A 57,671-nucleotide genomic window follows, 5' to 3' on the forward strand; every position below is an offset into this window, starting at 1 on the left:
ACCAGCAGGTTCAGACTGGTGATGGCAAATAGCACGTAGATTGCTGCTGTCACTTATCAAGGAGATTCAAGATGACGATCGGAACCAGTATCAAAGACGGCCCAGTCAGCGGTCGCGACGGTGAGACGACGAAGACGCTCCATCTCGGCTGGGTCGCCCTGCCTGCCATCGCTGTTGCGCTCGCTGTTGGCGTTGCAGGTGGCGCGGCGGCCATGAAGATGATCCGGCCCGGAGCTGAAATGGCACCGATGACACCAGTTGCAATTGCCAAGATGCCGAGCTCAGGCCTGGTGACGGTCAAGGGTACGGTCGCGGAGATCTACGGCAACAAGTTCATCCTGCAGGATGAAAGTGGGAAGGCCCTGGTCGAAACCGGTCGGGCAGGCGAAGGCGGCGGCCTCGTAAGCCCGAACGAAGCCGTTACGGTTCAAGGCCGGTTTGACAATGGCTTTGTCCATGCCACTTACCTTGTCGACAAAGACGGCAAGACCGAAGCTCTTTTGCCGCCCGGTCCTCCGCCGCCACCACACGCTGGACCGCGTGACGTGGACGCAAAGCCCTAAAGTCTAAGTGCTCGATATTAGTCCCATCAGTTACTACCAAAACTCAGGAAGGACCGACCAAATGAAACGATACATTCTCTCGGCCGTCGCTCTGGCTGCTCTCACAGGTACAGCAATCGCACAACAGCCGCCCGCCCCTCCCGCTGCTGGGGGACCCGCTCCGGCTGTCGACACAGCGTCTCCCCCGCCTCCACCGCCGGCTCCGGGGGGACCGGAAGGACCGGGTGGTGACCGCGCTGGACCTCCGCCGCGTGGACCAGAAGGCGATATGGGTCCTCGGGGCCATCGCCCTCCTCCACCGCCTCCGCCGTCCAAGGCAGCGCATTTCCGGATTGAGAATGGTCAGACGGTGATCGACATCAAATGCGCCGACGATGAACCCATGAAAGCGTGCTCTGACATTCTTTCCCAGGTTCTTGATCGTTTGGGAGTACCTGCCGCACAAACGCGCTGATCGTAACGAATAGCGTTACCGCGGCCGCGTAAACGCGCGGTCGCGAGAATACCGAAGATGTTCGGGAAATTGGGCCACCGAGCTGGCCGACAGTCGCAGTGTGGCCTTCACAGCACAGCACAGCCTCAAGCATCATATCCGTCTAAGACCGCACGTCTGCGAAACCGCATGCATGCCAAATCCTGCAGGCGAAATCTTGTGCAAACGGAGATCACGAGATCTGTACCACCTGTAAACGCGGTCAAAGCTGAGCGTGATGCCTTCGACATCTCTTTGCCGATGCCGGCGCTGGACGCTCGTGGTCACGCGGTCACATCGCCGCCAAGAAGATTCGACGAGAACTCGGCACGAATTCGAACGGTAAAATCTCTAGCATGCAGAACGCTCAGCCATGGATGCTCTAAAGAGGCTCGCTCATCCTGACGCGGGAAGTTGTTGGTCATCGCTGGTCATAGCGTGACTGGCGTTTGGCGCAAATATAGGCTTAGGCGGTTTGCGTCGCCCAGAGCTTCGCCGCGAACGGATCAGACGTCATTTGACCGCACCGACCTGTTTCAGGAACGTCAGATTATCTTCAATATGCCGATTGTCAGTAATCCGGCCGTTCTTTACACGTAGATCGTCAACCGCGATGAAATCGACCTCCTGACCCTTCCCCTCAATGCCTTGATATTTTCCGGTGAAGTGACCGGTCATTCGCAGGTGGCTGATGACGCGGTCGCCAACTACAATACGCTGCGGAACTGCGAAGCGCAGATCGGGAACGGCGGCACGGAACGCCTTGTTTGCGATCATTGGCCCGGTCGGGCCTTGAGGCCGTCCAAAGGGCCGGACATGATCGTTGAATTGCGGCGAGATCGCTTGATCCAAAAGATGCTGGCTGACATTGTTCCAGAAGCCGTAGAACGCATCGACCGGTTTGAGCAGTTCCGTAACCTGGGCCTGCGAGAGGCTCTTGTCGACGATCAACTCCTGCGGCTTGGCAAGAGCAATGGCGGTTTGATCGTCGAGCGATGCTGCAAGGGTGGGTGTGCTAGCAAGAAGTAAAGCGGCGAAGCATAGCAGGCGCATCGTGATGTTCTCCTTTGATGGAAGCTCTGAGGCATGTCAGGTTGGTTGATTTTCTTTAGTCAAAGATAATTTCGTTCATTGTCGAGCTGTCTACGCCAAAAGGCTCATCACACCGCTCGAAGGCGCCTTTGGAACGTCGGAATTTCCCCCAGTGCCATCTGTTGGTAATGTGAGCGTCGCAGATCCCCAGACAATCAAAGCTGGCTGCGGTTTGGATGGCTATGGCAATTTCTTTTTCGATCACCGCTGCGGCCGCAGCGGTGATCACGACGTACCGCCTCAATTTGCGATCGTACCACCGCCGTCAACAGTCACGGTCGATCCGCTGACGAACGGGTTTGTGGCGACGAACAGGATGGCCTGGGCGATGTCTACCGGCTGACCGACCCGGCGGGCTGGCAAACGAGCCGCGGTTTTGTCGAACATCGCCTGGCGCGCCGCATCGTCCATCTTGGCGTAGAGCGGGGTGTCAATTAGCCCCGGCGACACCGTGTTGACCCGGATCGGTGCACGCTCGAGCGCAAGGCCGCGTGCTAGCGCTTCAAGCGCGGCATTGATCGCACCCTGCAACACGGATGTGGCGCTCGGTCTCTGCGATAGAAAACCCGAGACAAAGGTGATCGAACCACCGTCCTTTATGGTTGCTGACTTGGCGATACGGTAGGCGCCAAAGAACTTGCTGTTCATCGCAGCTTGCGCGTCCGCGAGCGCCAGCGCGCCGACTGGGCCGGTCTTGGTCTGCGCTGCGCTGATGACGACGTGATCAAACGGCGATGCATTGGCGAAATAGGCTTCAACCGATGCATCGTCGGTGAAGTCGAGCGCGTTTCTGCCAGGGCGCGCTACCTCAGCGCCGGCAGCCGCAAAGGCGTCGGCAGTGGCGCGACCAATGCCGCCGGATGCGCCAACCACGAGTACACGGGTTCCATTTAGATCGATGGGCATGGTATCAACTCCTTATGTATTGGGGCCGGGAATGTCAGTTTCTGTGGGTAGCCCGCGCTGGATCACTGGTGTTAATCCCTTTGTCTCGGTAGCGTAGAGGGCAATCTCGTCCTTGCGCGCAAATCACATGCCAGGGCTGGATCGGACATACGACAGAAAGCGATCAAGCAGGCACACGCGCCCAGGATGATCCGAGTGCGGTCGTGCAGGCTTACGACCATCATCCGCCGGCGATGCGCGCCTTCGTCATAGAGTTGGTCGAACTCGTCCCGTAACGCCTGCCCGTACGCGGCTGGATTCCAGCCCTCGAAGGGGAAGGACGAAATGTCGTTCATATGAAAGGTATAAGGTACCGTTACGAAGTCGCCCTTAGACAAGGGCCCGATAAACGGCTCGTCTAGGCTCGGTTCATCGATATTGTATGTGACACCCGCTGCACCGGAGATCGGCTGCCCACCGCCCTCGAGCATGAGACTAAAGCTTGGAACGAAGCGCGCACCTCCTGGCCAAAAAGGTTTATCGGGCATGCAGGAAGCTCCTGGTGTCGTGTCACGCCGGCAGGCTGCGAGACACGCTCTGTTGACATTGACTGAAGAAGTAGTGTGTTTCTTTGGGAAGATAAGCTCGGCCCGAGGCGAGGCAGTATCAACTTTGAGGCAACATGCTGGACGATCTCAACGAGTTGAAGACGTTTCACCAAGTCGTGGAACACGGCACACTGACTGGAGCAGCGCGAGCGCTTGGCGTCACCCTCGCTGTCGTGAGCAAACGCTTGGCGACTTTGGAAAAGCGGGCTGGCGTAAGGTTGGTCAATCGCACCACCCGCACCCTGTCACTGACGGAAGCCGGTGAGCGCCTGCTTGTGGAGGTAGGTCGCGCATTGGAAGCGATCGCGCAAGGCGAAGAACTGTTGTCAACTGGTCGGGACGAGCCAGTGGGAACGCTGCGGATCTCGGCACCTGTCTCATTCGGCCGACGCCGCGTCTCGCCTGTCGTTGGAGAGCTGGCGGCACGCTACCCGCAACTACTCGTGTCTCTGTCGCTGAACGATCGTCTGGTCGACGTCGCCGGCGGGTCGATCGACATTGCGATCCGCATAGGTGGGCTCGCTTCTGCAGGCGGTGCGGCGATGCGCAAGCTTGTCGACAGTCAACGGATCCTGGTTGCTGCACCCTCCTATCTCGCGCGCCGAGGCGCGCCCGTTTTACCCGCCGACCTTAACTCACACGACCTTCTTCGATACAGCGACCTTGTCGGGCCATGGCGGTTGTTCGGGGCCGACGGGCGCGAGCATTTGGTGCCCGCCCCCGCGCGCCTGCAGTCTGATAATGGCGATGCTATCCATGACTGGTGCGTTGCCGGATTGGGCATTACTTTTAGATCCCGGGTCGATGTAACAGAGGAGCTTCACTCCGGCGCGCTCAAACAGATACTCCCTGGTTGGCATGCCGGCGATGCCGCAGTCGTCGCTCTTTTTACGGACCGCAAGACGATGCCCCGAAAAACGAGAGTGTTCCTCGATGCCATGGTTGAGGCGCTTCGGGGAGCCTCTGAGATCGATATGTCGGGACTGCATCCAATTTAGCCCGACGTGGTTGGCAAATTGACCTGGCGAGCGTTTACGTCGATCGGCAGCTCCAAGGCCGTGAACAGTGAAAAAAGTAACCTTGAAGCAACATAGACAAATATGCAGGTCGCCATGGATTTGCGCAACTGCTCAGCCTCGCCAGTGAAGCCGGCACAGAACATCGCGACCCAAGAATACCCAATGCTCGTCAGGCGAGCGGACGGGCCCAACAAGCGTTTCAGGGCCGCCCCCGCGCTATCCAATGAACCCACTTTGGCCCGGGAGTTTCGGAACCAAAAACCGCCCTCCTGCTATTCACATGATGTGATGGGACTCGAACCGCCGACCCGACGTTACAAAAGTCCCCCGCCTCAAATCTCTCCAGACTTCCATCGGGTTGAACTCAATGGGCGAAATGATGCGAACCCGGACGCGTATCAGCTGATTGCTTAATACCGAAACCAACGTGGCAAAGTCCAAGCGATGCGAAAATCGGCGGATAGTGCCGACGGGCTCGCTATTATACGCCTTTCTGATAAAGGAGTTCCCGGCAACGTTGTGGCATATCTAGGGGGGCGAGCGTGTTTCATCTTACGATGCGTGTGGCGTGGCATGGATCGCGTTGGAACGGACGTGTCTGCCCGGCACCGTCCTCGAACGCGTTTTGCGTCGCACTCGACCGTATCCGTGAGGAGAAGGACGACGCCGCCCAAGACGCGCTGGCCGGAAGGCCGTGGCATGAGCTGGCGCCGGATCAGTTGCCTCCTTGCAAGGCCGAGTCGGGCGCTTTCATGAACGAGACTGAGTGGACCCGCCGCTTCGAGCACCCCTACGCGTCAATCAAGAAGGCGGCAGCGACGCACGGCCACCTGAAGCCCACTGTGGTGAAAGTTCCGCCGTTCGCCGCCTTCGCTGTGCCGTTCGGCTGGATGCTGCGCAGCGAGCAGGACGCTATCGACGCAAAACTGCCCAAACCCTTGCCGCCGGACGAAACCTCTCCTTTCGCGAGCCCCTGGGTGTTCGGTCGCGCCCGCCAGACGGCGCTCGTTGACCATGTGTTCGATCGCCTTAAGCCCGAGCGATCGCTCGTCTTCTTTTACTGTAAGGAAGGTCAACCGCTTGGAGACACGATCTCACGTCTGGTGGTCGGCGTCGGCCGCATCCAGTCGATCGTGCCGGTGAAGCAGTACGACGCCCCCGCCGGTAAAGACGCCTACCCGATGTGGGACCGGCTGCTCCGGCACTCTATCAGGCCGGAGGGCTTCGATGGCTTCCTGCTGCCATACCACGATTACCTTGAACCAACGGGAGATGCGGCAGAGGACGCGCGCCGGGCGTCGCTCCTCGCCGAGATCGCCGTTCCCGCCGACCCTGCCCATACGAGGGTGTTTTCCTACGCTGCGGAGCTCGCGCCGGCGGATATCGCGCTCTCAACCCTGATTCGATGCCTTGAAGCGGTTCGGAAGATCCGGGGCCATGGGATCGCCAAAGGCCCCTGGGAGAGGCGGGAGGAATGGCTCAACACCCAGATCGGGCTTGCCTGGAAAGACCGTGGGGCTTTTCCGGGGCTCGGCTCTGTCCTCGAGGCGCTAGGAATGCGCCTCGGGACCGCTCTGACGCTGGAGTTGCTGGCGTCGGGCGCGGTCACATCCGATGGAGACCCTTGGCCCCACATCGACGCTCTCCTTCGCGGCAAGGTTAAACCGCCGCAGCCCGTTTACGACGCTGACCTAAAGGCCGTTCGCGACACTTGGGTCAATCTCGCGGATGAGCGGCGGATCCTACTAAAACTGCTGTCGCGTTTCGCGCTCACTCCCGCGCAAGCGGCACGTTGGTTCGATCCGACAAGACGCGCCGCCGCGAGCATGGCATTCACAACGGATGCCGAGCTGATCACGAACCCATACCGGATCAGCGAGGTGGATCTCGGTGACGCGAAAGAGTCGCCGGTCTCGGTCGGAACGATTGACCGCGGGCTCCTCCCGGACGCAACAATCGCCGCAAAGCACCCTGCGCCCCAACCCTCGCGGGTCCAGTCCGTGGGTGACGCGCGCCGCCTGCGAGCCGTTCTCGTCGCTGTCCTGCGGCGCGCGTCGGAGAATGGTGACGCGCTCCTGAGCGTCACAGAGGCCGTCGAGAAGGCGGCTACAATTGAGATGGCGCACCCCTGTCTGATTGGTGTCGACTGGCCCACCACGAACGCCTCTGCGCTTATTGGCGTCGTCGAGCTTATCGAGCTTCCGGCGCAGGAGGGGCAAGCGGGCGGAATTTCCGCGGTCCAGCTTTCGGACCTGAAGACGCGTGAAGACCGCCTCCGTTCTGTGCTCGCGAAGCGAGCGGGGAAGGCCGCGCCGATCGTGACAGCAGACTGGCAAAAGCTTTTGGTCGACGCGATCAAGGCAGCGGGCGGCGCTTTTGATCCCAAGAACGCGCGGCACGTGCTCGCCATCGAGGAGCAGGCCATCGCGCTCGCGCGCGTGACCTCCCGGCGTCTGACGGCGCTCGTCGGGCGGGCCGGGACGGGCAAGACGTCTGTGATGGGCGCCCTGCTACTCAACGCCGCCCTCGCTCGGGACGGTATCCTGCTGCTCGCACCGACCGGCAAGGCCCGCGTCCGGCTAGGGAAGGCTGCCAACGCTGAAGCAATGACCGTTGCCCAGTTCCTGAACGAACTCGGTCGCTACGACGGAATTCGCCAGCGTCCGCGGTTCGAGGGCAAGGAGAAGTACCGGAAGGAGAAGACGGTCGTCATCGATGAGTGCTCGATGCTCACCATGGACGACCTCGCGGCTGTGCTCGACGCACTCGATCTGGCGCACGTCCAGCGGCTTATCCTGGTCGGCGACCCCAATCAGTTGCCCCCGATTGGCGTTGGACGCCCGTTCGCCGACCTTACTTCCTATATGCAGACCACACCCGCAAAGAGCGACACCGGTCTGGCGCTCGGCGAGGCGCTCGCCCAATTGACGGTTGAGGTCCGAGCGGTCGCGGGGGCGGACCAAGCGTCGGACACGCTTCGGCTTGCATCCTGGTTCACCAGAGAGACGCAGCCTGTCGATGCCGACCGCGTCCTTAGCGACCTAGAGACGGGCCGGCCCTTCAACGACCTCGATCTTTTCTTTTGGAGGACACCCGACGAGCTGCGGAGCCGCCTGAGTGAGGCGTTTCAGAAACATCTCGGACTTTCGCAGGCGGGCGACGTCGCCGGTTTCAATGCTTCGCTCGGCATTGATGAACGCGGATGGGTTCCGTTCGACGATCCGGACGGCTCGGAGCGGTGGCAGATATTGTCTCCTGTCCGAATGCATTCGCACGGCGTGCACGACCTGAACCGCTGGACACAGCGCCGCTATCGTGCCCGCGAGCTCGATGCGGCCTCGGACCCCTGGGTGATCAGTCTCGGCGATGAAAGCATCGTTCTACGCGACAAGGTCATCCAGGTGTCGAACCAGTGGCGCGGCGCCTTCGATGGGCGCGAGTCAGGAGACCATTATGTGGCCAATGGAGAGGTGGGGCTCGTGGCCAATGGAAAGGCACCTTGGTTGAACGTCGTCTTCGCAGGGCGACCCAACCTTCGCTTCGGCTACAGCGGGCGCGACTTCCCCGGCGGCTCGGGGCCGCTGGAACTCGCCTACGCCATCACAGTGCACAAGTCGCAGGGCAGCGAGTTCCAAAAAGTGTTCGTTGTCCTGCCTAAGAACTGCCGGCCGCTTTCACGTGAACTCTTATATACGGCTCTGACCCGATCGCGCCGTCAGCTCGTGCTGCTAATCGAGGGTGACGATTCGTCTATCCTCTTCGATTATACCCGACCCGAGCGGTCTGAAACCGCGCGGCGAAACACCAACCTCTTCCAGGGCATACTTCGGCGCACCGAGACCGAGGTGCCGTACGCCGAGAACCTGATCCACCGCACGGTGAAGGGTCACTTAGTCCGCAGCAAGTCGGAGCTGGTGATCGCCAACATGCTGCATCAGTCAGGCGTCGAATACGAGTACGAGCGCATCGTTGACGGTGGGATCCAACCCGGTCGCCTCCGTCCGGATTTCTCGTTCGTCACCGCTGATGGCGACCTTATTCTATGGGAACACCTCGGCATGATGGGGCGGGAGGACTACCGGAAGGGCTGGGAGTGGAAGAAGGCGTGGTACGAAGCCAATGGCTTCGTTTTAGGCCGCTCGCTCTTCACCTCTAAAGACGACGAGCGTGGAGGGTTGGATTCGTCGAGCCTTCGCTCTAACGTCGACCTGATCAAAGCGCTGCTGGACTGATACGCGCTAAGGAGAGGATCCGAACGCAGTCTGAGCACGTAAGTGCGAGATTACCGACTTTTGCAAGCTAAGCTCGGCGTGTTAGCGACCGTCGCAACACAGCGAAGCAGGATGCGGGTTCTCCAGATCCTATTGCGGACGTCCAGCGTCGATTGGTTAGATAAGCAGCCAATCGTCTTTATTAGAAAAAACCTATCTCAGAAACGAAGCATGCAAGGTGCGAATCCCGTTTCATCCCCAGGCGATGGTCGCGTTCAGGCCTATAACCATCTCGATCGCGCAGACTGTAGGTCGATCCACTCACGCTTGGAAAGATGTCATCTCTGCAGACGTTTAATAGAAATGACTTCCAAACTCTGGTAAGCAGTGCTTAATTCTGGCGAGGATACGACTTTGAACGATGAAATCCTGACTCTTCCAGAGGTTGCCGATTTGCTAAAAGTAGCGGAAAAGACGGTGTACACCATGGTGAAACGCCGTGACATTCCTGCCTTCAAAGTGGGTGGCCAATGGAGGTTCCAACGTACAGATCTACTCTCCTGGATTGAGCAACAAAAAAAGAAACAAATTTAACTCAAAGAAGCATACCCGCGAGATTCTTTTGTTGCAGTATGTATGGGGGAAACGTGCAGGGACATTTTAGCGGAATTCGAGACAACCATTCACGCGGCAGCGTGGCTGATTTTCTGAACCTCAGAATAGCTGAGGGGTGCAAGCTCTCGATCGTGTCGGCTTACTTTACAATACACGCATACGAGGCTTTGAGTGCTCGGCTAGAGGGCATTGAAAGCCTACAGTTTTTGTTCGGCGAACCACGGTTTGTTGCATCCCTCGACCCTGAAAAAACTGAGAGAAAGCACTTCTCCATCGACGACGATGGCCTGGAACTTGTCAATCGCCTTACCCAGCGTAAGGTTGCGTTCGACTGCGCTAGCTGGCTAAGAGAAAAGGTGCAAATTCGGTCCGTTGTTGATGCAAATTTCTTGCACGGAAAGATGTATCACGTTGACGACGGGCGCCGCGAGCACGCTCTGCTCGGCAGCTCCAATTTCACGCGACGTGGGTTGGGCCTTTCAAAATCGCCTAACCTAGAGCTGAATCTCGTCGTTGATAGCGATCGAGACCGCACCGATTTGAAGGCATGGTTCGATACTATTTGGGAAAATAAAGACCTTGTATCAGACGTTAAAGACGAGGTTTTGCGATACCTCGAGCAGCTTTACGTAAACCACGCACCTGAGTTCATATATTTCAAGACACTCTATCATGTCTTCGAGCGGTTTATTTCAGGCCAGGATGCAGATGCTGCGCTGTTCGAGCAGACTGCAATCATTGACACGGAAATATGGAAGGCTCTTTTTGATTTTCAAAAAGATGGAGTTAAAGGAGCGATCCACAAGATTAATGCGCATAATGGCTGCATTCTCGCGGATAGCGTGGGTCTAGGAAAAACCTACACGGCGCTGGCTGTCATCAAGTATTTCGAACTTCGGAATCACAGAGTTCTGGTCCTCTGCCCGAAAAAATTGCGCGACAACTGGACCGTTTTCTTGGCGCAAAACAACAGTGAGCTGAACCCTTTTCTCAAGGATCGTTTCAGTTACACGGTCCTTTCGCACACTGATCTTTCGCGTGAATCCGGAAGGGTTGACGGAGTCGATCTATCTTCGATCAACTGGAGCAATTTCGATTTGGTCGTGATCGACGAGTCTCATAACTTCAGAAACAATACAAAAGGTAGGCGTGACGACGACGGAAACATTATCCGCAAGAGCCGATACGAACGGCTGATGGACGATGTCATTCGGAGAGGCGTTAAGACAAAGGTTCTCTTGCTATCGGCGACGCCAGTAAACAACGATCTGGCCGATCTTCGCAATCAAATCTATTTTGTTACAGAAGGCCGTGACGCCGCGTTTGCTCCGGATTTGGCCGTTAACAGTATCAAAGATACGCTTTCAATCGCCCAGAAGACATTCATGGAATGGGCGCGTCGAAGCGGAGAACGAGAAGCGCGAGATCTCATGGATCGCTTGCCAGCTTCGTTCTTCACGTTGCTAGACGAATTGACGATCGCTCGGTCCCGGAACCACATCAAGAAATACTACCGTTCATCGCTCGAAAAAATTGGCCACTTTCCGAAGCGGCGGAAGCCGGAATCGGTGTTTTCTGAAATAGACCTTAAAGGCCGTTTTCTCTCGTATGACCGGTTAAACGATGAGATTTCCAAGTACGAACTCTCTCTTTTCAACCCCTCTCGCTACGTTCTTTCCGATTACGCCGCCCAATATGAAGAACGGAAGGTCAGAAATTTCTCGCAGGCTAATCGCGAGAAATTTCTTATCGGGATGATAAAAGTAAATTTCCTAAAGCGCTTGGAGAGCTCGGTCCACGCGTTCGCTATCACTATGGAGAGGACTGTCGCCAAAATTGAGGTGTTGGAGGAGAGGCTCCGCGCGTATCAGGCACATGCGAAGGCAGCCGAGCAGGCTCTTCAACCAGACCTGTTCGCTGTCGAGGATGAAGACGATGACGATCTGACCGAGGCGTTCCAGGTCGGGTCCAAGCTTAAGTTCGATATGGCTCACCTTAATGTTGATCGATGGCTCAAGGACCTCGCGACCGACAAACAGCAGCTTTCCTTGCTGTCCGACGCCGCTCAAGCAGTCGATACCTCTCGAGACGCCAAATTGGCGAAGCTTAAAAAATTGATCGAAAACAAGGTTCGGCACCCAGACCGCAATAGGAAAGGCGAGAATAATCGCAAGGTTATTGTTTTCTGCGCTTTTGCGGACACTGCGACTTACCTTTTTGAGGCATTGGAAGAATGGGCGCGTGGAGCTTTGGGCCTTCATATCGCGCTTGTATCAGGTGGGGCGAGACCCAACCGTACTACATTTGGAAAGCCCGATTTTTCTCAGATTCTGACCAACTTCTCCCCTCGCGCCAAGCAGCGCGAAAAGCTTAAGTCCATGCCGCAAGAGGGGGAGATCGACATTTTGATTGCCACAGACTGCATCTCAGAAGGGCAAAACCTTCAGGACTGCGATTACCTCATCAACTATGACATCCACTGGAATCCGGTCCGCATAATCCAGCGCTTCGGACGCATTGACCGTATCGGCAGCCTCAATCACGAAATCCAGCTCGTGAACTTTTGGCCGACACCCGATCTCAACAAATACATAAACCTCAAAAACCGGGTCGAGGCCCGCATGGCACTCGTTGATATCGCAGCGACCAATGAGGACAACATTCTGAACGCCAAGGAAATCGAGGAACTTGTGCACGATGACCTTCGATATCGCGACAAGCAATTGCTTAGGTTGAAGGATGAAGTCCTTGATCTTGAAGACTTCAACGAGTCAGTCGCACTCAGTGAATTCACGCTCGATGATTTCCGCGCAGAACTCATGGGCTTCATCGAGGCAAACCGTAAGCGGCTGGAGGATGCTCCTCTCGGCCTCTACGCTGTTGTCCCTACAAACATCAATTTTCCAATCGTCCAGCCGGGAACAATTTACTGCTTGAAGCAACGAGCAACGTCGGCCGGCGCTGAGGCGGTCAATCCGCTTCAGCCCTATTTTCTCGTCTATGTCCGCGACGATGGTGAAGTGCGCTACAATTTCACAGCGCCAAAGCAGGTGCTTGAAATCTTCCGTGCCCTTTGCCAGGGCAAGAGCGCGCCCTACGCCAAGCTGTGCGAACTGTTCGATGCGCAGACAGACGATGGGCGCGACATGAAACGCTACAGCACGCTGTTGGATTCAGCGATCAGCGCGATCGCATCACAGACTGACAGAAAGAACCTCGGGAACCTCTTTGCGGGCCGAGGTGGCAAGCTGGTAGACGATTCCAAGTTGCCGAAAACGGCCGCTGATTTCGATCTAGTCACATGGTTGGTGATCATGCAGACCGAGGAGACCGGAAATGACTGAAACTCGGTCAAAGGTTCGGACCGCGCTGCAAGCGTTTGCCACCACCACAACGAAGGAAGCCGGAACCGAATTATTCGGACTGCTTGGCTATGCAAGCCGCAAAACCGTCGATCTTGATGGAAAGCCGTCATCATTCCTGAATTTAGTCGACAGCGACGGCAAGCTGGACTCGAAACGGGATGCCAGAGTCGAGGCTTGGAACCGCGTTGATCTGCTGTTCCAGCTAACCAACGACGAAATCCCGATGCTGGTTCAAGGCAATCCCGACCTCATTTCGGGTAAGCAGGACTACCGCAATTCGATCATCGAGTCTTTCGTCTTCCTCACCATCGAACTGCAAGGCGAAGAGTGGAGCCGAACCGAGCTTGCCGGCGTCACGCGCGAGATCAACCGAATCTTCCCCATGCCTGCGCTCATTTTGTTCCGGCACGGCCGTTTCGTGTCGCTCGCAGTCATCGACCGCCGTCCGAACAAAAAGGATGGCTCGCGCGACGTGATCGAAAAGCGCATCTCGATCGTGAAGGACGTCAATTTCACCGACCCGCATCGTGCCCATGTGGATATCCTCTGCGATATCGCACTGGCTAGCGTGAAGGTGCGTGGGAAGGGTACGCCAACGAACTTCCGCGATCTCTATGATGGCTGGATGGAGGCATTGTCGGCGCAGACGCTGAACAAGAAATTCTATGGTGAACTTGCCAACTGGTTTTTCTGGTCAACGAAGATCGTCGAGTTTCCGGCAGCAGTTCTAGCGCACGAGAACGAGACGACTGAAAAGGCCAAGAAGGAAGCCTTTGAGGCGCAGAACCAGATCGCCGTCATAAGGCTGCTCACCCGGCTGATCTTTGTCTGGTTCATCAAGGAAAAGGGATTGGTGCCCGATGCGCTATTCGATCAGGCCGAGCTTAAAGCGTTATTGAACGAAGACCCGGTAAGCCAGCGCGACAGCAGTACCTACTACAAGGCGGTGTTGCAAAACCTGTTTTTCGCCACGCTCAACACTGAGATGTCGGAAAACCGCGATTGGCGCACAAAGGGTACAAGCGGCGGGCTAGACGGGCAATATCTCATCCATACGGTCTATCGCTTCCGTGATGCCTTCCGCGACCCGGATACAGCCCTCCGCCTGTTCAGGACGGTACCATTCCTCAACGGCGGCCTGTTCGAGTGCCTCGACCGCCAAGTGTCCGTTCCTGATCTTGAACGCAACCCGGATCTGAAGAAGCGTCTTGTTAAGGAAGGTAAACACGATGTCATCCGGATCGATGGCTTCTCCGAGCGAGTCGAAAATCCGCTGAAAGTACCAAACAAGATTTTCTTCGCGGCGAAGGAAAAGGTCGATCTCAATGCAGACTACGACACCAAGGGGAAGATTTATGAGGCCGATGGCCTGATCGAACTGTTTTCCCGGTATAAGTTTACGGTCGAGGAGAACACCCCTGTCGAGGAAGAGGTCGCGCTCGATCCTGAACTGCTGGGCAAGGTATTCGAGAACCTGCTCGCGAGCTACAATGCCGATACCCGCACCACGGCTCGTAAGAAGTCCGGCTCGTTCTACACGCCGCGCGAAGTCGTCGATTACATGGTCGATGAGGCACTGGTCGCGCATTTCGAGCGGCGACTGGCGGCAGCACCGGCACGGCCAACGCCTAGCAAACCGCGCCAGCAGGCAATGGATATGGCGATGCCAGGCGAGTTTGATCTCAGTAAGCCTGCCAGCGGCGATCCGGCCAGCCTAACGGCGGACACTAGCGATCTCAGCAAGCGCCTGCGCAATCTTCTCTCGTACAAGGAGAGCGGCAATCCATTCACGCCAACGGAGACGGACCAGCTGATCGCAGCCATCGACAGCCTCAAAGCCTTGGACCCGGCTTGCGGTTCCGGCGCATTCCCCATGGGCCTGTTGCAGAAGCTCATCCATGTGCTGCACCGGCTGGACCCGGACAATGTGCGCTGGAAGTCACAGAACCGCAAGCCGCTGGAGCAAAGCTTGAAGGCGGCCCATGCCACGGTGAACCCCTCCGACAGGGAACAGCGGATCGAGGAAGCTGAATCAGCCCTTGCCAAACTCGACCGGGATTTCTCCGACACTAACAAGCCGGATTACGCGCGAAAACTCTATCTCATCGACAAATGCCTTTTTGGCGTCGATATCCAGCCTATCGCGGTTCAGATCGCCAAGTTGCGCTTCTTCATCTCTCTGGTGGTGAGCCAGAAGATTGATTTCGACAATGCAGACAACCTCAACATCACAGCGCTGCCCAACCTTGAAACCAAGCTCGTTGCCGCCAATAGCCTCATCCTAATCGAGCGAAAGGCCCAAGCCGATCTGTTCCGCAACACCAAGATCGCCGAAAAAGAAGCCGAACTGCGGGTAATGAATGGGCGCTATTTCTCCGCTCGCAACTCAAAGACCAAGCTTGCCCGGCGCGAGAATATTGGCGCGCTGCGCGATGAGCTAGCCGATCTGCTAAAGTCCGACCATGGTCTTTCCGAGCAGGACGCTAATCAGATGGCGGCATGGGACCCGTTTGACCAGAATGCAGCAGCACCTTTTTTCGATCCAGAATGGATGTTCGCTCTTGAGCAGCCGAAAACTGAGGCGACAGCCTACTCTTATCGTGTCGGACCGTTTGATTTGGTCATCGGCAATCCGCCCTATGTGCGGCAAGAGGCGATCAAGGAGCAAAAGCCGCAATTGCAGAAATTTTACGGTAGAAAGGACCAGAAGGGCAATGTGCTTGGCGCCTATGCCGGCACGGCGGACCTGTTCGTCTATTTCATCCAGCGCGGCATTGAGCTGCTCAGCCCCGGTGGAGCCTTTGCTTTTATCACTTCTAATAAATGGTATCGTGCCAAATATGGTACGAATCTCCGTGGCTGGCTGAACCGGCATACCCAATTGCGCCGCGTTATCGACTTTGGCGATGCTCCAGTGTTTGACGCTATCGCCTATCCCACCATTCTCATTGCCAGCAGGCGGGAGGTTCCGGTGCCTGCACCGCGCGAGAAAGACGTGGTCCGCGTGATGAACTGGCCGGCGGAATTGACACGCGAGGATATTCCCGGCTTCCCCGAACTGGTGGACGAGATCGGCTTCAACATGCCCCAGAAAGCGCTTGCTTTGGATGGCTGGCAGCTGGAGCCACAGGCCAGGCGCGGGCTTCTGGAGCGCATACGCGCGGCAGGAATGCCACTCGGCCAATATGTCGGGGGGCACATTTATCCTGGAGTGAAAAGTGGCTTCAATCAAGCCTACGTAATCGATTCAGAAACTCGACAGCGGCTGATCTCTGAGCATCCAAGTTCGTCAGAAGTGATCAAGCCCTACTTGAGAGGGCGTGACCTAAAGAGATGGCGCGTTGAATCTAAAGACAGCTGGATTATCTTTATCCCCTGGCATTTCCCGCTTCACGACGACCCCAAAATCAAAGTTGCTTCTGACGAGGCCGAATTAGCGTTTTCCGAGGAATATCCGGCCGTATACGCGCATCTCCTGAAGCATCGTGAAAAACTGTCTACGCGAGATAAGGCTGAAACTGGGATACGCTATGAATGGTATGCAATGGCGCGGTTTAGGGATTACTGGCGCGAGTTTTTGCGGCCAAAGATAATTATGGGCCGCTTCATGGATAAGCCTACTTACGCATACGACGAGGAGGGCTATTTTACAAACGATGCTCTTTTCATTGTCACTAACGTCGATCGTTACGTGCTTGCGATATTGAACAGCCCTGTGAACTGGTGGTTCTTGAGGGCCACGAGTACTGATCTCCAGAATGGCTTCATTCAGGCGCTTCTGACGAACCAAACTCCGATACCAATTCCCGCCGCTTCTCAGATTCAACGAATGCTCGTCAATTGCTCTATTCGAGCGATTGAGGCTCGCGGGACCGACAACCGCCTCGAACAGCTGCTCAACGGCTTCGTATACGAACTGTTCTTCAAGGACGACCTGCACGCCCGCGGCTTGACTCTCTTCGATGAGGCGGAACGGGCGGGCTTAAGCAACCTCGCGGACCTGGAAAGGACGGAACTGGTGAAGGCGGCGGAAGACTTCGCAGCCACACACCTCGTCCCCGGCGCCACCTTAAGAACCATGCTCTCCGACCTTGCTACCCTGGACGTCGTTCGCATTATTGAGGGCCGGGAATGAGTGCAATAGCGCCGCCAGTCGCGGCACCCGCCGTACCCCCTGCCATCGACCCACCGAAGATCAAAACCCTTACCCTCTGCGACTTCCGCGCCTTCGCAGGCCCAGAACCTGTGACCTTCCTTCTCGATGGCAAGAACCTGTTGATATACGGGGAGAATGGCGCGGGGAAATCATCGGTATTCCATGCGCTGGATGAGTTTTTTGCACTGCCTAGCCCTTTAGCAAACAGCGAAACACGTCGCAGCCGGCTGGCCTCCCTCTCGAACCGGTTCACGCAAAAAATCCGTTGCAAGGTGCATAGCGATTTCGAGGATGAACTAGGAGTGATACAAACTGCTGGATTGGAGATTGATGTTCGCGAAGTCTTCGCGCTGGAAGCGTTGAAGTCGGGTGTTCTTGAAGAGGTGTCGCGATACAATACGGCGTCAGTTGAGGTGGCGTTTACGGACAATTCGGCGACCGTGCGTTGGGATCAGACAAGCCACCCGATCGATACCGCGACAGGCGGCCAACAGCTTGTCGTCAATTCGGCCTACCGCAAAGCCGTTCTCGACTACCGTTCGCTTTTGGAGACAAATTACCGTCACGGCAATGGCGCGGTGAATTTGTTCGACGTGTGCGTTTACATTCTTCTGCGTGACTATCCCGTCCTGCACGATGGCCGTGAATGGCGACTGCTCGATCTCTGGATGGAGTTGATCCGGTTGTTGGATGTCGAGGCGCGAGGGCGGACGAAGCTCGGCAAAACCGAGAAGCCGAAGGTTTTGGCCTTGCTACCCTCAATCAATCAGGGCATCCGCGACGCCATCGCGGCAGTGCAGCCTCAGATCAACCCCCTGCTCGAGGAGCTTGGGTGGGACGACATTAAAATCATATCGCTGGATTTTGCGGGGGTAACCTATCGAGACCGAGCTACCATTCCGCCTTTGCAAAGGATCGAAACGAAGAACATTGGTGTTACGCTGACATTCCTGGGTCAGCCTATTGACCGACCGCAAAACTTCCTAAACGAGGCACGTCTTTCAGCGCTGGCGCTTGCTATTTATTTTTCCGGCCGACAAGCCAGCCCAACAACACAGCAAGCCACCACGCCGCGCTTAATCGTACTCGATGACGTGCTGATCGGTTTGGACCAATCGAACCGCATGCCGGTGTTGCGCATGCTCGATCAGCAGTTCGACATGTGGCAGATCGTGCTGCTCACTCATGATCGCGTCTGGTATGAGATGGCACGCTTCCATCTTGCCGACCAAGGGAAATGGGGGGCAGTTGAGATGTTTGAAGAGAAACTGCCTGATGGGATACCGCGCCCAGTTCTAAGGCCAGCGAACATTGATGCAATCGCTGCAAACCTTGCAACCGCACGTCGTTTTCACGGTCTTAACGAATATGCGGCTGCCGCCGTGCATGCGCGAATTGCTTTCGAGTTAGCCCTAAAGAAATTGTGTGAGCGCAAAAGCATCCCAGTGCGGTTCAGAATTGATCCACGCCAACTATCTTCGGACGAACTGCTAACGTCCATCGAAACCTGGCTTAACGACGCCAGTCGCACCGCTATGAAACCGCTCATTGATCCGGCAATCGTCTCATTGAAGCTCTGGCGCAAGGTTGTACTCAACCCATTTTCGCATTCTACTCCCGTTAGCCTGAATGCTGCTGAAGTTCACGGTGCGATTGATGCAGTCGAAAAGCTTCACGCTGATTTCCAGCAGCATATCCCAAGATAGAAAAGAGGCCTGCCGAGTCTGACTTTACACTGTTCACAACGGCTAGTTCAGCGTCACCGAGCTGTAGGGCACTACGAATACGATCGAAAAACCCTTGCAAATGATGTTTGAGAAAGCCTCGAAAATTGTTTGGTGTGTGTCGGACCATAAATAGTTTCGACAGCGCGGGGACTCGCCGATACCTTGCTTACATAGATTTATGTGCTACGCTACATAAAACCCTGTGCCGAGACATTACCGCGTGGCCTATGCAGAATTTTTATCCGACTTGGCAAAAGCTGGCCTTACGGTGCGCGCGTTTGCAGTTATGATTGGCATGAACCCGAACTCGATTTCCAACTACGCTCGCACTGGCGAGTGCCCAACGCACCTTGCGCTTATCGCCGCTTTGATTGCCAACATGCATACGCATGGACTTGATTTTCGCCAGGCAATTGCCACAGTCGCTGTGGATCCTAAAAAGCCACGCGGCGGAGCGCGTGCGGGTCAGTTCGGCGGAGATCGCCAAGTACCGCTGGATTTGACACCGTGACGGCGGAAGAAAGCATCACGCTGGATCGTGCAGCCCAAGTGCTCGGCTGGCCAGGGCGGGAGGATGTCCTGAATCCAACTGGGGCGGGACCAGCAGTCTATGCTGCCTTGGTTCGCGAGAAGATCGGCCGCGTGCTCGCAAGACGGCCAGATGGCCGGGACGCGCAGGTGGGCATTCTGACGCCCGATCATGCATCCTCGGATACCGAACCGCCCTTGGCGGTTGTCGTCGAATTTACGTCTGGCGTCAGTGACAATACCTTGCAGGAGCTTCAAAGGCTGGCTTGGAACTTTTCGCACAGCCCGACCCTCATCACGATCGAGCCGCATCTACTGCGCGTATGGACCGCTTGCGAAGCGCCGACGCCTGGACGCCTCGTCGGTGACGCGTTGGTCCATACGCTGACCCCCGAGGCGCTTAACAGGTCCACTCCTCTCGAAATTGCAGCCACGCGAGCGCTGCACTGGATCAGCCTCGTTTCCGGGGATTTTTACGCCTCTCATGCCGAACGCTTCGATCGCGATGGTCGTGCTGACCAGATGCTGCTCGGCAATCTGCGTTTCATACGCGATCGACTTTACGCCGAGGGGCTTGTTAACGACGACGTCTGCCATGACTTGCTGGCACGGGTTATTTTCATTCAGTTCTTGTTCGACCGCAAGGATACGGACGGGGCGGCAGCCCTAGATGCTGCCAAGCTCGCCCGCCTTTCTAAGGACGGGACGCTGAATCATGTTTACAGTAATTTCTCGGAATTGCTGAAGCATTATGACGATACGTATCGCCTGTTTGAGTGGCTAAATGTCCGCTTTAACGGCGACCTATTCCCGGGCAAAGGCGACACGGCCGAGGCGCGTGCGGTGGGCTGGGCCACCGAGCAGCGCCTCGTCCGAGCGGAGCATCTCAGCTTGCTTTCGGACTTTATCGGCGGTCGAATTGATATGCCCTCGGGGCAAGGCGCGTTGTGGCCGCAATACGCATTCGACGTCATTCCGCTTGAATTCATCAGCAGCATCTATGAAACTTTCGTCACTGAGCGTGCGGCCAGGGATGCCATTTTCTATACGCCGCCGCATCTGGTCGACTTTGTCCTTGACCGGGTCCTGCCTTGGCATGGCACGGTTTGGGATCTGAAGGTTCTAGATCCGGCTTGCGGATCGGGCATCTTTCTCGTTAAGGCGTTTCAACGGCTCGTACATCGCTGGAAACAGGCCAATCCCGGCCAACAGGTCAGGGCGGACACGCTGCGACGTCTTCTAGAGCGCAACCTTTTTGGCGTCGACAAGGATCCGCATGCGGTTCGGGTTGCGTGCTTCAGCCTGTATCTGGCGATGTGCGATGAAATCGAGCCGCGCCACTACTGGACGCAAGTGGTGTTTCCAACCATGCGCGACCGCCGCCTGATATGTTCCGACTTTTTTGCCAAGGACGGCAACGGCTTTACCGTCGGAAGCGCGAGTTATGACCTCATTATTGGCAATGCGCCGTGGGGCGACGGGCTGGCGACCGAAGACGCCAAGGAATGGGCCAAGACGACGGAACCTAGATGGACGATTGCCAACAACGACATCGGTGGTCTGTTTTTAGCAAAGGGATCGATGCTGCTGCGCAACGGCGGCCGCTTGGCGATGATTCAGTCAGCTAATTCCATTCTGTTCAACGATAGTCCGCCAGCACAGCGATTTCGACAGGAGACTTTCTCGCGACGCCGCATCACGGAAATTTACAACCTCTCGGCCTTGCGCTTCAAAGTCTTCAAACGTAAGTCCCATACGCCAAAACGGTCAACGTCGCCGGCCTGCGCGATTGTCATGGAGCTTGGCGAGCCTTCTCTTGACGATCGCATTGTCTATGTCAGCCCCAAGTCCACTAGACCGCTTGTGGACGAGTTTGCTATCGTTATCGAGCCTCAGGACCGCCGTGCCCTGACGGTACGTGAAGCAGTTTCGGATCCCCTGGTATGGACCACCTTGATGTGGGGCGGTCCGCGGGACCGCGCCCTTGTGCGCCGACTGCAGAGGTATCCGACGCTTGGATCACTAGAGGCCGAAGGCGTTCGAAGCAGCCGCGGCATTCAATATGGCGACAAGAAGAAGGATGTATTAAGCCTCGCCCAGCATCGCCTATTTGACGAACGGAATTTTGCAGCAGGAAGTCTGCTGGAATTCGATGCCGATAGGCTGCCGTTGGCCGGCCCTCTAAAGCTCGATGCCCGAATGTCGACCGATTACGCCGCTTTCGCGTTTCCGCAATTGATCATCAAGCGAAGCTGGCGGGCGCATTCCTCGCGATTTGAAGCGCGGCTTGCTCGATCCTCGCGTCAGGAGGCGGTTGTTTGCAATCAAAGCTACGTCTCCGCCCACGCAACCACGGGCGTCCTCGAGGCGGCGTGCCTTACCTTCAATAGCATGCTTGCAACTTATTTTTTGCAGCTGACGAGTGGGCGGACCGCCGCCTACCGGCCCGAAGCGTTGATTAGCGAAATTCGCGACATGCCGCTTCCCCAGCCTGATGACATTGCGCTGGATGGTGCCGATAGCCTTGCCGATGTCGATGATCGTGTGTTCAAGGCATTTGAGCTGAAAGACGCCGAGCGCGTCCTAGTGGAAGACATGTTCAATTATGTCGTCCCAGACTTTCGTGGCGACGCTTCATCGCCCGGCATGATGCGGACCAAATCGACCGAGTGTTCCGGATCGGGCTTCACCTCGCTTGAAGACTACTGCCGCTATTTCGTGCGCGTTCTGAAGGCAGGCTTTGGAGATGATCGCGGGGTTGAAGCGACTATTTTTGAAACAGCCGCGAGCGGTGCGCCCCTGCCTTATCGTCTCGTCGCCTTTAGCCTTGTGGAAACACATACGGATCCGCGCTCTATCAATGTTCATCCTGTGACTAGCGCTGAGTTGATCCGGCAGATGGAAGCACTCGATCTTATCTCCGAAAAGACCCGGCGCGGACTGTACGCTCGGAAGGTGGCCCGCGTTTATGATGGCAGCAGCGGTACACCTAAGATTTTCATCCTCAAACCCGATATGGCACGTTTTTGGACTCGAAGCATGGCCCTTGAAGACGGCGATGCAGTCGCCCTGGATCTTTTCCGATGGCAACAGAGTGGCGCCGGCAAAGGGTTTATCCAATAATGACCGGCGGATTTTCTTCAGTGGACCCGGCATTTGTCGCTCAGGCCTGCAGCTGGATGCGCAATCCGGCAATTATTATCCTCAAGCCCGTGTTGGCTGCGCATGAGCGGATGGTATCGGAAAATCCGTTTGTCGATGGACGCGATCCGGAACGAAGCATTACGCAACTGCTGGAACCTCGAATTCGTGATTTGCTGTCCGGCGATGAGCCTTTCTACGTCCAACACGGGCCCTATGAGCGCGAGACGATGGCGCCGCAGCCTGCGCAACCGCCTCAATATGACCTTGCCTTCGTGCTGCGCGCCGATGAGCGTGTGATGTGGCCGCTAGAAGCGAAGATTCTCGAGACACCAAATCAGATGGCTGCATATGAGAGCGACATCAAAGAACAATTCCTAACGTGCCGCTACGCGCCCTTTTCTAGCTCGGGCGCCATGCTCGGTTTCCTTCTTTCAGGAACGATCAACGACACACGAATTGCGATCCAGAAGAAACTAGGAACTGAGCTTTTTACCATTACAGATTTGCTATCGGAGCCTGCATGGGTCTCGCATCACAGTCGGGTAGTTCCAGCGGGAAAGGCCTATTCTCAATCCTTTGATTGCTACCATCTTGTTTTGGCCTACCCTAATATAAAGCGTGCTAAAAATTGAAATCATAGATGGTTTCCCCGGTATTGAGCCGGTCAGCAGCACAGAGGTGGACATGCCGCGGAGGTGGGGTTCAGTCTTTCCAACAGACATCGACGGCGCCGCTGTCGACTCCTCCGACAACGCGCTGGTCGATCAGTTGCTGCTCTTACCGGTGAAGCTCTGCCTGTCGATCGCGCTGGCCTCGACGGCGAGGTAGTCAGCCCAGCGCTGATGGCCAAGCGGCTGGAGACCTCGAGCATCATTCAACAACGGACGCTTCTTCGTCCGTCTCGCTTTCGCCGACTTCCGAGGCGGCGATTTCGTTTTGAACCGCATGTCGGCTCAGCAGGCCGGCGTCCTCGAGTGCTTCGATGTTCGGAAGGTCGCGCAGGGTCTCCATACCGAACGCCGATAGAAAGTGCGGCGTCGTCACGTATGTGTATGGCGCACCAGGTGTTGGGCTGCGTGGCCCGGAGCCGATGAACCCCGCACCGCGAAGATGACCAATGACGTCGCGGCTGACTTCTTTGCCAAAAATCTTCGACAGTTCGCCGCGGGTGACCGGCTGGAAATATCCCACCGCCATCAGCACCATCGCCTCGAACTCGGAGAGAGCTGCTGCCCCTCCCCGCGTCGGCGCCGACGAAGCGCGGATCGTTTCGGCGAAACGGGGCCGGGTTCGGTGCTGCCACCCGCCGGCGACCGACACCAACTCATAAGGCCGGTCCCGCAGTTCCTCAACGAGGTCGTCGATCAGCAGATCAATGCTGCAATCTTTTCCCACCACCCGCGCCAGCGTCTCGCGGCTGACCGGCTCGGCTGAGGCGAAGATCACCGCCTCGACCCGCATCATCCATTCCCGCCAGCGCATCTCCGCCGGGAACTGATCCAGTTCACGATCATAGAGAAGTTCGTCTCCGGCGTTCGCCTTTCGACGAGATGGTTTGAGTGCAGGAGATCCGGCCATGATCACAACCCAAAAATTCGGAAGGAGGAGCGGCCGGAGAGCTCGCGCACCGCTTCGAAGCTTTCCAGACGCTCGAACAGCCGGTTGGCCGCCCAGCGCGACAGATCACTTCCCGGCGCGGACGCCGGCACGGCATCCTCGGTTAGTAGCTTGCGGATCACCGGCTCGGCGCCTTTCGTCCGCACCTTCGGCGCGGCGGCCAGCAGTCGTGACGCCCGGCGGTCGATCTCAACGGCGGACCGCAGCGCGGCGTCGACGCCATCTACTAATGCCAGGCAGATCGCTTTCGGATAGGCCGGTTCACCCGGCCGAACGCGGCCGCGGCCACCGATGGTGCGGAACGCCGGGCCAAACCGTTCGGGCAGCAGCAGCGGCACGGGTTTCGGCCAATTGAGCTTTTGAGCCAGCACGGCTTCAGCGAGGCCAAGGGCCATCCCCTCGGCATCCGGGCGAACGGCAGAGATCGCCGTTATCAGGTCCGCCACCGCGAAGGGTGCTGCTTGCCCGGACTGGATCGCTGTATCGACCAGATCCGGTACCTCCGCAAGGGCATCATCCCACCGAAGCGCAAAATGATCAGCCAACTCCTTGACGACCGATGTGGTGATTGTCCCGGATCGGCGCGCCAGCATTCGTGTGGCCAAAAACAGCTTGCCGGCCGGGCCGGGATCGTCGCCTGTTGTTGTGAGCAGGACGGCGTCACGCAACGCGTGTTCGTCCTCGTTGCGACCGAGCATTTTGGCGGCGACAGCCGCCGATTTCAGGGCGACGCGATCGCGCCAGCAGCTCAACCATGGCGGATCGGCGCGGATCAGATCGTCGAGGGATTTCAGAGCGATGCCGGCTGCGAAGGTAGCGTCGGTTTCAGTGATGTCGTGCGTTCGCAGTGGCGTCCAGCCCGGCAAGCGGGCCGACCAGGTCGGCGTCGTTGGAGTGACAGGAACGAACGAATCCATGCGACGGAGCATAAATCAGTTGCGCGGTTTATGCCAGCTATATCGACCGAAACCGCACCGCCTGTCGGCAACATAAAACGTCCGATAATCTTGCATTATCGGACGTTTTTGTCATTATAAGGAAATGGCCCAAATCATCGAGCAGAACAGCGAAAATCACGGCGAGGAGACCTCTGCTCCGCCTCTCGGCACGGCGGCCGGGTATGATGTTTCCGCGCCGGAGGTGTCGGGTGAAAGCCCCCTCCCCTCTCGCGCCGTTCAGGACCAGACGCCCGCCCATCTTGCAAGCCTTGCTGATCGCGCCCGGGCTTATGTTGAAGCCGCCAGTTCCGCCAATACGCGCAAAGCCTATGCCGCCGACTGGAAGCATTTTTCCGCATGGTGCCGGAGGTCTAATCTGGCTCCCCTCCCTCCGCATCCGCAAACCGTCGGGCTATACATCACAGCCTGTGCTTCTGGCACGGTTGATCGAAGCACCAAAGCCAAATCTGTCTCGACCATTGAACGACGCCTCTCCTCTCTCAGCTGGAGCTATGCCCAGCGCGGTCTCTCGCTCGATCGCAAAGACAGGCACATTGCGACGGTGATGGCCGGCATCCGCAACAGCCATGCGCGTCCGCCGGTCCAGAAGGAAGCGGTGATGGCAGAAGATATCATCGCCATGGTCGAGACGCTCGACCGCGGTTCGCTGCGCGGCATGCGCGACCGGGCCATGCTGCTGGTCGGCTATGCAGGCGGGCTCCGCCGTTCCGAGATTGTCGGTCTTGATCTCAAGGCGGATCAGACTGAGGACGGTCGCGGCTGGATCGAGATCCTCGACAAAGGCATGCTGGTGACGCTTCGCGGCAAGACCGGTTGGCGCACGGTCGAGATTGGTCGTGGCTCGTCAGACGCCACCTGCCCGGTCGCCACCGTCGAAACCTGGATCAAGTTTGCCAAGCTCGCCCATGGTCCCCTGTTCCGTCGGGTGACCGGCCAGGGAAAATCCGTCGGTTCGGAACGCTTGAACGACAAGGAAATTGCCCGTCTGGTCAAGCGCACAGCCATGGCTGCCGGCATTCGCGGCGATCTGGCAGAGCTCGAGCGGCAGTTCAAATTCTCCGGTCACTCCTTGCGCGCCGGCCTCGCCTCGTCTGCCGAGGTGGACGAGCGTTATGTCCAGAAGCAGCTTGGGCATGCTTCTGCCGAAATGACCCGGCGGTACCAGCGCCGGCGCGATCGCTTCAGGGTGAACCTGACCAAGGCGGCGGGACTGTGAGGAACGCTTTGGAGCGCGGTTATGCTGATTAGCCAGGGTGCGGCTCGCAACGAGCGGATCAATTTGAACCTCGCCTGCTCGCTGGCGTTGATCGCTGGTGCTCTAAATGCAGCAGCCTTCTATGCCGTGGGTTTCTTTGCCGCCAACATGACCGGCAATGTGTCCGCACTGTCCGATAATCTGGCAACGGCGCAATGGCGGCCGGGCCTGTTCTTCCTCGCGATCGTTTTCACCTTTATCGTCGGCGCCACCGTATCCAGCCTGTTGATCAATGCGGGGCGGCGACGGGGCATTGCCGGTGTCTACGCCTATAGCATTCTTCTGGAGGCATGCCTCCTTGCTTTGCTTGGGCTTGCTGACATCTGGCTGCTGGGCGTCTGGCGCCCTCCCCTGCTGATCCTGGGCCTCGCGTTTCTGATGGGATTGCAGAACGCCACTGTGACGCGGATTTCCGATGCCCGCGTTCGGACCACCCACGTCTCCGGCATGGCCACCGACATTGGCATCGAACTCGGTATCGCAATCGATATCCTGCGTGGACGAAAGCCAGACGGTCACGCCGCCGAGAACCGCGCGAGGCTGAAGCTTCATGCGTGGACAATTGCCGCCTTTCTCCTCGGTGGTGTCGGCGGCGTCCTTATCTATCGCACGATCGAGGGCTATCTACTTTTGATCTGCGCCGCTCTTCTGTTTCTAATCGCTCTTGGTGGGATCCGGACCGGCCGAGGAACATTCGCAACCACCGCGACCCGGCGGTTTCGTTGGATGCCGCCGAGACGACGACCATGAGGGTGCAGCGTCGATCCCCACACATCAAGCCCGATCGGTTGACCGGCCATCACCGTTGCATCCACGGAAATGGAAAGGAGAACCCATGGACGCCATCGCCCGCGCCTAATTACCACCTCGAAGCAGCGACGTCCGACGTGGGCTATCCAAAGGCAACCCGATAAATAAAGATCGGCAAGACGAGGCTGATTATGGTCGCCGAGATCACGCAACACAATCTCACCAGATGCGCGCGTCGCGCCTTCCTGGTATCCCATTGATACGCCAATGAGTCACTCCAATTCTCCCGGTCATTGAAACGTCGATAGGGGGACAGATGTCCAGTCTGGAGAGAACCTTGGCTGTGGATCTTGCCGGCGCGTCGTTTGCTCAACGACATGGGGAAAAGGCGCCGGCGGCTTGGTTCCGCGCCATCATCTGTGTTGGGGACCAGCATTGATGACTCAGTCAGGATTTAGGCTTGAAACAAAGGCAGCGCTCGCTAGTTTCTCATCCGCATTATCGAACCGGGCGGCCGTGCATTACAACCGCCGCCCAGATTTTCATGTTTTGACGTGACGCGGGAATGCCCATGTTCGAACAAAAGTCCGGCAAGAGACGGCGTAGTCACAGCGACGCCCGGCTCGCAGCCATCGTCGACAGTTCCTTCGATGCAATCATCAGCAAGGACCTTTCCGGTACCATCGTCAGCTGGAACAAGGCGGCCGAACGGGTATTTGGGTTCACTGCCGCAGAAGCGATCGGCAGGTCTATCTACATCCTCATCCCCGACGATCGTCACCAAGAAGAAGTGGAAATCATTCGTCGCCTCAAGCTTGGCCAACAGATCGATACGTTCGAGACGATCCGCAAAACCCGCAACGGCGCGCTTGTTCCCGTCTCGATTACCATATCGCCGATCAAGGACGGGCGCGGGCGCATCATCGGTGCCTCCAAGATCGCTCGAGACATATCAGAGAGCAAGGAAAACGAGCGTCGCCTGAAATTGCTGCTGCGGGAGATCAATCATCGGGTGAAAAACCAGTACGCCGTTATCCTTGCCGTTATTGCACAGACGGCTGCGCGCGAACCGGATATCAAACGCTTCGAGAGCCGCGTTCGCGAGCGGATCATGGCGCTGTCGCACTCCCAGGATTTGCTGTCATCGGTCGATTGGGCCGGTGTCGATCTGAACGCCCTCATCTCGCACCAGGTGCAGCCGTTCGCCAGCAATGGAAAAATCTTTTCCGCCGGCCCTGCCATTCTGCTCGATGCCAATGCAGTGTTAAATCTCGGTATGGCGCTCCACGAACTCGTCGTAAATCACGTGCAGTTCGCAGACGCCGACCTATCGAAGGTCGATTTGTCATGGACGATCGAGCCGGGCCCAGACGGCGACGACTTCCATTTTACCTGGCGTGAAGTCGGGGTGACCGAACCGGACCTCCTCGCGCGGGGGAATGGCTTTGGGTCTTTGGTCCTTAAGCGCATCGTCGCCGCGGCACTCGGGGGAACGAGCACATGGAACATCGACGGTGATACGCTCATATGGGACCTTGTCGCTCCCCTCACCCGCGTTCAGATTCGCCGTGACTAACTTCGTCATCCGTCTGGGAATGCTTTCGACTGGAAGCATTTTCAGCGTGTTGCCGGAGGGTCCAATCTGGCTCCCCTTCTCCCTCCCGATCCGCAAACTGTAGAGCCTTTAAGTCACTGCTTTCGTCTGTCTATCATTCCCTTCAGAATCTGTTCGGCGACGGCTCGGGTGCATCGCGGAGATGTACCCCGTTCCCTGCAGCGATCACGGCCTGACGAGACTTTGAAGAGGAACCGTCAAGTGAAGTGACAGGCCGTTCTCGGTCCAATTCCTTAGCATCTTTCCATTCAGACCTTGCAAAGCCGCCTTCTCCAGCGTGGATCCAAAGCCCTCTCGCTCGGGGGCTTTTTCGATGCCTGACACACCCGTCTCCGTCCAATCGATTTGCAAAACCTCGTCAGCGGCGGAGACGTCGATCGTCAGCTTGCCCTCAGGTGCAGCCAACGCCCCGTATTTTGCCGCGTTTGTCGTGAGTTCGTGCAGGAGAAGCGCCAGGGAGGTCAGCGCGGTGCCCGTTAAAGGTGCGTCTGCCCCGGTAATATCGATACGGGATCCTTCAGCGTGATCATGCGGAGCCGAGATCGCTCGAAGGAGGGCGGTGACGGTCGTCGCGATCTGGCTGCCAATGCCATCCGACGCGAGATCGGGCATCGTCAATTCGTGAGCTCGGGACAAGGCATGCAGACGGGATCGGAGATCCGCCTCCAGTTCCGCAACGCTCTTGGCCGGCCGTGCGCTCAAGGAGATCAGCCCAGCTGTCAGGCTGAATAGGTTCTTGATGCGATGATTGATCTCCTTCAGGAGCACATCCTTATGCCGCGCCGCCGCGGCCAATTCATCGCGCTGCGCGGCGAGCTGCTGCCGCTGTCGATAGAGTTCATAGAACACGGAAACCTTGCTGCGCAGGATGTCCGGTTCGATCGGTTTCTCGATGAAGTCGACCGCACCCGCCTCGTACCCGCGAAACTGGCGTTGACCATCTGTGCTGCCAGCCGTCACGAAAATGATCGGGATACGACGGGTGCGCTCGTTGCCGCGCATCAGCTCGGCCAGATCGAAGCCGTTCAGGCCCGGCATTTGAACGTCGACAAGCGCCAGCGCGACGTCATGGTTCAACAACAATTCCAGCGCCTCGTCACCGGAGCGCGCTTTCAGCAGGAGCAGGTCGTCCCTGCGCAGCAACGCTTCCAGGGAAAGCAGGTTCTCGTCCAGATCGTCGACAAGGAGAAAGGGGACGGGGTTCATTATGCGTTCAAACCTTTTTCAAAAAATCTGCGATGTTGGCGAGGGTCAGTACAGTCGCACCCGAACTCGCCTTGGCGGCGGCTTCCGGCATCGCGGCGGAGAAAGCTGTTGCCGGCTCCTGTATCAAACCGACACCACCAGCTTCGACCACCACTTTCAGCCCCTCGGCTCCATCGCTATTCGCGCCGGTAAGCACGATTCCAATAAGCTTATCCTGGAATGCGTCGGCCGCAGTCTCGAACAGGACATCAATGGAAGGACGGGAGAAAAGAACCGGCTTATCGCTTGAAAGTGCGACAGTTTTATCGACCTCAACGAGGAGATGATAGTCGGGGGGTGCGAAATAGATCGTGCCGCCGACCAGGGGTTCCTTGTCTTCCGCCTCTTTTACGGCCATCCGACATTTTGCTGAGAACAAATCGGCCAAAGCGCTTGGCCGATCGGCAGGCACGTGGACGACTACAAGGATTGGGAGAGGAAAGCCGGCCGGCAGCGAAGGAAGGATCGCCGAAAGCGCCTCCAAGGCACCGGCCGATGCTCCGATCACTACAGCGTCAAATCGCGCGCCCATCAGCCGCCTCGCTTCTGGTAGATTTTGTCTTCCCTCGAAAATTCCTCGAAGGCATTTCCATGCCTCGAAAACCGCAGGCTTTCTTTCGAACCGAGGCCCAGGAAACCTTTGCGAACCATCGAGCCCTGGAAGAGGCCGACCGCACGGTCCTGCAGGTCACGGTCAAAATAGATGAGGACATTGCGGCAGGAGACCAGATGCATTTCCGCAAAAACCGCGTCGGTCACCAGGCTATGGTCAGAAAAGACCACGTTGCGCCGGAGACTCGTGTCGAACGACGCCCGTCCGTAGGCCGCTTGATAATAGTCCGACAACGATGATTTGCCGCCTGATTTGCGATGGTTTTCCGTAAACAGCTGCAAACGATCGAGAGCGTATACACCGGCTTCCGCGGTCGCGAGGGCTTCAGCGTTGATGTCGGTCGCGTAAAACAGCGTGCGGTCCTCTAGCCCCTCCTCCCGAAAGAGGATGACCATCGAATAAAGCTCCTCACCACCGCTGCATCCAGCGATCCAGACCTTGAGCGACGGGTACGTCCGCAGGTGCGGGATCACCCTCTCCCGGATCGCTCGAAAATAGCTCGGGTCGCGAAACATCTCGCTGACCTGGACCGTGAGGTAACCCAGCAACCGCGGGAGCAGCGCCGGCTCATGCAGAAGAGCCTCCTGCATCGCCGAAATCGTCAGAAAGCCCATCGCCTGCCGCGCCTGCCTCAGGCGGCGCTTGATCGATGCCATCGCATAATTGCGGAAGTCGTAGTGATAGGTGAGAAACAGCGCCTCCAAAAGCAGCCGGATCTCTATGTCTTCTACGTTCTCTGCCCGATCTGTTGTGGTCATTTCGGCATCCACACCCGCACCAGCGACAGCAGCTTTTCCACGTCAAGCGGCTTGGCCATATAGTCGTTGGCGCCCGCTTCGATGCATCGCTGCTGATCGTCGGGCATGGCTTTGGCAGTCAACGTCAGGATCGGCAGCTTTTTCCAGGCCGGGTTCTTGCGGATTTCCCGCGTTGCCGTCAGGCCGTCCATGACGGGCATCATCACGTCCATCAGCACGAGGTCGACCATAGTCCCACCTGCCTGCGAAGCTTTCTCGAGCGCATCGATTGCCTCTTGGCCGTTGCGGGCGATTTCCACGATCGCTCCGCGGGGTTCGAGGATATTGGTCAAGGCATAGACGTTGCGGACGTCGTCTTCCACGATGAGGATGCGCCGGCCTTCGAGAATGGCATCACGGTTGCGAGCCTTGCGGATCATCTTCTGCTGTTCATCCGGCAACTCGGAAATAACCTGATGCAGAAAGAGGCTGACCTCATCGAGAAGGCGCTCTGGCGATTTAGCACCCTTGATGATGATCGACTTCGAGTATCGCCGCAGCCGATGTTCGTCGTCTTGGGACAATTCGCGTCCTGTATAGACGATAACGGTCGGAAACGCATATGCGCTTTCCTGGCTCAAGGTCTCGAGAAGCGAGTATCCGGACGCGTCTGGAAGCGACAGATCCAGTACCATGCAATCAAACGTCTGATCCTTCAGGAGTTCCAGGCATTCGGCTGCCGTCCCAGCGGTGACCGTTTCCACGCCGCGCGAGCCAAGGAGCCTGGCGACAGCGTCACGCTGCACCGGATCGTCCTCGACGATCAGGATCCGACGCACATCCTGCGACAATTTTAGCTCGAGCTTTTCCAGAACGTCGACGAGCTGCTCGCGCATCACCGGCTTGACGGCATAACCGACGGCACCCAGTGACAATGCCGTTTCGCTGTGGTCCTCGGCAGAGATCATGTGGATCGGGATATGCCGCGTTGCGACATCGTTCTTCAGGCGGTCAAGAACTGCCAGACCCGATTGATCTGGCAAGCCAACGTCAAGAACAACAGCGCTTGGCCTGTATTCCTTGGCCAGTCTCAAAGCCTCTTCCGCCGTGCCGGCAACGATTGACTGGAAGCCCATCTCCCGCGAAAGATCCCTGACGATCGCAGCGAAAGAGGCATCGTCCTCGATGACAAGCAGCACGCGCTTCGCCCCGCTGAGTGTAGCACGGTCGTCTTCGACGGTGGTCTTTGGCACTGCCGGCATGTGACGTAGCGGCTCGGCATGGTCCGCCGCGACGACAGCAGGAGGCACGGCACGGGAGACCGGATCCTGCGATGCGACAGCAGACGGATCGTAGGTCTGTGGGATCGCGGCGGTAAAGGTACTCCCCTTCCCTGCTTCGCTCTTCAGCTCGATAGAGCCGCCAAGCAGCCGCGCAAGCTGTCGCGAAATCGACAGCCCAAGCCCCGTGCCGCCGAAACGACGGCTGATGGTGCCGTCGGCCTGGTGAAATGCCTCGAATACCCGCTGCTGCTGATCGGCGGAAATCCCGATCCCGGTGTCGGTCACAGCGAAACTGATCCGTCCGGCGCCCGCGGGCGAAATGCTTAGCGTAACGCTACCAGCTTCGGTGAACTTGATCGCATTTGAAAGCAAATTCTTGAGAACCTGTTCGAGGCGTAGCGCGTCCGTTTCGATCGCAGCCGGAACATCCGAAGCAAGCTCAATCGCAAAATTCAGCTTTTTCTCGGACGCAATGGGCTGGAACATGCGTCGAAGATTGTTGGCGACGCGCTCGACGACAACAGTCTCCGGCCTGATCTCGACATGGCCCGCTTCGATCTTGGAAAGGTCAAGAATGTCGTTGATCAGATTGAGGAGGTCATTTCCTGATGACTGGATCGTCTGGGCGTATTTGACCTGCTCGGCTGTCAGGTTCTCTTCTGGATTGTCGGCCAGAAGTTTTGCGAGGATCAGCGAGGAATTGAGCGGCGTCCTGAGCTCATGCGACATGTTGGCGAGGAAATCGGACTTGTACTGGCTCGCCTGCTCCAACTCTCTGGACTTGAGTTCGACAGACGCGTTGATACGCTCGAGATTATCGCGTTGGAATTCGAGTTCCTGAGCCTGCTCTTCCAGCTGCGAATTGGTCTGCTCAAGCTCGGCCTGCTGCTGCTCCAGACGCGTCTGGGACTCTTTCAACGCGCGGCCCTGTTCCTCCAGTTCCTCGTTGGAAACGCGAAGTTCTTCGCTTTGCGTCTGCAGTTCTTCGGACTGACGCTGGGTTTCCTCGAGTAGGCTCTGCAGTTCGCTTCGGTACGTTGCCGAACGCACGGCAATGGCGACCGCCTCGGACGCACGCTCCAGAAATGTGCCGACCTGAGGATCGATCGCGCGCAGAAAACCAATCTCGATGACTGCGTTGACCTGACCGTCGACCTCGCCTGGAAAGATCGCGATATGCCTTGGCTTGTCTCGCCCAAGCGCCGAGCCGAATGTCAGGTAGCCGTCCGGGACCTCCCCGAACAACAGCGGGCGCCCCTCGGCGGCGGCCTGTCCCAGAAGGCCTTCACGCGTTCGGAACTGCTTTGGCACGCCTGCGCTGTCTGGCACGCCATAGGCGCCCACCCGCTGATAGGCATCGCCCGTTCCAGCAAATGCCGCTCCTGCTACCCCACCGACATAACGCACCAGGAACTCGAGCATGCTGTTGCCGAGTTGTTCGATTGGCTGGTCACCCATCATGGCGGCAGCCAGCCCCACCTGGCCCGATTGCAGCCAGTCGTCGCGGCGACGCGCCATGGTCGCGCGACGGATCAGCAATCCGATCGCCAACGTCAGAAGAATCCCGAGCAGGCCGGACAACAATGTGCTCGCCAATGCGGTCTCTTGGGCACTTTTCATCTCCGCTATTCGCTGCACGCGAACTTCGCTTTCGCGCTGGGACATTGCCGCGATCTGAACCCGGATTGCGTCCATATCGTTCTTGCCGCGGTCGGAGTTCACCACCGCAAGGGCGGCGTCCAGACCCTGATTGCGCTGCAGGTCGATCGTTTCCTTCAGCTCCGCGAGCTTGGCTTCGACATGCGCCTTCAAATTCGCGAGCCGCTGTCCCTGACCTGAATTCGCGCCAGTGAGGCGGTCGATGTCCTGAAGCTTGGCCGGAATAGCTTGAAGCGCTGAGTTATATGGTTCCAGATACTGGTCCTTGAAGGTCAGCAGAAAACCCCGCTGACCTGTTTCAGCGTCCTGAACGCGCGAGAGCAATTCATCAAGGGCAACGATGGCGACATGGGTCTGGACGACGCGTTGATTGCCCTCTTCCAATGCCTGGAGATTGAAATACGCGACGATACCACTAACAACGAAGAAAATTAGCGTTACGAGCAGTCCGACCGCGACGTTGGGATCAAGGCCGAGGGATCGGGTCTGCAGGTCAGAGGCAGGCGTGTTTTTCATGGGGAGCTCATTGCGGCAGGGACGTGGTTGGCGCCACTCATAGGCAATGCACAGGAAAATGTCGAATGTAGTGCCGACGTGTCAGCGGCGGAGGGGTCGCTTCACAGTCAATTTAACGAAAGCTGCCGGACCCTAGTTTTCTGGCACGACTCTCCCAACAACAGCGTCCGATCGCCTCTTCAATGCCCGCTGTAGAGAAAAGCCCGGTGCGGGAGGAGGTGCTCCGGGCTTCTATAATGACTGACAACATGGGAGGAGGAGTGTTGCCAGTGGTGCAAAGCCGCTCGGGAGGAGGTGAATGGCTCTGCTGATCAGATAATGCGCTGCATCGCACAATGTTTCAAGGAAGATGTTGCGGCGCAATAATATCGGCCTCCGAGGCTCCCGATATGGCGAGGCTTCGGCCAGGAGGTTGGTCCCCAAACGGGACCGGCCGCACTATCTCGCGCGAGATTTTTTCGAAATGGGCTTAAAATTGACCAACAAAGATTTCAGTTCGACTTCGCGTACCCATCGCGCAGCCTCATCGGGACTGACCCAGTCGCAAACTCGCTGACCCCGCTCCTTGAAATCAGTTCGCACCTCAGTCACCTCAATCTGGAATACATCGACGATACAGGGCGCAAAGTCGCCGTTATCGAGATCCTTGAGATAAGTGTAACTTCCAACGGATTTTTTTTGTTCGGCTTACCGCGAACGCCGGCTTCTTCCCATGCCTCTATCGCCGCCGCCTTGTGCGGTTCCTTACCTTTCATCGGCCAACCCTTGGGAATGATCCATCGGCGTGTTTCGCGAGACGTCACGACGAGAATTTCGATATCGCCACTGTCCTGTTTATACCGAAAGCAAAGCGCGCCGCATTGGCGGGCGAAGGGTTTGTCGAACAGACGATCCGGATTATCGGCGAGTTGCTGCAGCAACGTTCTCGGTTGCTCGGCCACCGCTTTGTGAGGTTTGATGATCGGCTTCATGCCGCTCAACGTTCGCAAAGTTTCTTGGTCGCCTCAATGAGCGGCAATGTTTTATGACAGTTTTGTAACAGTCATCCACGGATTTAACGAAGCCATCGACGGGAGCCTCCAGCTTGCCCCTACCCTCCCTCGATCTCACCCGTTCGCAACGCCAATATCCCGACGTCGACGAACCTCCACCGTCTACGGCTTGGACGCTTGGGATCGGTCTCTCGCCCATGTCAGATCGGGTTGTCTCAAAATCCAACGTTGTAGTGTCTGGAACGTGAGGTCTCTTTAACCTTGCCGACGCTGCAAACTTGCCCGTCCTTCGAGATCCCCTACCCTTTTCATCACAATCCATTAGGGAGGCGACGATGAAGGCGAAGGTCTATCATTCGAAACCATATCGGTCAGAGTGGCGCTTGACGGTGGCAGCGAAGGTGATTTCCTACCACGCGACGCAGGCCCAGGCCTATTTGGCCGCTTTACGCGCCGGCCGGGCTGTTGAACAAAACGGCGGCGTGGCCTCCGCTGTTTTGCACGACCAGAATGGATCGATACAACGCAAGAGGACTTTCGGGCTCGACGCGCGGCCGCATTAAAGGTCGGAACGGCGTAGCGTCATAAGTTGGAGCCGGCCCCACTCCCCTGCCGGCACCAATGAGAAAACCGACCAAGGCTTTTGCCTCGGTCGGTTCAGTCGCATGTTGCTGGGGTTTCCTGGCCCAACGTCGCCGTGGCGTTCAACTGCCTTTGGTGGTTTGCAAGGCAATCTCCTCGGCGAAGCCGCGATAGGTGTGTAAGGGCCGGCCCAGTATCGTTGTCAGCCGCTCGACGTCGCCAGGCTGCGGGATCATGCCGTCGCTAACATAGCGCTCCGCCATCAGGCGCATTTCATAGGCCATCCATTTCGGCATGAAGGTCGCCATGTTCTGCTCGAACCCGTTGGGATCATCGCCGCCATAGATGATCGGACGCCCGAGCACCTCGGACCAGATTGCCGCGACGTCCGAGCCCGTCAGTGTGTCGGGGCCCACCAGATTGATCGTTTCGATCGGCAATTTCCCCTGAGCCTGGTCACGACGGATCAGTTCGAGCGCGGCGACCTCGGCGATGTCGCGGGCGTCGACCATGGCAACCCCCTTACCGCCGATCGGCATGGGATAGACGCCGTGATTGAAGACGACATCTTTGATCATGACCTCATTGTCGATGAAGTAGGACGGACGCAGGATCGTGGCGCTGAAGCCCATCTGCTCCAGCATGCGCTCGCCGCCGGCCTTCACGGCGAAATGGGGGACGTTGACGGCCCCGTCGGCATTGAACACCGATAGATACACGACCCGGTCGACACCGGCTTCACGGGCGACGTTCAAGGTGATGATCGCCTGGGTGAATTCGTCACCGGTGACTGCATTGAGCAGAAACAGCGTACGGACGCCGCTGAACGCAGTGCGTCGATATCGAGCAGATCCCCTTGCGCGACTTCAACACCGGCCGGGAAAGTGGCCTTGGCACGATCGCGGGCCAGCACACGCACCTTGGCGCCGCGCTGAATGAGTTGATCAACGAGGTGGCGGCCGACGCGGCCGGTAGCGCCTGTAACGAGAATAGTCATGGTATCTCTCCGAGGGTTGGGTTTGTTTGACACCCCCAATATGGATGGTTCACAGGCGGTCCAATAGACGCTAAAATTAGACTCGCTGTCTCACTGGTGGAACGTTATGGATCTGCTTGCGCTCGCCGACTTCAACCTTGTTGCCCGCCATGGCGGATTTGGGAAAGCCGCCCGAGCCAGTGGCCGCCCGAAGGCCACCCTGTCGCGCCGGGTCGGCGAGCTCGAGGCTGCACTCGACTTACGCCTGTTCGAGCGCGGCGCTCGCATGCTGAAGCTCACGCAAGAGGGACGGGCGCTGTTCGAACGAACCGCTACCTTGTTGACCGAGCTTAACGAAACGGCGGCCGCGATCGCCTCGGGTGGCGAGAAACCAAAGGGCAGGCTGCGGATCAGCGCGCCACTACTGTTTTCGCAAACAGCGATGGGCAAGATCGCAGCAGGCTTTGCATTGAAATATCCCGAGGTGCGGCTCGAGATCACAACCGAGGACCGGGCCGTCGATATGATCGAGGAAGGTTATGATCTGGTGATCCGGGTCAACCCTACTCCTGACGAGAGTCTCGTCGGGCGCATCTTCCTGCATGATCGCCTGGTCGTCGTCGTGAGCCCGGCTCTCGTGCACCCCACAGGCGACGTCGCCACGCCAGCGGTGGTCAGGGGCGCGGGCGACAGTGCAATCGAATGGGAGATTGTCGCGACGGCGGGTCGGACCCGAATCGCAGTCGAGCCGGTTTTGCGTTTGTCGTCACTGGTCATGGTGCGCGATGCTGTACGCGCGGGCGTCGGAGCAGCGCGACTGCCGGTTTCGCTCGTGGCTCACGATATCGCTGCGGGGACGTTGGTTCACATGGGTGACGTCGAGGCTTCCGACATCGGGCTATGGGCACTATATCCGTCGCGCCAGTTGTTGAGCGCGCGCGTCTCCGCCTTCCTCGAATATCTGAGGGAATCCTTTCCTAAGGGCGCCCCCGAAGAGCTGGCAGCGTTCATCAGCGATGAGACGTCTCGCCTCTGAAAACGCCCATCAAACCGCGATCTTGCTGTACTGGCGGCCATTTCGGGCGGCGAATTCCATGGCCTGCTCTTCAGGCAATGGAGGAGAGAACAAATACCCCTGCACGCTGGTGCCGCCCAGGGCTTTGAGAGCCGCAAGCTCCTCTTCGGTCTCAACACCTTCGATAACGCAATCCAGACCCATGTCGGCGCTAAGGGTGAGAAGCGATTTAACGATTTTGTAGCTTGCGGGCTTCTGGTGCAAATTCGTAACGAAGCTCCGGTCGATCTTGAACTTCGTCAGCGGCAGCGCATGTAACCGCGTGAGGCTCGAATAGCCGGTTCCGAAATCGTCGAGCGATATACCGCAGCCGAGGCGACGCAGGGTCTCGACGGATTGCGTCACCTGCTCAAAGTCATGAGTGAAGGCCGTTTCGGTAATCTCAAGGTCAAGGCGTTGCGGATCGAATCCACTGCTCTCGATGATGCCGATGATTGCCAGAACGCCCTCGTTCGTATTCAAGTCATGTGCCGACAGGTTGAATGACAGGCGCAAAGGCGCATCCCAGCAACTCGCTGCGATGAGCGACTTCCGGAAAAGCGGCCTTGTCAGAGACCCGACGATGCCGGCCCTTTCGGCGATCGGGATAAAGCACGCTGGAGACACTCTCCCTAAAGTCGGGCTATCCCATCGCGCCAGAGCTTCAAAACCGACAGTCGTCTCGTCGCGGATATCCACGATCGGTTGGAAGACCACCGATAGCTCTTTTTCCAGATCCGCCTGTTTCAGGACGCTTTCAATTTTGGCATCACAGTTGATCTGCTGTTCATGATCGGCATTGAAGAGAACAGCGCCACCGCGCTGCCTCTTCTTGGCGTGGTAGAGCGCATAGTCCGCCCGATCGAAGAGTTGCTCGCGGCTCAGCGCCAGATCAGGGAACACCGCGATACCCATAGAAGCTGAGATGTGTACCGTGCCTTCCGGCATATGATATGGCTCTTTCAACCTCGCTGAGATGGCATTCGCGTTGATAACGAGTTGATCATTTTCCGGCGGAAGCGGAGCGATGATTGCAAATTCGTCGCCGCCTAGTCTGAATGGTGTGCTAGCCTTCAGGATGCCAGACAGACGGTTGGCCACCTCGACCAGGAGACGGTCGCCCACCGAGTGACCGTAAAGGTCGTTGACGGGCTTGAAGCCATCGAGGTCCATCACACCCAGAGCCAGTCGCTGACCGCTCGCCCGCGCCTTTTCGAGCTCGACCTCCAGATCCGCAAAGAACGCGCGCCGGTTTGCAAGGCCCGTCAGGCTGTCGAGATTGGCGAGCCTGAAATTCTCGTGGCTTAGCGCGTCGCTCCGCTGTTTCGAAACGACCATGCTCTCGAAGTTCCGGTAGTTGGTCAGCAGGATGGACATCATCCCCGCGCAGACCAGTAACACGTTGATCGCGATCGCGATGAACGTCGGCTGAGCCGTCGAAACAAAGAAAGCGATAAACGCACCGTTGACGATGAGCGTCACGATGAAGGCCGCCGAACGCACATACATCAAACAGAAGATACAGGAGATGACGGTGATCGCCATGTAGAAGGCGACATGCGAGCGGGTGTAGGCGTCGCCGTAAGGGACGAGTGCGAACGACCAGAGGGTGAACGCAACAGCGATGCCACCCGCAAGCCGGTTGGTTCGCTTGAGCGCAGCATGCGCAAGCTCAGGTGAAGGGTCGACATTTCGCGTCCGGAGCCAGAAGAACATCCTCAGCAGGCAACCGAATGTAAGGACTGATGGAACCCCAGTCGTCAACCAGGAAGGCGCAACCCTCATGTGGGTCATGGCGAGCGCCCAGGTGCTCGAAAGCAAAATGAAATACATCATCGGCATCTGACGGGTAAAAGCTCGATACTGAGCTCTAAGAAGCTCGGGATTTTCGCTTTGCACCGACATGAAGCCTCGGATTCTGCTCCGTGCAACTTCTATATTCATAAGACCGCCCATCAACTGATGAACGACTTCTAATACACCTCTCCTTACAATCGCGGAAATCAGTACGGTTAATCAGAAGCAACCTCTTCGAAATATCCGCCCGGCTAATCGAGTACTCATCCTCCTCGTCCACCTACGATCTTTGAATAGATACTAACCCACCTGGCCGCCTGTCTACAGCTATCAAACGCCGCCGACAGATCCTCGATCGTGTGCCTGATATAGGCCGAATAGACGCTGGAGGCTTAGAACGTGAGACCGATGCCAGCCGATTTGCCGAGGGTGTTTAGTCCAGATCGCCGCTGCTCCCGTACGCTCGGAAGCCCTGTTAGCAGAATTACGTCCTGCGGCAACGGCACCCACTGCGGGGGTGATCATCAGGAACGGGCCGGCCACGCGATATGCAGTACGCCGATTAAGCCACAGACCGCCGATAGCCCGATCGAGGAGCGCAAGCACCACCTATCCCCGCGGCTTACCTTGATTGGAGAAAAGACAAGATCGCGTCGGACAGGTCGTCGGGATTTTCTTCGGCAACATGGTGGCCGCTGTCATCCCGAGGCCTTGGACGTCGCCGCCCAGTTGCGCCAGATCGCCTCTGCGCCCATTCGATCGGGCGAAAGTTTATCGTACCAGCCCAGCGGGTCGGCGGAGATCACCCGTTCCGGCTTTTCCGGCTGCGCGAAGAAGAACCCGTGGTACCAGTCGCGAGAGAATTTCCAGTCGGCGCGTTCGTGGTGCTCCAGGATCGGCAGGCAGTCGACAACAACTAGCTTTCGTACGATGTCAGGATGATCCATAGCCATTCGAAAGGCGGAATAGCTGCCACGGTCATGGCCGACGACGTCGAAAGAATCGTGACCACGCTTCTTCATAAGCTCAACCAGGGCCGCTGCTTTTTCGCGCTTCGAAGAATGACGGCTGTCGTCGGCATCCGCCGGAATGTAGGATTTCCCAAACCCGGGCACATCAGGACATATGTCGTGCCTCCCAAAGGACTTAGCATCGAAGGTGTTAGCGACAAGTCGGCATATCAATTTAGCTGATTATTCAGCCTGAGCACATACCTTGCGGACTTCTTTTCTTCCGAAGAATTGGCCGTGGGACATGTAACACTCTCTCAGGTGGAAGGCGAATTGTCACGCGGCTTCCACCATCTCCGATTTGCACCAGATCGAAGACCGATTTCTCCAGGAGTACGCTGCCGAGCGGGCTCGCCCGATCACCATCTGATGCATCATCGGGGTGGTCATCTACGACCTTGTGTACTTCGGTGACCGTGACATGGTCCCGGACGCGCTGCCACAGTTGATGGCCGTCCGCTTCGTGATCTTAACGCCGTTCGTTGTCGCATGCGTCTTCATCGTCCGGCGCTGGCCGAACGCCAGGCTTTATGACGCTCTGACGGTAACAGCAGCGGTGCTCAGCACCACCCTGCCGATGATCCCGGACATGCGCAGCACGAGTGAATACCTGTTCGTCTATCAGACCTACAACTCCGCGGCGTTCCTTTACTTTGTCGTATCGCTCCGCCCGCCCGGCTGCATTCGGGCCGTGGCGGATTGCATCCGCCTTACACTTGGCGTCGATGCTTTTGTCTTTCGCTTCGGCGGCGAGGAAGTCCTCATTCTCGTGGATGGTACTGATCCCCTTCATGCGATGGCGTTTGCGGAGAGAATCTGCGCGGCGATCGAGGGTCTTCGCAATCGAGCATCGCGGCAGCGAATTTGGCTGGGTCACCGTAACCATTGGGGTCGCTTGGGCAACGCCGACGGACACTGCATTGCTGTATGAAGCAAAGCGCTGGGGAGAGACACACTCGCTATCGCAGATATCTCTGCCCATGCTAACGCGTTGGTAGAGTAGCCGCGCAGTCCTCAATTGGTCACTCGTCCTCACTGGAATCGAAAAAGCCCGGTGCGGGAGGAGGAGTGACGCCGGTCACGCAGGCAGCTGGGGAGGAGATAAGCGGCCCGATGGCTAGAGTGCTTGTCACATTGTAGCGCCGGCGACGCCCGCTAATGATCAAAGAGAAATCAGTGTGTGTGTTGAAGGATCGACTGAACAACGTGGGCAAGGACTGCCGAATGTTTACACTGCTCGGCTTGGCCAAGTGGATCCGGCAGGAAGCTACAAACGGCGCCAATCGCCGGACGATCCCCGTGCCGTGTGAAAAATAGTTTGACGGTGCATTGCGGACTTTCCTCGTTTCGATGGCATTCTTTTTATCGGAATTGAAGTAAAGTTCACATGAGAGGGCCATCCAGCGCATGGCTCCGGATCGCCATTCTAAACCACGAAGCGGCAGAGCCATCGGCACACGGCCATGTGCGAGAGCTCGTCTCAATTCCTTAACAGTTAACACCAGAGGGATTAGTCCAGCCCGACGCTCTTTCGAGGTCATTTTAAGGGCGCCGTGGGCTCCAATCCCAACAGCGCGCATCCCACTCCCGCCGGTAAGTTTTGACAGCCGTGCATAATGCTGTTTCTTTGTTCAAAAACAGCTGCTTAGAGCGCGTGAAATGTGACGCCGGCAAGAGGAGGTGAGCTTTAAGATTTTGTTAACTAAAAAGAGTTTGCCGAGCAGGTAGAATCACCGGTATTAATAACGCTTATTGGACTTCGTTTTCGCTAAAAGCGTTATTCTGGATTCGGTTGAATGAACATGGCAATCAACATCGAGGCATTCGATTTCGATCAGGAAATTCTCCAACAGGGAGAATTGATTTCTGACAATCTGAATATGCTCCGGTTGGAGCAATATCCGCCAGACGCGGAAAAAGGCCTACGTTCTTTCTCCCTCGCCGAAGTGGCCGATTATCTTGGCGTCACCCAAAACCACATCAAGAAGCTCCATCTCGAGGGCAAGGGACCGGTGCCTGCAACAACCTCGTCCGGCCGGAGAACCTACACCGCCGAACAGATGCTGGAGCTTCGCCACTTTCTTGATAAGAATGGCCGGAGCGACTTCAAGCGCTACGTACCGCATCGCAGGGGCGGCGAGCCCTTGCAGATTGTCTCGGTTGTGAACTTCAAGGGCGGCTCCGGCAAGACTACGACGACAGCTCATCTCGCGCAGTATCTGGCACTGACCGGTCATCGCGTTCTTGCCATCGATCTCGACCCACAGGCTTCGTTGACGGCTTTGCATGGCATCCAGCCTGAGCTCGACAAGAACCCGTCGCTGTTCGAGACGCTGCGCTACGACGACCAGCGCAAGTCTATCACCGAAGTCATACAGCCAACCAATTTCCCGGGCCTCGATATCGTTCCGGCCAACCTCGAGCTGCAGGAATACGAATACCAGACCCCGCTAGCCGCCTCGAACAAGTCTTCTCCGGATGGCCGTCTGTTTTTCACCCGTATTTCAAATGCTCTGAAGGAAGTCGAAAATCGATATGACGTCGTCGTCATCGATTGCCCCCCGCAGCTCGGCTACCTCACGCTGACCGCGCTGACGGCTTCGACATCCGTTCTTATCACCGTCCATCCGCAGATGCTCGACATCATGTCGATGAGCCAGTTCCTGCTCATGCTCGGCGGTATTCTTGAATCGATCAAGGGCGCTGGCGCGCGCGTCAAACTCAACTGGTTCCGCTACCTGGTCACCCGATATGAGCCGACGGATGGCCCCCAGGCCCAGATGGTCGGCTTTATGCAGGCCATGTTCTCCAAGCGCATGCTGCAGAACCACATGCTGAAATCGACCGCGATCAGCGATGCGGGCATCACAAAGCAGACGCTCTACGAGGTCGAGAAGAACCAGTTTACCCGATCAACCTATGACCGCGCGCTCGAATGCCTCAATGCCGTCAATGGTGAAGTCACGGGCCTCATCCACAAAGCCTGGGGCCGCAAATGACCGGACGTTTTGACAGCCGTGCAGATCACCGATTTTCGGTAGCAAATCATCGACTTGCAGCCGCAAGGGGAGGGGAATAATGGCCAGAAACCATGCCTTGACGACGCGTATACAGCCCGCTGCGGAAGAGCAACAGCGCACAGCTGATGCTCGCGCGGAATACACCCGGCGTGGCGCTTCCAAGACCATGATGCTATCTCTTGATGAGTTGGCGGAAACGTCGACCCGTATGCTTGAGGGCGAGACAGTCGTTGCTCTCGATCCGTCTCTCCTCGAAGGTTCTTTCGTCACCGATCGCATCGGAGACGACCAAGACGATTACGTCCAGCTTCGTGAAGCTATCCGCCAATCCGGCCAATCCACTCCGATCCTTGTTCGTCCTCATCCGGACGCCGAGGGACGCTACATGATCGTTTTTGGTCACCGGCGCGCGCGCGCTGCGCGCGATCTCCAAATCCCCGTCAGGGCTGTCATCAAGCCACTAGAGGACATCGCCCACATCATCGCGCAGGGTCAGGAGAATACCGCCCGCTCCGATCTCACGTTCATCGAAAAATCACTCTTCGCCCAAAAACTCGTCTTGAATGGCATGAGCAAAGATGTCGTAAAGATTGCTCTTACGATCGACGACACGCTCCTTTCCAGAATGCTATCTGTCGCCGAGGCTATCCCGGAGGTCATCCTCGATGAGGTCGGCGCCGCCAAGGGCGTCGGTCGTGATCGTTGGGAAGAGCTGAAGAAGATTGTCCAGGTTCCGGCGAATGCACAACGGGCTGTCGACTTCCTCCAGTCAGAGACGTTTCGTAGCGCATCCGAAGCGGACCGCTTCAATATCCTACTTGGCGAACTGAAAACCGGCAGAAAGCTCAAAAAGCCCGCGACATCTCCGTCGGTCCGGCGGTTCGACGTCGCTGCCAAGGCCGTTTCCGTCACGACGAAATCGTCGGGAAAGACATTCACGCTCGCCTTGACATCCAAAGATGCGGCAAGCTTTGGAGCATTCGTATCAGATCAGTTGGAAGCGCTCTATCAGACGTTTCAGCGAGACGACCAGACCAAAACAGGAGACTAACGCGCAAAAGAAAAAAGGCCCCCTTAACGTTGCCGTCGTGGAAGCCTTCCTCTGTATGTAGCAATCAGAGAATCGCATTTTCATGAATCCCCGTCAAGAGTCTCGGCACCGTTTTGGTGAACGAATTTCTTTTGCCTAGATAAAGGTAGAAGAACATGGATGCTGCATGCATAACGACGCCCTTTGGGCGGCGGGCGATGTCGCTTGGCTTGCTTGCCAGATATAAGCAGGCCGAGACGACCGTACCCGACATTAAGCGCAATAAATGGAAACTGTTTCGCGCCATTTGCGAGGCGAGAGCAGAGCTTGAGGTAAGTGACCGGTCGCTCACCGTTCTTGACGCGCTCCTATCCTTCTACCCGTCGGACGAACTTTCCGCTTCAAGCGCTCTCGTCGTTTTCCCGTCCAACGCTCAGCTCTCCATCCGCGCTCGCGGCATGACAGCGCCAACGCTCAGACGCCACCTCGCCGCTCTGGTCAATGCCGGTCTCATTCTCCGAAAGGACAGTCCGAACGGCAAACGCTACGCGCGTAGAGGCAGGGGAGGGAACATCAGCGACGCTTTTGGGTTCAGCCTTGCCCCGCTCCTGGCTCGCGCGCAGGAGATAGAAGGGATCGCCGGTCAAATCCTAGCCGACCGCGAGCTTGTCCGCGTAACGCGCGAACGGATCACTCTCTGCCGCCGCGAGATCACGAAGCTAATCCAGGCCGCCCAGGATAGCCATATCGACGGCGATTGGAGCAACCTTCATGAAAGGTTCCGATCGTTCATTTCCTCGATATCCCGCCGGCCAGACCTTGAGGACCTGCAGCGAGTCCTCGCTCAGCTTGCTGAGCTTCGCAGCCGCATCGTCAAACTGTTGGAGGACCAAGACAATTCAGCAAAAATGTGCGCCAATGAGTCTCAAAATGAGCGCCACACACAGGATTCACAAACACAATCCATTTCTGAATCTGAAGCAGGTCTGGATTACGAGAAGATCGCTCCGCCGCTCCCGACGAACCACCCTGACACGGGGTTGCAAGACAATCCTGACCGGAAGAGCCCCAGCATCACTCTCGATATAGTGCTGCGAGCATGCATGGAAATCCAGCATTATGGCCCCGGCGGCCATATCCGAACGTGGCGGGACTTGCTTACGGCCACGGCTGCCTTGCAATCAATGCTCCAGATAAGTCCCTCAGCTTTTCGTGACGCCTGCCAGATCATGGGTCCAGAAAACGCCAGCGTCGCCATGGCATGCATCTTCGAGAGGGGAGACAAGGTCAATTCTGCCGGCGCATATCTGCGCAGCCTCACCACCCGGGCAGCACAGAGGCAATTCACCGTTGGACCGATGGTGGCAGCCCTGCTACAGGCTAAAGCAATGGTGGAGAACCAGCCATGAGGATCAGGAAACAGAGACAGTGACAGACTGGCTCGTGTTTAGTCAGAATGAACGCGGTGATCACGTCGGAAAAGCGTTGAAATGGCTTGTCTCAAGCCCCAAGGTTCCGCTGGCGCAATCCGGAGGAGAATCCATACATCTTCCGGATCGAGAACATCACGTCACATCGAACTATCATGAGTTGCTATCGCGATGGGCCAAGCTTGAATAGAGAGCCGTATCCGTTGAAAGGTGCCGTAAGGTTCGGGGAAGAGAGGCGCAGATGCCCTTTTTACTCCACTCCGGACCTGCGAAGGTTTCGCTTATATGGCCGTCGTCATCGACCTCTATTTCCGCAGGGCGATCGGCTGGGCGATCCAGAGCCCCCAAACAACTGATGTCGTATTGCAGGCTCTGCTCATGGCGGTTTGGAGGCGAAAACCGATGAACAAGGTACTGATCCACTCGGACCGAGGCTCGCAGTTCACCAGCGTGGATTGGGCCTCGTTCCCCAAGCACCCCGATCTGGTTCACTCGATGAGCCAAAGCGGCAATCGCCATGACAATGCGGTAGGCCGAGAACTTCTTCAATCTTCTGAAGCGAGAGCGGATACGTCTCAAGGTCTACCGTTCATGAGGCCAGGCAGAGATGGACGAAGACGAATGCGCCGACCGATCTTAACGTCGATCGGATTTGGTTTTTTGGATTTCGTCTCCAATGCCATCCTCGTCTGTGCGGTAATCGTATGCTGAGAAACGTTAACGATGTAAGCAGGTGACGCAAGCACCGATACGCCCCAACCTTTCCCCAGCTCGAAAATCGAGTCATGAAACCGAATGATCAGATCCGAACTCATTCACATCGTCACCGCCAGAAACCCGCATCTCTATCATCATGACGTCGAACGGATCGTCGAAACGATCCTCGATGACATCGCTGAGGCACTTGCAAATGGCAATCGTGTTGAGCTGAGAGGCTTTGGTATCTTTACCGTCCGCCACAGGCCATCGCGATCCGGCAGAAACCCGAGCAATGGCGAGGCCGTGTTCGTCGAGGAGAAGTGGATGCCATTTTTCCGTGCCGGCAAGGAAATGCAGGAACGCCTCAATCCAAAACATTGAGGTCGGACGCACAGCGCTCGCCCGCTGATTACTTCAAAGCCCTGGAAAGCCGGCCCAAGAGGCCGGCTTTTTCGTGTCGATCAGCTGCATTGCCGCTTGCGAGCCGGCGGCAGCAAGGGAAGCTGCGCCGCGCCTGGCTTACCGTGCCTGTGGCATGATCTGAGTTTCTGGCGCCAGTCGAGCCCTTGCCCCCTTGGCTCTTCGCGGCCTTCCGCGGTCTGTCCCGCATGGTGTGGGAACGATGGAAAAGAGGAAAGGCCGGATACGGAGACGGACCGGACGACAAGGATGAGAAGAAATGAAGTCGAGGAATTAAGGGCAAGGGTGCCTTGCGGCGCTGTCCTGGACAAGGCCGGTTTCGTTGTGGATCTGAAGGAAAGCACGCGCCGGGCAGTGAAGTACCGGCGGGGCGGCGACATTATCATCGTCATCCACGACGGTCGGGGATGGTTCGATCCCCTGGGCGAGGCCGAGGCGAAAGGTGACGTCTTTTCGCTTGTCGAACATCTGGCCGGGGTCGGTTTCGCCGAAGGCCTCAATCACGTGGCGGGTCTCGTCGGTTATGAACCGGCAAAGCCCGCATGGACACGCCCACTGCGCGAAGCGCAAGCCGACCGGCTCGTCCCGGACCGATGGCAGGCGCGGCGCAGACCGTGGCCTGGTTCACTGACATGGCGCTATCTCACGGGAGAGCGCGCTCTGTCGGGAAATACGCTGCGAGATGGCATCCGGCAGGAGCGGATCCGCGAGGGGCCGAATGGGAGCATGTGGGCGGCACATAGCAACGACAACGGCTTCGTCACCGGCTGGGAGGAGCGTGGGCCACAATGGCGCGGCTTCGCGTCCGGCGGCGCTAAGGTCCTGTTCCGGCTCGGACAGCTCGATGCGCGTCGTATCTGCGTCGCGGAGGCGGCAATCGACGCGATGAGCCTTGCCGAGATCGAAGGGCCTCGCGATGACAGCCTCTATCTCAGCACTGGCGGTGGATGGGCGCCGGCGACAGAAGCGGCGATCAGGGCGTTGGCGGAGCGCCCCAACGCCCTGCTGGTGGCGGCTACCGACAATAACCAGCAAGGGGCCGCCTATGCCCGCCGCCTGGCGTCAATTGCTGTCGAGACGGGCTGCGGATACGAGCGGCTGCAACCGACAGCCGGCGATTGGAACGAAGACCTGAAGGCCATGAAGGAAAGGAGGAATGAAGAAGACCTGCCGCATGCCCAGCGGCCGCGTCAAGGGTGAAGCTTCGCCCGGCCTGGGCCGGCCCTTGACCCGGCCGCCCGGGATGGCGGCTGTGGGGGAGGGGTCAGGAAGGGCTAAAGAAAGATGGCATCCACAAGGATGAACCGCGCTCCGGTCCGACGAGGCTGAAAGGAGCCCGCCATGAACTCCGCATCCCCCATCCGCAAGATCCTCCAAGGTGTCGCCACCCGCGCCGACATGTTCCGTCTGTTCGATCGTCACAAGCAGCGCCCGGATCGCTTCGAGGGCGACAAGAGCGCTCTTTATGCCGGCGAGTGGTTCGAGATTGCCCAGCAACAGTGCGACTACATGCTGGATCTCCTGCCGCCACTATGGATCCGCGGCGAGATGTTCGCCATGCGCGAATTCATGGCCGGATCCGTCACCAGTGTCTTCTTTACGCTGCGGATCGACAACCGGACCCGACATTTCCACACCTACTGCGATCTTGCCGACAAAGGCTCGCCCGATCGGATGCGCGCGGCGATTATCGAGCGCGAATCGCGCCCGGTGAAGGCGATGTCGCGTGAGGAGCGCCTCGAGCACATCTGGAGTGCGACGCACGACGACTATCGCGGTTATGCCGGCGAGCGGTGGCCAGTGTCGGATCGCGGCAAACGCACGGTGCTGCTCTACGGCGGCAAAGAGGGAACGTTCCTCAAACTCCTCGAGCAATTGACCGATGTTGAGATCGCCGCCAAGCTGCCAGTCCAGCTTCGCCACCTGCCCGAACGACAAGCGGCGTGAGGGGAGGCGGACATGGCCAATTACCATATGCCGACCGTCGTCGCCCCGGAAATCCCGGCATCTGACGTGACGCCGCTCGAACGTCGTATTCTCGCGCTTGCGCTCGAAGAGGGCCAGGGAGCCGACGGTGGTCTCTCCTTCTACAGTTGGGAAGGTGCGAGCGACATCGTCTCGATCGACCCGGACGATCTCCGTTCCACCTGGGCGGCATCGAAAGACCGCGACAGTCGGCTGAATGCCGTCGCGGCAGCGCTGCTTGCCCAATACACTGCCGGCGATCCGGAAGAGCGCGACTCCACCATCGACGTCCGGCTCGATGAAGGCCCGGTCGGCATCGCGGAGATCCTGCAGGACATCATCCGCCGGTCGCCGAGCTTGCGCGAGATCGTCCTGCATATCTCGTTCATGTGCACGGCGATCCGAAGGGACGGTTTCGGCGGCAGCGTCACGCGGATCACCGCCGATACCATGCAGCATTATTCGACCGACGAGATCCTCGAACAGATGCGGAAAGACACCCCCATCTGATCGGCCGGGTGACCGGCGTTTGCGCCGGCCTCCGCACACCCCGCCGGGCCCACCGGCATCTTCCCCAATAACCATCGCCTCCATCGCACCCGCCGGGATCGTCCCGCCGGGCGATGGCGCGCGCCTACATCCCAGGAGACATCTTCATGGCTGAGAATGACCCTTTCACGCTCGACATGTTCGGTAGCACCGCATTGACGTCTGGGCTTGGCCTTGGCGTCACCGCCTTCGCCGGCGACTTTTCCGTCGAGCCCGACAATGACGACGATCCGGACCCGTCCACGCCGCCTCCATCCGCGCCGGCTTTGCCGGCGCCTCCGATCGCGCTTGCCCGCCCAGCGCCGTCGAACGCCAAAGAGCGCGGTTCCAGCTTCTATCTCGAAGGTGATCGTGGGCTCGCCGCCGGCTGGAAGAACCGCGCCCGAGACAATATCGAGGCGATCCGGCTAGCCGCCGAGATCGAGCAGGCAGAGCGTCCGGCAACCCCGGGGGAGCAGGCGCGGCTGATCCGCTTCACCGGTTTCGGTGCGACCGATCTCGCCAATGGCGTCTTTCGCAGGCCGGGCGAGGGCGATTTCCGCGAGGGCTGGGACGCGCTCGGCGCCGACCTGGAGGATGCCGTCAGCGAACAGGACTATGCGTCGCTTTCCCGCTGCACCCAGTATGCGCATTTCACGCCGGAGTTCATCGTCAGAGCCCTGTGGGCTGGTCTCGTCCGTCTTGGCTGGCGTGGCGGCAGGATCCTGGAGCCAGGGATCGGCAGTGGGCTGTTTCCGGCGCTGATGCCAGAGACGCTGCGTGACCGATCGCATGTCACCGGTGTGGAACTGGACCCGGTCACCGCCAGGATTGTTCGGCTCCTGCAGCCGCGCGCCCACATCATCGACGGCGATTTCGCGCGCACGGACCTGCCGGCGAGCTTCGACCTCGCGATCGGCAATCCGCCGTTCTCCGACCGTCCGGTGCGTTCCGACCGCGCCTATCGATCGCTCGGCCTTCGGCTGCACGATTATTTCATCGCCCGCTCGATCGATCTCTTGAAGCCGGGCGCGCTGGCGGTCTTCGTGACGTCCCACGGCACGATGGACAAGACCGACAGCACCGCGCGCGAGCATATCGCCAAGTCGGCCGACCTGATCGCCGCCATTCGCCTGCCGGAAGGCAGTTTTCGTGGCGACGCCGGCACGGATGTCGTGGTCGACATCCTCTTCTTCCGCAAGCGAAAGGCTGGCGAGCCTGAAGGCGATCTCGCTTGGCTCGACATCGACGAGATCAGGCCGGCAATGCCGGACGAGGGCGCCATCCGTGTCAATCGCTGGTTCGCACGCCATCCTGATTTCGTGCTTGGCACCCATGCCCTGACCAGCGGTCCTTTCGGCGAGACCTATACCTGCCTTCGCCGTGAAGACGAGGAGCTGGAAACGACACTCGCCGTGGCGATCGATAGTCTCCCAGAGGGCATCTACGATGGTGAGCCCACCGAGATCGATCCCGATCTTGATGACGATATTGCCGAGATCGTCGATCTGAGGCCGCACAGTGGCAGGATCCGCGAGGGCAGTTTCTTCATCGATGTCAGACACGGCCTAATGCAGACGATCGACGGCGATCCGGTCGCAGTGAAAGTGCGCAAGGGCCGCTCCGCCGACGGCATTCCGGAAAAGCATGTCCGGATCATCAAGAAGCTCATCCCCATCCGCGACACGGTGCGCGAGCTCCTGAAAGCCCAGGAGCTCGACCGGCCATACAAGGACCTTCAGGTCAGACTGCGCATCGCCTGGTCGAGCTTCGTCAGGGACTTCGGACCGATCAATCATACCGCCCTCTCGATCGTCGAGGATTCCGAGACCGGCGAGGTGAAGGAAAACCACCGGCGGCAGAACCTGCAGCCTTTTCTCGACGACCCCGATGTCTGGCTGGTCGCCTCCATCGAGGACTACGATCTCGAAACCGATACGGCCAGACCCGGCAAGATCTTTACCGAGCGCGTGATCGCACCGCCGCCGCCGCCCATCATCACCAGTGCGGCGGATGGGCTCGCGGTCGTTCTGAACGAGCGTGGCCGCGTCGATCTCGACCATATCGCCGAGCTGCTGCATCGTGATCCCGACGATGTCATCGCCGAGCTTGGCGATGCGATCTTCCGCGATCCTGCCGATGGATCCTGGCAGACGGGCGATGCCTATCTCTCCGGCCCCGTGCGCGGCAGGCTGAGGGTCGCCGAAGCGGCCGCCGATCTCGATCCTGCCTTTGAACGCAACGTCCGGGCGCTGCGTGAGGTGCAGCCGGCCGATCTCAGGCCTTCCGACATCACCGCGCGGCTCGGCGCGCCGTGGATTCCGGCAAGCGACGTGGTTGCCTTCGTCAAGGAGATCATGCGCGCCGAGATCAAGATCCACCATATGCCGGAACTGGCATCGTGGACGGTCGAAGCCCGCCAGCTCGGATACGTTGCCGCAGGCACATCGGAATGGGGCACGGATCGTCGCCATGCCGGCGAGCTTCTTAGCGATGCGCTCAACAGCCGGGTCCCGCAAATCTTCGATGTCGTCAAGGACGGCGACAGCGAGCGCCGGGTACTCAATGTCGTTGACACCGAGGCGGCAAAGGAGAAACTGCAGAAGATAAAGGAGTCCTTCCAACGCTGGATCTGGTCCGATCCAGATCGCACCGACCGTCTGGCGCGCGTCTATAACGACACATTCAACAATATCGCGCCGCGCCGGTTCAACGGCAATCACCTGCAGCTACCGGGCGCCAGCGGCGCGTTTCAACTTTACGCTCACCAGAAGCGCGGCATCTGGAGGATCATCGCCGACGGATCGACCTATCTTGCGCATGCCGTCGGCGCCGGCAAGACACTCACCATGGCAGCGGCGATCATGGAGCAGCGCCGGCTAGGATTGATCGCGAAGGCCATGCTGGTCGTGCCGTCACATTGCCTGGCACAGGCGGCGCGCGAGTTCCTGGCGCTCTATCCGAATGCGCGGATCCTGGTCGCCGACGAAACCAACTTCACCAAGGACAAGCGCGCCCGCTTCCTGTCTCGAGCAGCCACCGCGACCTGGGACGCGATCATCATCACCCATAGCGCATTCCGGTTCATCGCCGTCCCCGCATGGTTCGAACAGCAGATGATCCAGGACGAGGTCGAGCTCTACGAGGAACTGCTCACCAAGGTCGAGAGCGACGACCGCGTCTCGCGCAAACGGCTTGAAAGGCTCAAGGAGGGTCTCACGGAACGCCTGCAGGCGCTCTCGACCCGCAAGGATGACCTGCTGACGATCTCGGAGCTGGGCATCGACCAGATCATCGTCGATGAGGCGCAGGAATACCGCAAACTTTCCTTCGCCACCAATATGTCGACGCTGAAAGGCGTCGATCCGAACGGCTCGCAGCGCGCCTGGGATCTCTTCGTCAAATCAAGGTTCATCGAGACCAGAAACCCCGGCAGGGCGCTGGTGCTTGCCTCCGGCACGCCTATCAGCAACACGCTGGGCGAGATGTTCACAGTCCAGCGCCTGCTCGGCAATGCTGCTCTGATGGAGCGCCGGCTGCATGAGTTCGACGCATGGGCGTCGACCTTCGGCGAGAGCACGACCGAGCTCGAACTGCAGCCGTCGGGCAAGTACAAGCCGGTGACTCGCTTTGCCAGCTTCGTGAACGTGCCGGAGCTCATCGCCATGTTCCGCTCCTTCGCCGATGTGGTGATGCCGGCGGACCTGCGCGAATACGTCAGGGTTCCGGCGATCGCGACCGGCCAGCGGCAAATCCTGACCGCCAAGCCGACGGCCGCCTTCAAGCGCTACCAGACGGTGCTCGACGCCCGCATCAAGGCCATCGAGATGCGCGACCGGCCGCCGGAGCCGGGCGACGACATCCTGCTGTCGGTCATCACCGACGGCCGGCATGCGGCGATCGACCTGCGCCTTGTCGATCCAGACAATGACAATGAGCCCGACAACAAGCTCAACATCCTTGTCGTCAATGCCTACCGTATCTGGCAGGAGACGGCCGATCGCGCCTATGTCCGGCCTGACGGCAAGCCGTTCGAGCTTTGCGGTGCTGCCCAGATGATTTTCTCGGATTTGGGCACGATCAGTGTCGAGAAGTCGAGAGGCTTTTCGGCGTACCGCTGGATCCGCGATCAGCTCGTCGCCATGGGCGTACCAGCGTCGGAAATCGCCTTCATGCAGGACTACAAGAAGACCGAAGCGAAGCAACGGCTGTTCGGAGACGTCCGTTCTGGCAAGGTTCGGTTCCTCATCGGCAGTTCCGAGACCATGGGGACCGGCGTCAATGCGCAGCTGCGTCTACGTGCTCTCCATCATCTCGACGTGCCGTGGCTGCCGTCGCAGATCGAGCAGCGTGAGGGCCGCATCGTTCGCCAGGGCAACCAGCACGACGTCGTCGACATCTTCGCCTATGCCACGGAAGGCTCGCTTGACGCTCAGATGTGGCAGAACAACGAGCGCAAGGCGAGGTTCATCACCGCCGCCCTGTCTGGCGACACGTCGATCCGCCGGCTGGAGGATATGGGCGATGGGGCAGCCAGCCAGTTCGCCATGGCGAAGGCGATTGCATCCGGCGACGAGCGGTTGATGCAGAAGGCCGGGCTGGAGGCGGACATTGCTCGGCTGGAGCGGCTGCGCGCCGCCCATATCGACGATCAGCATGCCGTGCGATGGCAGATCCGCGACGCCGAACGCGATATCGAATACGCCATCCGGCGGATCGGCGAGATCGGCAGTGATATCGAGCGTCTTGTGTCTACAAACGGCGACGCCTTCGCCATGACCGTCACCGGCGATGCCTATGACGAGCGCAAGCAAGCCGGCCGGGCGCTGATGAAGGAAATCCTGACACTCGTCCAGATGCAGCAGGAGGGCGCGACGGTGATTGCCACGATCGGCGGCTTCGACCTCACATACAAAGGCGAGCGCTTCGGCAAGGGCGGGTATCATTACACAACCTCGTTGCAACGGACCGGCGCTGAATACGAGGTCGACCTCGCCGTCACGGTCACGCCGCTCGGCGCGATCTCCCGACTTGAGCATGCGCTCGACGGTTTCGAGGAAGAGCAGCAGCGTTTGCGCCAGCGGCTTGCCGAGGCCCACCGGCGTCTTGCTTCCTATCAGGCGCGCGACGGCGGTGAATTCGCCTTCGCCAACGAGCTCACCGAAAAGCGCCGGCAGTTGACCGAGATCGACAAGGCGCTTGCCGCCGACATCGAAGGTCTCGACGGGGTTGCCGCAAAAGCTGCCTGATCGTCGATAGCCATTTGGCCGACCGCGCCACCCGGCGCGGCCGGCCTTTTTCATGTCGCCGGCTGGCGCAATTCCTCGACCATCTCGGGGTGGCGGTCCAGAAGCCGCAGCAATTGGCTCGTCGGGCCGCTCGGCTCCATCAAGCCGCGCTCGTATTTGTCGAAGGCGTTCTCCCCGACCTTGAGCAGGCCGCCAGCCTCGCGCTGCGAGAGCTGCAGTTTCCGACGAATCCTCTGGATCGTCGATGGCGAGGGAATGCCATCGATCTCTTCCTTCAACGACCGCAGCGCAAGATCGGTCACGGCCATGTCGTCACCGACATGAACCCCTTCGTCGCCGTGTTCGGGATAATATCCCGGCAGTTCGACGGTGATGCTCTTGCCCTTGTAGGTGACGATGAACGGCCGGACGTCGCGCCGCAGCGTCTCCCCGGTCTCGGGAGAGACCATCGTCTCCGGATATATTCTTTCCGCGACTGCCATCTCACTTCTCCTTGAACGACATGAGCGTGAACTCAGTCACGACGTCCGCCTGGAATTTTATGTAGAGCACCATGCCTTCAGTGGGTACATGGTAGACATCCTGCCAGAGCCGATGATCCGCGAAGGTCGTCATCGACTTATAGAACATCCGCCTGTCCATGCTCTGGATCGTCGCGGCAATGCCGTTGCGGTCGAAGCCTAGGGACGACGCGTCTCTAAGCGCAGACGACGTCAGGGCCAACGTCTCGATCGATCCCAGCACGGCCTTGACCGCCTCCAGATCATAGGTCGGGCGTTTCTTTTCCATAGCTTCATATGCCACCTTAAAGGGGGCAAATCAAGACTTGGTCCCAAAACCGGATGCAGGATGCCATGAGGTTGTCTGCCGGCTTCATGAGCACCCCCGCGCACCTCTGCAGGGAAGGTTATCAATGAAAAATGAAAAGGAAAGAAAAAGGAGATTGCTCGCAGATCGGCCGGCCCGGTGACGGCTTCGCTCAACCGCCGCCTGCCGCGATCCCGGCCCGTCGTCCTTCGCAGGGCTGATGCCCCGCTTGTCCTGCCGGGCAGGGATGCCTGGGCGCAGTTGCACCGGCCCGCCCGCTCCGCGGGCTGGGAGGGGTCTTCGGAAAGAAGACGGAAAAGGACCGGCGATGGGCCGCGTCCGCAACCCGAACAGGAGCATCCCATGCATCTCATGAAAGTCGATCCCCGCGCGCTCCGCGACAATCCCGACAACACGCGCCAGACCAAATCGACGCCGCAGGCCGACGCGCTTCTCTTGGCGACGATCAAGGCAGTCGGCATCATCCAGCCCCCGGTGATCTTCTCGGCGAAGGATGGCGGAAACGACTACATCATCGAAGCGGGCCACCGCCGTACGCGTCTGGCGATTGCCGCCGGTCTTGAAGAGATCGATGTCATCGTCGTCGAAGCCGCCAACGACAACGGCGCGATGCGGTCGATGGTGGAAAATATCGCGCGTGAGCCCCTGAACGCGGTCGACCAATGGCGCGGCATCGAACGCCTGGTCGCTCTCGACTGGACGGAGGAGGCGATCGCCATCGCTCTGACGCTCAGCGTCCGGCGCGTCAAGCAGCTTCGGTTGCTGGCCAATGTGTTCCCCGCCATGCTCAATGCCATGGCGAAGGGCTCGATGCCGAACGAGCAGCAGCTGCGCACCATTGCTTCTGCCTCGATCGACGACCAGCGTGAGGTCTGGAAGGCCAACAAGCCGTCCAAGGCGGACCCGCAGGTCGATTGGTGGCGCGTGGCGCAGGCGCTTTCCAAGACCCGCATGTGGGCCAGAGACGCCAGCTTCGACGATGAGCTCGCCCGCGCCTACGGCATCGAATGGATCGAGGAACTCTTCGAACCCGCCGGCGTCGACGCCCGCTACACCACCAACGTCGAAGCCTATCTCGGCGCCCAGCAGGAATGGATGTCGAACAATCTGCCGAAGAAGGGCGCCATCGTCGAGGTCAACAACTGGGGTCAGCCGCAGCTGCCGGCCAAGGCCGAGCGGGTCTATGGCAAGGCCGGGAAGGGCGACCACACGGCGATGTATCTCGATCGTGACGGCAAGGTCCAGAACGTGCATTTCCGGATGCCCGAGGCGAAGAAGGGCAAGGACGGTAGCGGAACGGCTAGCACCGACGATGCCGTCGTCATGCCGAAGACCCGGCCGGACGTCACGCGCAAGGGCATCGAGATGATCGGCGACTATCGCACGGAAGCGCTTCATGAAGCGCTCGCCCGCGCACCGATCGAGGACGACACGTTGACGGCGCTGCTCGTGCTCAC

The 57,671-nt window shown here is 58.4% G+C and carries 40 protein-coding genes and 4 pseudogenes (1 of these 44 only partly in view); 28 read left to right on the forward strand and 16 right to left on the reverse strand.

All coding sequences use genetic code 11. From position 1 onward, the window contains the following. Positions 1-71 precede the first annotated feature (71 nt). The gene (locus ACIQUB_RS22190) at positions 72-563 is read left to right on the forward strand and encodes a hypothetical protein (protein WP_402932193.1); all 492 of its coding nucleotides are present in this window, start codon (positions 72-74) and stop codon (positions 561-563) included. 61 nt (positions 564-624) lie between these two features. After that, positions 625-1,017 (forward strand): hypothetical protein, encoded by a 393-nt coding sequence (locus ACIQUB_RS22195; protein ID WP_402932195.1) that lies wholly within the window; start codon positions 625-627, stop codon positions 1,015-1,017. Between the two features lie 531 nt (positions 1,018-1,548). On the opposite strand, the gene ACIQUB_RS22200 is transcribed toward ACIQUB_RS22195, so the two are convergent. The 4 genes from ACIQUB_RS22200 to ACIQUB_RS22215 form a co-directional block, all read right to left on the reverse strand. Beyond that, positions 1,549-2,088: an ester cyclase gene (locus tag ACIQUB_RS22200; protein ID WP_402932197.1), complete on the reverse strand. Its 540-nt coding sequence runs from the start codon at positions 2,086-2,088 to the stop codon at positions 1,549-1,551. Between the two features lie 55 nt (positions 2,089-2,143). After that, a complete protein-coding gene (locus ACIQUB_RS22205; protein ID WP_402932199.1) occupies positions 2,144-2,356 on the reverse strand; it encodes a hypothetical protein in 213 nt (70 codons plus the stop codon). An 11-nt stretch (positions 2,357-2,367) separates the two neighbouring features. After that, the gene (locus tag ACIQUB_RS22210) at positions 2,368-3,033 is read right to left on the reverse strand and encodes an SDR family oxidoreductase (RefSeq protein ID WP_402932201.1); all 666 of its coding nucleotides are present in this window, start codon (positions 3,031-3,033) and stop codon (positions 2,368-2,370) included. A gap of 71 nt (positions 3,034-3,104) precedes the next feature. After that, entirely contained in the window at positions 3,105-3,560 is a 456-nt protein-coding gene (locus ACIQUB_RS22215) for a hypothetical protein (protein WP_402932203.1), read from the reverse strand. A 134-nt stretch (positions 3,561-3,694) separates the two neighbouring features. Between ACIQUB_RS22215 and ACIQUB_RS22220 the strand changes: the two genes are divergently transcribed. From ACIQUB_RS22220 to ACIQUB_RS22265, 10 genes are all read left to right on the forward strand, one after another. After that, on the forward strand, positions 3,695-4,618 hold the full coding sequence (locus tag ACIQUB_RS22220; protein ID WP_402932205.1) for a LysR family transcriptional regulator: 924 nt from the start codon (positions 3,695-3,697) through the stop codon (positions 4,616-4,618). Between the two features lie 563 nt (positions 4,619-5,181). Beyond that, positions 5,182-8,871, forward strand: a complete 3,690-nt coding sequence (locus ACIQUB_RS22225) for an AAA family ATPase (RefSeq protein WP_402932207.1) — start codon at positions 5,182-5,184, stop codon at positions 8,869-8,871. Positions 8,872-9,264: 393 nt separating this feature from the next. Then, complete coding sequence (locus ACIQUB_RS22230; protein ID WP_402932209.1) at positions 9,265-9,444, forward strand: helix-turn-helix domain-containing protein; 180 nt, start codon at positions 9,265-9,267, stop codon at positions 9,442-9,444. Positions 9,445-9,545: 101 nt separating this feature from the next. Next, positions 9,546-12,809, forward strand: a complete 3,264-nt coding sequence (locus ACIQUB_RS22235; protein ID WP_402932211.1) for a helicase-related protein — start codon at positions 9,546-9,548, stop codon at positions 12,807-12,809. Continuing rightward, positions 12,802-16,965 (forward strand): Eco57I restriction-modification methylase domain-containing protein, encoded by a 4,164-nt coding sequence (locus tag ACIQUB_RS22240; RefSeq protein ID WP_402932213.1) that lies wholly within the window; start codon positions 12,802-12,804, stop codon positions 16,963-16,965. The genes ACIQUB_RS22235 and ACIQUB_RS22240 overlap by 8 nt, the downstream gene beginning before the upstream one ends. After that, positions 16,962-18,692, forward strand: a complete 1,731-nt coding sequence (locus ACIQUB_RS22245) for an AAA family ATPase (protein WP_402932215.1) — start codon at positions 16,962-16,964, stop codon at positions 18,690-18,692. The genes ACIQUB_RS22240 and ACIQUB_RS22245 overlap by 4 nt, the downstream gene beginning before the upstream one ends. 241 nt (positions 18,693-18,933) lie before the next feature. After that, positions 18,934-19,224 carry an XRE family transcriptional regulator gene (locus ACIQUB_RS22250; protein ID WP_402932217.1) on the forward strand — a complete coding sequence of 97 codons (291 nt, stop codon included), beginning with the start codon at positions 18,934-18,936 and terminating at the stop codon, positions 19,222-19,224. Then, on the forward strand, positions 19,221-22,364 hold the full coding sequence (locus ACIQUB_RS22255) for a class I SAM-dependent DNA methyltransferase (RefSeq protein WP_402932219.1): 3,144 nt from the start codon (positions 19,221-19,223) through the stop codon (positions 22,362-22,364). The genes ACIQUB_RS22250 and ACIQUB_RS22255 overlap by 4 nt, the downstream gene beginning before the upstream one ends. Continuing rightward, a complete protein-coding gene (locus ACIQUB_RS22260; RefSeq protein WP_402932221.1) occupies positions 22,364-23,017 on the forward strand; it encodes a hypothetical protein in 654 nt (217 codons plus the stop codon). The genes ACIQUB_RS22255 and ACIQUB_RS22260 overlap by 1 nt, the downstream gene beginning before the upstream one ends. Positions 23,018-23,069: 52 nt before the next feature. After that, positions 23,070-23,213 carry a hypothetical protein gene (locus ACIQUB_RS22265; protein ID WP_402932223.1) on the forward strand — a complete coding sequence of 48 codons (144 nt, stop codon included), beginning with the start codon at positions 23,070-23,072 and terminating at the stop codon, positions 23,211-23,213. Between the two features lie 42 nt (positions 23,214-23,255). Here ACIQUB_RS22265 and ACIQUB_RS22270 read toward each other — a convergent pair whose 3' ends face one another. Both ACIQUB_RS22270 and ACIQUB_RS22275 read right to left on the reverse strand, forming a co-directional pair. After that, the gene (locus ACIQUB_RS22270; protein WP_402932225.1) at positions 23,256-23,963 is read right to left on the reverse strand and encodes an SMC-Scp complex subunit ScpB; all 708 of its coding nucleotides are present in this window, start codon (positions 23,961-23,963) and stop codon (positions 23,256-23,258) included. A 2-nt stretch (positions 23,964-23,965) separates the two neighbouring features. Beyond that, a complete protein-coding gene (locus ACIQUB_RS22275) occupies positions 23,966-24,919 on the reverse strand; it encodes a DUF1403 family protein (RefSeq protein ID WP_402932226.1) in 954 nt (317 codons plus the stop codon). A gap of 124 nt (positions 24,920-25,043) precedes the next feature. Between ACIQUB_RS22275 and ACIQUB_RS22280 the strand changes: the two genes are divergently transcribed. The 3 genes from ACIQUB_RS22280 to ACIQUB_RS22290 all read left to right on the forward strand — a co-directional run bounded on the left by ACIQUB_RS22280 (position 25,044) and on the right by ACIQUB_RS22290 (position 28,542). Further along, positions 25,044-26,177, forward strand: coding sequence for a site-specific integrase (locus ACIQUB_RS22280; RefSeq protein WP_402932228.1), 1,134 nt, complete (start codon positions 25,044-25,046; stop codon positions 26,175-26,177). Between the two features lie 63 nt (positions 26,178-26,240). Then, a complete protein-coding gene (locus ACIQUB_RS22285; RefSeq protein WP_402932230.1) occupies positions 26,241-26,966 on the forward strand; it encodes a YoaK family protein in 726 nt (241 codons plus the stop codon). A gap of 571 nt (positions 26,967-27,537) precedes the next feature. Continuing rightward, positions 27,538-28,542, forward strand: coding sequence for a PAS domain S-box protein (locus ACIQUB_RS22290; RefSeq protein WP_402932232.1), 1,005 nt, complete (start codon positions 27,538-27,540; stop codon positions 28,540-28,542). A gap of 204 nt (positions 28,543-28,746) precedes the next feature. Here ACIQUB_RS22290 and ACIQUB_RS22295 read toward each other — a convergent pair whose 3' ends face one another. The 5 genes and pseudogenes from ACIQUB_RS22295 to ACIQUB_RS22315 form a co-directional block, all read right to left on the reverse strand. Then, on the reverse strand, positions 28,747-29,787 hold the full coding sequence (locus ACIQUB_RS22295) for a response regulator (RefSeq protein ID WP_402932234.1): 1,041 nt from the start codon (positions 29,785-29,787) through the stop codon (positions 28,747-28,749). A gap of 7 nt (positions 29,788-29,794) precedes the next feature. Further along, entirely contained in the window at positions 29,795-30,358 is a 564-nt protein-coding gene (locus tag ACIQUB_RS22300) for a chemotaxis protein CheB (RefSeq protein ID WP_402932236.1), read from the reverse strand. Next, positions 30,358-31,197 (reverse strand): CheR family methyltransferase, encoded by an 840-nt coding sequence (locus ACIQUB_RS22305; protein WP_402932238.1) that lies wholly within the window; start codon positions 31,195-31,197, stop codon positions 30,358-30,360. The genes ACIQUB_RS22300 and ACIQUB_RS22305 overlap by 1 nt, the downstream gene beginning before the upstream one ends. Beyond that, positions 31,194-34,634 (reverse strand): response regulator, encoded by a 3,441-nt coding sequence (locus tag ACIQUB_RS22310; RefSeq protein ID WP_402932240.1) that lies wholly within the window; start codon positions 34,632-34,634, stop codon positions 31,194-31,196. Before ACIQUB_RS22310 ends, ACIQUB_RS22305 begins: the two co-directional genes overlap by 4 nt. A 438-nt stretch (positions 34,635-35,072) precedes the next feature. Beyond that, a pseudogene (locus ACIQUB_RS22315) lies at positions 35,073-35,605 on the reverse strand (NUDIX hydrolase). A 356-nt stretch (positions 35,606-35,961) separates the two neighbouring features. Between ACIQUB_RS22315 and ACIQUB_RS22320 the strand changes: the two are divergent. Beyond that, a complete protein-coding gene (locus ACIQUB_RS22320) occupies positions 35,962-36,189 on the forward strand; it encodes a DUF2188 domain-containing protein (RefSeq protein ID WP_402932242.1) in 228 nt (75 codons plus the stop codon). A gap of 141 nt (positions 36,190-36,330) precedes the next feature. Here the strand turns inward: ACIQUB_RS22320 and ACIQUB_RS22325 are convergent. Beyond that, positions 36,331-37,205 (reverse strand): annotated as a pseudogene (locus ACIQUB_RS22325) (SDR family oxidoreductase). Between the two features lie 106 nt (positions 37,206-37,311). On the opposite strand from ACIQUB_RS22325, the gene ACIQUB_RS22330 reads away from it, so the two are divergent. After that, on the forward strand, positions 37,312-38,220 hold the full coding sequence (locus ACIQUB_RS22330) for a LysR family transcriptional regulator (protein WP_402932244.1): 909 nt from the start codon (positions 37,312-37,314) through the stop codon (positions 38,218-38,220). A gap of 9 nt (positions 38,221-38,229) precedes the next feature. On the opposite strand, the gene ACIQUB_RS22335 is transcribed toward ACIQUB_RS22330, so the two are convergent. Both ACIQUB_RS22335 and ACIQUB_RS22340 read right to left on the reverse strand, forming a co-directional pair. Continuing rightward, entirely contained in the window at positions 38,230-40,182 is a 1,953-nt protein-coding gene (locus tag ACIQUB_RS22335) for a putative bifunctional diguanylate cyclase/phosphodiesterase (RefSeq protein WP_402932246.1), read from the reverse strand. Positions 40,183-40,657: 475 nt separating this feature from the next. Beyond that, a pseudogene (locus tag ACIQUB_RS22340) lies at positions 40,658-41,162 on the reverse strand (alpha/beta fold hydrolase); the annotation flags it as partial. Between the two features lie 304 nt (positions 41,163-41,466). On the opposite strand from ACIQUB_RS22340, the gene ACIQUB_RS22345 reads away from it, so the two are divergent. From ACIQUB_RS22345 to ACIQUB_RS22390, 10 genes and pseudogenes are all read left to right on the forward strand, one after another. Beyond that, complete coding sequence (locus ACIQUB_RS22345) at positions 41,467-41,976, forward strand: hypothetical protein (protein WP_402932248.1); 510 nt, start codon at positions 41,467-41,469, stop codon at positions 41,974-41,976. Between the two features lie 865 nt (positions 41,977-42,841). After that, positions 42,842-44,044, forward strand: a complete 1,203-nt coding sequence (gene repA, locus ACIQUB_RS22350) for a plasmid partitioning protein RepA (protein ID WP_402932250.1) — start codon at positions 42,842-42,844, stop codon at positions 44,042-44,044. Positions 44,045-44,123: 79 nt separating this feature from the next. Further along, entirely contained in the window at positions 44,124-45,116 is a 993-nt protein-coding gene (gene repB / locus ACIQUB_RS22355) for a plasmid partitioning protein RepB (protein ID WP_402932252.1), read from the forward strand. Between the two features lie 155 nt (positions 45,117-45,271). After that, the gene (gene repC, locus ACIQUB_RS22360; RefSeq protein ID WP_402932255.1) at positions 45,272-46,504 is read left to right on the forward strand and encodes a plasmid replication protein RepC; all 1,233 of its coding nucleotides are present in this window, start codon (positions 45,272-45,274) and stop codon (positions 46,502-46,504) included. A gap of 273 nt (positions 46,505-46,777) precedes the next feature. Next, positions 46,778-47,117: pseudogene (locus tag ACIQUB_RS22365) on the forward strand (DDE-type integrase/transposase/recombinase); the annotation flags it as partial. A 203-nt stretch (positions 47,118-47,320) separates the two neighbouring features. Continuing rightward, on the forward strand, positions 47,321-47,605 hold the full coding sequence (locus tag ACIQUB_RS22370; protein WP_402932258.1) for an integration host factor subunit beta: 285 nt from the start codon (positions 47,321-47,323) through the stop codon (positions 47,603-47,605). A 363-nt stretch (positions 47,606-47,968) separates the two neighbouring features. Further along, the gene (locus ACIQUB_RS22375) at positions 47,969-48,844 is read left to right on the forward strand and encodes a DUF3991 and toprim domain-containing protein (RefSeq protein WP_402932261.1); all 876 of its coding nucleotides are present in this window, start codon (positions 47,969-47,971) and stop codon (positions 48,842-48,844) included. A 141-nt stretch (positions 48,845-48,985) separates the two neighbouring features. Beyond that, positions 48,986-49,591, forward strand: coding sequence for a DUF1419 domain-containing protein (locus tag ACIQUB_RS22380; protein ID WP_402932264.1), 606 nt, complete (start codon positions 48,986-48,988; stop codon positions 49,589-49,591). A gap of 12 nt (positions 49,592-49,603) precedes the next feature. After that, a complete protein-coding gene (locus tag ACIQUB_RS22385) occupies positions 49,604-50,119 on the forward strand; it encodes a hypothetical protein (protein WP_402932267.1) in 516 nt (171 codons plus the stop codon). Positions 50,120-50,265: 146 nt separating this feature from the next. Further along, complete coding sequence (locus ACIQUB_RS22390) at positions 50,266-55,386, forward strand: DEAD/DEAH box helicase family protein (RefSeq protein ID WP_402932270.1); 5,121 nt, start codon at positions 50,266-50,268, stop codon at positions 55,384-55,386. Between the two features lie 50 nt (positions 55,387-55,436). Here the strand turns inward: ACIQUB_RS22390 and ACIQUB_RS22395 are convergent, their stop codons facing one another. Both ACIQUB_RS22395 and ACIQUB_RS22400 read right to left on the reverse strand, forming a co-directional pair. Further along, positions 55,437-55,868 carry a type II toxin-antitoxin system MqsA family antitoxin gene (locus ACIQUB_RS22395; protein WP_402932272.1) on the reverse strand — a complete coding sequence of 144 codons (432 nt, stop codon included), beginning with the start codon at positions 55,866-55,868 and terminating at the stop codon, positions 55,437-55,439. A gap of 1 nt (position 55,869) precedes the next feature. Beyond that, positions 55,870-56,175 carry a type II toxin-antitoxin system MqsR family toxin gene (locus ACIQUB_RS22400; protein ID WP_402932275.1) on the reverse strand — a complete coding sequence of 102 codons (306 nt, stop codon included), beginning with the start codon at positions 56,173-56,175 and terminating at the stop codon, positions 55,870-55,872. Between the two features lie 381 nt (positions 56,176-56,556). Here ACIQUB_RS22400 and ACIQUB_RS22405 point away from each other — a divergent pair, with 381 nt between their 5' ends. Next, positions 56,557-57,671, forward strand: the 5' portion of a protein-coding gene (locus tag ACIQUB_RS22405) for a ParB/RepB/Spo0J family partition protein (RefSeq protein WP_402932278.1). The gene runs 589 nt beyond the window's last position; 1,115 of the gene's 1,704 nt are visible here — the first part of the coding sequence; its start codon is at positions 56,557-56,559; its stop codon lies off the right edge, out of view.

The sequence above is a fragment of the Rhizobium sp. NPDC090275 genome (genome assembly GCF_044772225.1).
In the GTDB taxonomy this organism is placed as follows: Bacteria; Pseudomonadota; Alphaproteobacteria; order Rhizobiales; family Rhizobiaceae; genus Rhizobium.

Excerpts from the sequence above, each read along its gene's own strand:
- ACIQUB_RS22380 (WP_402932264.1), top strand. The coding sequence starts at position 48,986 with ATGAACTCCGCATCCCCCATCCGCAAGATCCTCCAAGGTGTCGCCACC.
- ACIQUB_RS22265 (WP_402932223.1), top strand. The coding sequence starts at position 23,070 with ATGCCGCGGAGGTGGGGTTCAGTCTTTCCAACAGACATCGACGGCGCC.
- ACIQUB_RS22295 (WP_402932234.1), bottom strand. The coding sequence starts at position 29,787 with ATGAACCCCGTCCCCTTTCTCCTTGTCGACGATCTGGACGAGAACCTG.
- ACIQUB_RS22400 (WP_402932275.1), bottom strand. The coding sequence starts at position 56,175 with ATGGAAAAGAAACGCCCGACCTATGATCTGGAGGCGGTCAAGGCCGTG.
- ACIQUB_RS22240 (WP_402932213.1), top strand. The coding sequence starts at position 12,802 with ATGACTGAAACTCGGTCAAAGGTTCGGACCGCGCTGCAAGCGTTTGCC.
- repC (WP_402932255.1), top strand. The coding sequence starts at position 45,272 with ATGGATGCTGCATGCATAACGACGCCCTTTGGGCGGCGGGCGATGTCG.
- ACIQUB_RS22370 (WP_402932258.1), top strand. The coding sequence starts at position 47,321 with ATGATCAGATCCGAACTCATTCACATCGTCACCGCCAGAAACCCGCAT.
- ACIQUB_RS22310 (WP_402932240.1), bottom strand. The coding sequence starts at position 34,634 with ATGAAAAACACGCCTGCCTCTGACCTGCAGACCCGATCCCTCGGCCTT.
- ACIQUB_RS22270 (WP_402932225.1), bottom strand. The coding sequence starts at position 23,963 with ATGGCCGGATCTCCTGCACTCAAACCATCTCGTCGAAAGGCGAACGCC.
- ACIQUB_RS22275 (WP_402932226.1), bottom strand. The coding sequence starts at position 24,919 with ATGGATTCGTTCGTTCCTGTCACTCCAACGACGCCGACCTGGTCGGCC.
- ACIQUB_RS22260 (WP_402932221.1), top strand. The coding sequence starts at position 22,364 with ATGACCGGCGGATTTTCTTCAGTGGACCCGGCATTTGTCGCTCAGGCC.
- ACIQUB_RS22320 (WP_402932242.1), top strand. The coding sequence starts at position 35,962 with ATGAAGGCGAAGGTCTATCATTCGAAACCATATCGGTCAGAGTGGCGC.
- repA (WP_402932250.1), top strand. The coding sequence starts at position 42,842 with ATGAACATGGCAATCAACATCGAGGCATTCGATTTCGATCAGGAAATT.
- ACIQUB_RS22330 (WP_402932244.1), top strand. The coding sequence starts at position 37,312 with ATGGATCTGCTTGCGCTCGCCGACTTCAACCTTGTTGCCCGCCATGGC.
- ACIQUB_RS22245 (WP_402932215.1), top strand. The coding sequence starts at position 16,962 with ATGAGTGCAATAGCGCCGCCAGTCGCGGCACCCGCCGTACCCCCTGCC.
- ACIQUB_RS22345 (WP_402932248.1), top strand. The coding sequence starts at position 41,467 with ATGGTCCCGGACGCGCTGCCACAGTTGATGGCCGTCCGCTTCGTGATC.
- ACIQUB_RS22220 (WP_402932205.1), top strand. The coding sequence starts at position 3,695 with ATGCTGGACGATCTCAACGAGTTGAAGACGTTTCACCAAGTCGTGGAA.
- ACIQUB_RS22215 (WP_402932203.1), bottom strand. The coding sequence starts at position 3,560 with ATGCCCGATAAACCTTTTTGGCCAGGAGGTGCGCGCTTCGTTCCAAGC.
- ACIQUB_RS22395 (WP_402932272.1), bottom strand. The coding sequence starts at position 55,868 with ATGGCAGTCGCGGAAAGAATATATCCGGAGACGATGGTCTCTCCCGAG.
- ACIQUB_RS22305 (WP_402932238.1), bottom strand. The coding sequence starts at position 31,197 with ATGACCACAACAGATCGGGCAGAGAACGTAGAAGACATAGAGATCCGG.
- ACIQUB_RS22210 (WP_402932201.1), bottom strand. The coding sequence starts at position 3,033 with ATGCCCATCGATCTAAATGGAACCCGTGTACTCGTGGTTGGCGCATCC.
- ACIQUB_RS22190 (WP_402932193.1), top strand. The coding sequence starts at position 72 with ATGACGATCGGAACCAGTATCAAAGACGGCCCAGTCAGCGGTCGCGAC.
- ACIQUB_RS22300 (WP_402932236.1), bottom strand. The coding sequence starts at position 30,358 with ATGGGCGCGCGATTTGACGCTGTAGTGATCGGAGCATCGGCCGGTGCC.
- ACIQUB_RS22195 (WP_402932195.1), top strand. The coding sequence starts at position 625 with ATGAAACGATACATTCTCTCGGCCGTCGCTCTGGCTGCTCTCACAGGT.
- ACIQUB_RS22335 (WP_402932246.1), bottom strand. The coding sequence starts at position 40,182 with ATGAATATAGAAGTTGCACGGAGCAGAATCCGAGGCTTCATGTCGGTG.
- ACIQUB_RS22280 (WP_402932228.1), top strand. The coding sequence starts at position 25,044 with ATGGCCCAAATCATCGAGCAGAACAGCGAAAATCACGGCGAGGAGACC.
- repB (WP_402932252.1), top strand. The coding sequence starts at position 44,124 with ATGGCCAGAAACCATGCCTTGACGACGCGTATACAGCCCGCTGCGGAA.
- ACIQUB_RS22385 (WP_402932267.1), top strand. The coding sequence starts at position 49,604 with ATGGCCAATTACCATATGCCGACCGTCGTCGCCCCGGAAATCCCGGCA.
- ACIQUB_RS22200 (WP_402932197.1), bottom strand. The coding sequence starts at position 2,088 with ATGCGCCTGCTATGCTTCGCCGCTTTACTTCTTGCTAGCACACCCACC.
- ACIQUB_RS22290 (WP_402932232.1), top strand. The coding sequence starts at position 27,538 with ATGTTCGAACAAAAGTCCGGCAAGAGACGGCGTAGTCACAGCGACGCC.
- ACIQUB_RS22390 (WP_402932270.1), top strand. The coding sequence starts at position 50,266 with ATGGCTGAGAATGACCCTTTCACGCTCGACATGTTCGGTAGCACCGCA.